Origin of the sequence: Pantoea sp. Seng (assembly GCF_009829935.1) — a bacterium.
GTDB classification, from domain to species: Bacteria; Pseudomonadota; Gammaproteobacteria; order Enterobacterales; family Enterobacteriaceae; genus Pantoea; species Pantoea communis.
This window is the reverse complement of the sequence record NZ_SZZV01000027.1, coordinates 1-55,995: the sequence shown is the minus strand read 5'-3', so window position 1 is coordinate 55,995 and position 55,995 is coordinate 1. Positions and strand designations below refer to the sequence as shown.

Below are 55,995 nucleotides of genomic sequence, written 5' to 3'. Positions count from 1 at the left end.
AGTCATCTTCGGCGAAGGTCGCTGTGCCATCGGCAGCGGCCAGCTGGGCGCAAATTTCATCCTGTAGCGTCAATAAAAACGCTTTGACGCGGGAAATATCGGGATTGCTCATGAGTCACTCGTTCCGGAAATTTGCCGCAATTCTATCACAGGACAGAGCTACGCCTGGCGACGATCGTACTCGTTGAAGTAATTGACGATACCGTCGGCAATCGCGCTGGCAATCTTCTGGCGAAAGGCAGTGGTACCCAGAAGTTGCTCCTCACGCGGGTTGGTAATAAAGGAAGTTTCGACCAGCACTGACGGAATTGAGGGCGACTTCAACACCGCAAACGCCGCCTGCTCGGTGTGCTGGCTGTGCAGATGATGTACTGGGCGAATTTGATCCAGTACGTGTTTGCCCAGCGTCAGACTATTGCGGATGGTGTCCGTTTGCACCAGATCGAACAGAATCTGGTTCAGGTAGTTATCTTTCTCCTGCACTGCCGCGCCACCGACTTTATCGGCATCGTTTTCGCGCTGCGACATGTAGCGCGCCATGGCGCTACTGGCACCGCGATTCGACAGGGCGAATACCGACGCGCCGTTGGCATCCGGGCTGGTGTAGCCGTCGGCGTGGATAGACATAAAAAGATTGGCGCCGTGCTGATGCGCGATCTCCACGCGTTGATACAGCGGGATAAAGTGATCGCTTTCTCGCGTCAGTCGCACTTCCACTTTAGGGTGATTTTGCAACAGCGTACGCACGGTGTTGGCGATTGCCAGTACGATATGTTTCTCTTCTGAACCTTCTTCGCCCACCGCGCCCGAATCAATGCCGCCGTGACCGGGATCGATCATCACGATGCGTTTACCGTTAGTGGCCGGCTTCGGCGGGGTGTGACCTTTGCTGACGCGCAAATCGGCGCTCTCTTCTTTTGCCATCACCGCGCGCGGTGACAGCACCGCCAGCGCCAGGCCAGAGAGAATCAACTGGCGGCGATTGGTCAGCCGCTTCAGCAGTGAAATTTTACTCATAATGGGGTCCCTGACAGAAAATCCTGCCCAGTGTTATATCGTAACAACTGCCTTGCGGCGACTTCACAACCATTTCAGCGCATTACTTTGTATTACACGTTACTAACAGCAATTTAGCCGTTTTTTTCCACCGTTGCGCGGCGGGAGGGTTGCGCCTGGCAAAGAATGCGTGATAATCAGCGAATTGTGCTTAATAGCAGGGTAACGCCGATGGAAATCCGCTCATTCCGCCAGGAAGATTTTGAAGAAGTGATCACGCTCTGGGAGCGTTGCGATCTGTTACGTCCGTGGAACGATCCGGAACTGGATATCGAACGTAAAATGAACCACGATCCGGAGCTTTTTCTGGTGGCGGAAGTCGGCGGTGAAGTGGTCGGCACGGTGATGGGCGGTTACGATGGCCATCGCGGATCGGTCTACTATCTGGCGGTGCATCCCGATTACCAGGGGCGCGGATTTGCTAATGCGCTGATGAATCGCCTGGAGAAGAAGTTAATCGCGCGCGGCTGTCCGAAAATCAATCTGATGGTGCGTGAAGAAAATGACCAGGTGCTCGCCTTCTACGAGAAACTCGATTACGAGCCTGTGGATTCGGTGTTGCTGGGTAAACGTTTAATCGAAGACCGCGAATATTAAGCCGCCGATGATGGGGCTGAAATATTTGCCAGATGAATACGATGCAAAAGGGCAGCTACGGCTGCCGTTTCTTTTCTGGCTGATTCTGTTATTGCAGGCGCGAACCTGGTTATTGCTGGTGATGGCGGGCGCATCTCGTCAGCAAGGCAATGATCTGCTGGCACTGTTCTATCCCGATCGTCAGAGCTTTTGGATTGGCCTGGCGCTGGGCATTCCGGCGGCGATGGGCTTGCTGCTGACCGGCTATCGTCAACGCTGGCCGCGCCTGTGGCAGACCTGGCGACATGTGCTGAGTGTGTCGTTGTTGATCAGCCTGCTATCGCAGGGCTACGGTCTTTGGCAAGGCGCTTTTCCTGATTCCCCGCTGCCGCTGTTGTTAACCCTGTTTGACCTGCTGGCGCTGGTCTGGCTGCAAACCCATCAGCGCCTGCGCGACTGTTTTCTGCCAGAACATCACATTGAATAAACTTTTTGCCGGTTTGTGACTCCAACAGGCACGCCAATCGGCACAAGAGATCAAGGAGCATTCATGAAAGTTGTTCGTCCCGCACTGCTGGTTAGCGCCATGATGCTGGCAGGTTGCGCCAGTTCAGGTTCCTCTACCGCCTCCAGCGCGAGCGAAAGCCATTGGTATAATCCGCTGAGTTATCACTGGTCGGCACTCAATCCAATGAACTGGTTTGGCGGCTCGCTAACCGTGACCGAACAAGGCGTGGCAGGCTTAAGCAGCACCACCTCGATGTCAGAAACGGCGATCGGTAAAGCGTTGAACAATGATTATCAGCTGCGTCAGGGCATGCGCACGCAGAATGGTCAGGTGGTTGATTTCTGGCAGGCGCTGGAAGATGGCAAAGTGAAACTGGTGATCAACGGCCAGAGCAGCGTTGAACGCGTTGAAGTAATGGATGCCGATGCAAAGAGTGCAGACGGCAGCAAGATTGGCGATCTGTTCAGTGCAAAATTCAGCAAAGCCTTCGACAACTGCAAACTCACTACCGGATTAGATGCGCGCGATGTTGAATGTCGCGCACCGGGCAGTCAGCACATCTCTTATGTCTACAGCGGCGAAGGGCATGGACCAGAGGGATTGATGCCGGCTGACGACACCTTGAAAAGCTGGAAAATCAGCAAAATCGTCTGGCAGCGCTAAGCAAAAAATAATTGCGTTAACGCACAATCACTGTGTGGCTTTCCGGTATGATATGGGCGAAAAATCGTCCTAACTTTCATGCCGGAGAGCAGTGCAATGTCTCAATTCCAGAGCGGGATCCTGTTGGAACACCGCCGTTTCGCCATTTGGCTAGAAGCTCGTATTACGGGCGATCTCGATACTGTCCGCCAGGGGAGCAAAACCTTCCTGCAACAACTCGATGCGCTGCAACAGAAATTCGCCGATGCCGGATTGGGCGCAGTGATCGCCTTTGGTGATGCGCTGTGGCGCGATCTGCAAGGCGCGGATTCAGCGCCAGAATTGAAAGCCTTTTCGCCATTGGGCAAAGGCATTGCACCCGCCACGCAACGCGACCTGCTGATCCATATCCAATCTCTGCGTCATGACGTGAATTTCTCGCTGGCACAGGCGGCATTAGCGGCCTTTGCTGACGCCGTGAATATTGAAGAAGAGACCCACGGCTTCCGCTGGGTGGAAGAGCGCGATCTTTCCGGCTTTGTTGATGGCACGGAAAACCCGCAAGGCGAGGCGCGTCAGCAGGTGGCAATTATCGCTGAAGGCCCGGATGCCGGTGGCAGCTATGTATTCACTCAGCGCTGGGAGCACAATCTCAAACTGTGGAATCGTATGGCAGTGGAAAAGCAGGAAGCGATTATTGGCCGCACCAAAGTGGATAATGAAGAGTTGCCGGGCGATCAACGTCCCACCACCTCGCATCTCAGCCGCGTTGATTTGAAAGAAGAGGGCAAAGGGCTGAAGATTCTGCGCCAGAGCCTGCCGTATGGTTCGGCCAGCGGCACTCATGGCCTGTATTTCATCTCGTACTGCAACCGCTTGTATAACATCGAGCAGCAACTGCTGAGCATGTTCGGCGAGCGTGACGGCAAAATGGATGCGATGCTGCGCTTCACTAAGCCGGTAACGGGCAGCTACTTCTTTGCGCCTGCGCTGGATGCCCTGCAAGCGCTGTAATACGCCAGTGAGCGGCCTTGCGTGCCGCTCACCACGAATCCCGTCTGTTGCATAATCTCTCCCGCCGTCTTATGCCTTTTTAGACTTTGAAATCCCCAAACGATATATAAAACCGTTACTGGTTTGCCCTGAGTTATAAATACACTGACAGCATCTAATGGCATTGGCGATTTCGCCGACGAGCAGGGTGCAGCATGACACTTCCGATTGCGAAAAAATGGATGAGCGGAATCGCCTTGTCACTGGCGTTAGCCGGTGCAGCGCAGGCAACAGAGTTGTTGAACAGCTCTTATGATGTCTCGCGCGAGCTGTTTGTTGCCCTGAATGCGCCATTTGAACAACAGTGGAATGCTGCGCACCCCACTGACAAGCTGACGATTAAACAATCGCATGCCGGGTCATCAAAACAAGCGCTGGCTATCTTGCAGGGCCTGCGCGCGGACGTGGTGACTTACAACCAGGTGACGGATGTGCAGGTGCTGCATGATAAAGGCAACCTGATTCCAGCCGACTGGCAAACTCGTCTGCCGAACAACAGCTCACCGTTTTACTCCACCATGGCGTTTCTGGTACGCAAAGGGAACCCTAAGCAGATCCATGATTGGTCGGATCTGGCACGAGACAACGTGAAGCTGGTATTCCCGAATCCAAAAACCTCCGGTAATGGCCGTTATACCTATCTGGCCGCCTGGGGCGCAGCCGACCAGGCGGATGGTAAAGACAAAGCCAAAACCGAAGCCTTTATGACGAAATTCCTGAAAAACGTCGAGGTGTTTGATACCGGCGGCCGTGGCGCGACGACCACCTTCGCCGAACGCGGTTTAGGGGATGTGCTGATCAGCTTCGAATCGGAAGTGAACAACATCCGCAATCAGTACGGCAAAGATGACTACGAAGTCATCGTGCCTAAGACCAATATTCTGGCGGAGTTTCCGGTGGCGTGGGTCGACAAAAACGTTGAGCACAACGGCACCGCTGTCGCGGCCAAAGCCTATCTGAATTTCCTCTATTCCCCTGAGGCGCAGAAAATCATTACCGGTTTCTATTATCGCGTGAACAATCCACAGCTGATGGCGGAACAGAAAGACCGCTTCCCGCAGACCGCGCTGTTTAATGTGCAGGATGCCTTTGGTGGCTGGGATAACGTGATGAAAACCCATTTTGCCAGCGGCGGTGAGCTGGATAAATTACTGGCAGCGGGGCGCGGTTGATGTTTGCTTTAGCGCAAAAGCGCGTGCTGCCAGGGTTCGGTCTCAGCCTCGGCACCAGCCTGCTGTTTACCTGCCTGATCCTGCTGTTGCCGATCAGCGCACTGCTGATGCAACTGTCCAACATGACACTGGCACAATATTGGGATGTGGTCACCAATCCGCAGCTGATTGCGGCGTATAAAGTCACGCTGTTGTCAGCGGGCGTGGCGTCCATCTTCAATGCGTTCTTTGGCATGTTAATGGCATGGATTCTGACCCGTTACCGCTTCCCCGGCCGCGCGTTGCTGGATGGCTTAATGGATCTGCCGTTTGCATTGCCTACCGCCGTTGCCGGTCTGACGCTGGCGGGGTTGTTCTCGGTGAGTGGTTGGTATGGGCAATGGCTGGCTCATTTCGATATTAAAGTCTCTTACACCTGGCTGGGCATTGCGGTGGCGATGGCCTTCACCAGCATCCCGTTTGTGGTGCGCACCGTGCAACCAGTGCTGGAAGAGTTAGGCCCGGAATATGAAGAAGCAGCGGAAACCCTCGGAGCGACTCCGTGGCAGAGTTTCCGCCGTGTGGTGCTGCCGGAAGTGGCGCCCGCGCTGTTAGCCGGCACGGCGTTATCCTTCACGCGCAGCCTGGGTGAGTTTGGTGCAGTTATCTTTATTGCGGGTAACATCGCGTGGAAAACCGAAGTCACCTCGCTGATGATTTTTGTCCGCCTGCAAGAGTTTGATTATCCGGCGGCCAGTGCTATCGCCTCGGTCATCATGGCCGCTTCGCTGCTGTTGCTGTTCGCCATTAACACCTTGCAGAGCCGCTTTGGCCGTCGCTTAGGAGGCCACTAATGGCGGAGATTTCGCAGATTAATCACGCTGAGCGTCAGCCGGTGAACTGGGGTAAATGGCTGCTGATTGGCGTGGGTGCACTGGTCTCTTTCCTGTTGCTGGTGGTCCCGATGATCTCGATCTTCTGGGAGGCACTGAGCCAGGGGATCGTCGCCTCGCTCTCTAATTTAAAAGATGGTGACATGCTGCACGCCATCTGGCTGACGATTCTGGTGGCGCTGATTACCGTGCCGGTCAATCTGGTGTTCGGTACGCTGCTGGCATGGCTGGTAACGCGCTTTACTTTCCCTGGCCGCCAACTGCTGCTGACGCTGTTTGATATTCCTTTTGCCGTGTCACCGGTGGTGGCGGGGCTGATGTATCTGCTGTTCTGGGGCATCAACGGCCCGGCGGGTGGTTGGCTGGATGCGCACAACATCCAGATTATGTTTGCCTGGCCGGGCATGGTGCTGGCCACTGTCTTCGTGACCTGTCCGTTTGTGGTGCGCGAACTGGTGCCGGTGATGTTGAGCCAGGGCAGCAATGAAGATGAAGCCGCGGTGCTGTTAGGCGCATCGGGCTGGCAGATGTTCCGCCGCGTGACGTTACCAAACATTCGCTGGGCGCTGATGTACGGCGTGGTGCTTACCAATGCCCGTGCCATTGGCGAGTTTGGTGCGGTCTCGGTGGTCTCGGGATCGATTCGCGGTGAGACCTATACCTTACCGCTTCAGGTTGAATTACTGCATCAGGATTACAACACGGTTGGCGCCTTTACCGCGGCTGCGTTGTTAACCCTGATGGCCATTTTGACGCTGTTTCTGAAAAGCGTGGTGCAGTGGCGATTAGAGCATCAGCAGAAGCGCCAACAGGAGGAAAATCATGAGCATTGAGATTAAACACATTAACAAAGCGTTCGGCCGTACGCCGGTGCTAAACGATATCTCTCTGGATATTCCTACCGGCAAAATGGTGGCGCTGCTGGGGCCGTCGGGCTCGGGCAAAACCACGCTGCTGCGCATCATCGCGGGTCTGGAGCATCAGAACAGCGGGCAGATTCATTTCCACGGTAAAGATGTCAGCCGCATTCACGCGCGCGATCGTCAGGTCGGCTTCGTGTTCCAGCACTATGCGCTGTTCCGCCATATGACCGTGTTCGATAACATCGCCTTTGGTTTAACCGTGTTGCCACGCCGTGAGCGCCCATCTGCCGCTGAAATCAAACAGCGTGTAACACGCCTGCTGGAAATGGTGCAGCTGGCGCATCTCGCTAATCGTTTCCCGGCGCAGCTTTCGGGTGGACAGAAGCAGCGCGTGGCATTGGCGCGTGCGCTGGCAGTGGAACCGCAGATCTTGCTGCTGGATGAACCTTTCGGCGCGCTGGATGCGCAGGTGCGTAAAGAGCTGCGTCGCTGGCTGCGTCAGTTGCATGAAGAGTTGAAATTTACCAGCGTGTTCGTCACCCATGACCAGGAAGAGGCGATGGAAGTCGCTGATAGCGTGGTGGTGATGAGCCAGGGCAATATCGAACAGGTCGGCACGCCGGATGAAGTGTGGCAGGAACCGGCCACCCGCTTTGTGCTGGAGTTCCTCGGCGAAGTGAATCGCTTCGACGGTGAGGTACACGGTTCACAGTTCCATGTGGGGGCGCATCGCTGGCCGCTGGGCTATACGCCCGCGCATCAGGGCGAAGTTGAGCTGTTCCTGCGTCCGTGGGAAGTCGATATCTCACGTCAGAGCAGCCTCGAAACCCCGTTGCCGGTGCAAGTGCTGGAGATCAGTCCACGTGGTCACTTCTGGCAATTAGTGGTGCAGCCAAGCGGCTGGCAGGGTGAGGTCTTCTCCGTGGTCTATGACGGCGATCACACCGCTCCGATTCGCGGCGAACGCCTGTTTGTTGGCCTGCAGCAGGCACGACTGTACAACGGCATGACGCCGCTGCGTCCGGTTGCCTTTGCCGAAAGCGCCTGATATTTTTGACACTCCTTCGGGCGGGATTTTCCCGCCCGATTTATTTGCCTCTCTTCTGTCTGGAATCAAACCGTGACCACACTGGAAAATACCATCGGTAATACACCGTTGATCAGGCTGCAACGCCTGACGCCCGATAACGGCAGTGAAATCTGGTTAAAGCTGGAAGGCAATAATCCGGCCGGTTCGGTAAAAGATCGTGCTGCCTGGTCGATGATTCATCAGGCGGAACAGCGCGGTGACATTCAACCCGGCGATACGCTGATTGAAGCCACCAGTGGGAATACCGGTATCGCACTGGCGATGATCGCGGCGATGAAAGGCTATAGGTTACGCCTGCTGATGCCGGATAACATGAGCCAGGAGCGGCAGGACGCGATGCGTGCCTACGGCGCGGAATTGATTTTGGTGACGCGCGAACAGGGCATGGAAGGCGCACGCGATTTAGCGCAAGAGATGGCCGATCGCGGTGAGGGCCGGGTGTTGGATCAGTTCAATAATCCCGACAATCCCCTCGGCCACTATCTCACCACCGGCCCGGAAATCTGGCAGCAGACGCAGGGCCGCATGACCCATTTTGTCTCCAGTATGGGCACCACGGGCACCATCACCGGCGTTGGACGCTATCTGAAAGAGTTTGCACCCGCCGTGAAAGTCATTGGTTTACAGCCGCAGGAGGGCAGCAGCATTCCGGGCATTCGTCGCTGGCCTGAAGCTTATCTGCCGGGGATTTTCCGTCCTGAGTTAGTGGATGAGGTCATCGATATGGCGCAGCTGGAAGCCGAAAAAACCATGCGTGCGCTAGCGCAACGTGAAGGGATTTTCTGCGGCGTGAGTTCTGGTGGCGCGGTGGCCGGTGCGCTGCGCATCGCTAATGCCCATCCCGGCAGCGTCGTGGTGGCGATAGTTTGCGATCGCGGTGACCGCTATCTCTCCACCGGCGTGTTCCACTGATCTTCTCTTCCCCGCATTTTATCTGGCCTGCGCGTGCTGTTGTGGTGCGACCGGGCCATTTTTGTCTATAGTCTCCCTGATAATCCTCTGGTGTTGGCACTGTAAGGATCGAGTAAAATCGGCTGCGCTCATTGCCAACTCAGGCCAAAATAGCGGCAATTTTGTACGAGAGATAAAGATGAAAATTCTGCTTGTTGATGACGATGTAGAACTTGGCACCATGCTGAGCCAGTACCTGATTGCGGAAGGCTTTGAAACGCAACTGGTTTTAACCGGAACCGCCGGGATTGAAGGGGCGCTGTCGGGCAACTATACCGCGATGATTCTCGACATTATGCTGCCGGATATGAGCGGTATTGATGTGCTGCGTCAGGTGCGCCAGAACAGCCGTTTGCCGGTGATCATGTTGACGGCGAAAGGCGACAATATCGATCGCGTTATCGGCCTGGAAATGGGTGCGGATGATTATGTACCAAAGCCATGCTACCCGCGTGAGCTGGTGGCGCGTCTGCGTGCCGTACTGCGTCGTTTCGAAGATCAGGCACCGGTTCAGGACAAAAAAGAACTGCTGCGCTGGGGTGAGCTGAGCCTGAATCCGGCCACGCGCATCACCGAATGGCAGGGCAAAGCCTTTGATCTGACCGCCTCGGAGTTCAACCTGCTGGATCTGCTGCTGCGTGCGCCCGATCGCGTGGTTTCGAAGGACGAATTGTCAGAAAAAGGGCTCGGTCGTCCGCGTGAAGCTTACGATCGCAGCGTGGATGTGCACATCAGCAATATCCGCCAGAAGCTGGCCGCGCTCACCGCCGACAGCATCAACATTGAAACTGTGCGCAGTATTGGTTATCGCATTCGATGAAACACAGCTACCGCGGCCGCATGTTCTGGAAGATCTTGCTGGGCTTCTGGATTGTCTTTGTCATCATCAGCCAGCTGCTGTGGCTTGGTTTTACGCTTTCCGGTAATCGTCACGAGCCACCCGAAATTGTGGCTATCCGTCGTATTGTGAATTTACAGATGGCGTCCGCGGTTTCTGTATTGGAGCGCGGCGGACCGAGTTCACTGGATGACATGATGGCCGATTGGGAACCCAACGACCGCCAGTTCTTCTCGGTCATTCAGCATGAAAAACCTGCCGCTACGCCCGGCAATGCGCCGCCGGAAACCTTCAGTGAACCCTTCCATGGTCCGTTCCCGGATATCATCGTCCGTTGGGTGAAAGGGCAGGATGGCAAAGAGTACGAGCTGCGTTACGACGTTAAAGGATTGCGCGAGGATAGTTCGATGGGTGGCGGTGGCCCGCGACGTATCCTCAACATCCCAGAGCCGATGTTCACCTTTGCCGGGGCGCTAGGATTACTGTTCAGCTTATTACTGGCCTGGAACCTGACGCGCCCAATGCGCCAGCTGCGTGAAGGCTTTGCCCGCGTATCCAGCGGCGATTTGTCGGTGCGACTCTATCCGGTCATGCGTCGTCGTCATGATGAACTCTCCAGCGTGGCGCAAGACTTTGATGCCATGGTGGAGCGCCTGGATACGCTGGTGAAGGCGCGTGAGGAATTACTGCACGACATCTCCCACGAACTGCGTTCACCGCTGGCGCGCCTGCAACTGGCAACCGGTCTGGCGCGGCAAACGCCGGAATCAGTGGAATCCTCTCTGAACCGCATCGATGAAGAAGCGCGTCGTCTCGACAAGATGATTGGCGAATTGCTGACGCTATCGCGTGCGGAACATGAAAGTATGCCGGGTGAGCAGTATTTCGATCTCACTGGCCTGCTGCACGCGGTGGTCACGGACGTGCGCTATGAGGCACAGATTCCGGGCGTAAAAGTCGACTTTCAGGTCGATGAGAACGCCGACTACACCGTGCACGGCAATGCCGAGTTGATTCGCCGTGGTGTAGAGAACGTCCTGCGTAATGCGTTGCGCTTCTCGCACAAAGGCCAGCATATCAGCGTGAGGCTACAGGCGGAGAATCAATGGCTGGCGATTCGCGTGCGCGATCAGGGCCCGGGCGTTGACGACGAAAAGCTTTCCAGCATCTTCGATCCCTTCGTACGCGTTAATTCGCCACTGATGGGCAAAGGATACGGCTTAGGGCTCTCCATCGTGCGTAAGGTGATTCTGGCGCACCACGGTGAGGTACAGGCGGTCAATCGCCCTGAGGGTGGCTTAGAGCTAACGTTACGACTGCCACGCTGGAAGCAAGACTGAAGGTTTAAGCGCTCACAATCTAACCTTGTGCTTGTGAATCCCTAGCAGCGCGCCCATGCAGTCCGGTTAGCACAGGCAAGCGCGCAATGCATTGCGACTCATACTACGAACCTATTCGCACTAAGCCGTGCATCTAACGCAGTAAAAAGCAGCACGCACTATGTGGAGTAGGGCAGGACGACCGGGCAGAGGAGCAAAGCGTCCCTCGCCATGGATGGCGAGGGCCGAGGCCCAGGGATGGTTTATGCCGTCTTTGCGATCTGCCCGGTCGTCCTGACCGACCGCACTATCCCTAACGCCACCGCACCATCCCTAACGCCACCGCACCATCCCTAACGCCACCGCACCCTGCAGTTCCAGCCAGCCACACAAACAAAAACGGCACCCATTGGGTGCCGTTTTTACTATCCAGACGCTGCTTACTTCTTGATGCGGATAACCGGGGTTTCACCCACAGTTACCTGACCGGAGAGTTTGATCAGATCTTTGATTTCGTCCATGTTCGAAATCACAACCGGCGTCAGCGTGGATTTGGCTTTCTCTTCCAGCAGTGGCAGATCAAACTCGATCACCACGTCGCCTTTTTTCACTTTCTGGCCTTCTTCGGCGATGCGTTTAAAGCCTTCACCTTTCAGTTCAACCGTATCGATACCGAAGTGGACGAACAGCTCGATGCCGTTGTCAGATTCGATTGAAAAGGCGTGGTTGGTCTCAAAAATCTTGCCAATGGTACCATCAACCGGTGCAACCATCTTGTTGCCGGTCGGTTTAATGGCGATACCATCACCCACGATTTTCTCAGCAAATACCACATCAGGTACGTCTTCGATATTCACGATTTCGCCTGACAGAGGCGCAACGATATCAATAGTCCCTGACGCGCTCTCTGATTTTTCGCCAAAAAGTTTAGAAAACAAACCCATGATCTTCTCCTAAGCAGTAATTTGGGGCCAGCGTCTCGTGGATCAGCAGAGCGTTTTTTCTTTAATGAACTTGTTCACCAGGTTCATCAAATCTTCCGCTGTGGGTTGAGCCAGAGCCTGCTCCGCCAATGCCTTCGCATCTTCGAAATTAGTATTACGAATAATCTTCTTGATGCTCGGGATTGAAATGGCACTCATGCTGAATTCGTCCAGCCCCATTCCCAGTAACAGTAGTGTAGCACGTTCATCACCAGCCAGCTCACCACACATGCCGGTCCATTTCCCTTCGGCATGTGATGCGTCGATCACTTGCTTAATGAGGCCGAGTACCGATGGCGTCATTGGGTTATAGAGGTGTGAAATCAAATCATTACCACGATCGACCGCCAGAGTATACTGCGTCAGGTCATTTGTCCCAATACTAAAGAAGTCGACTTCTTTCGCCAGATGACGCGCAATCACCGCTGAAGCCGGTGTTTCCACCATAATGCCCACTTCAATGGTCTCATCAAAGGCTTTGCCTTCTTCGCGCAGCTGGGTTTTCAGCAGTTCCAGCTCGGCCTTCAGCGCACGCACTTCTTCCACCGAAATGATCATCGGGAACATAATGCGCAGTTTGCCGAAGGATGAGGCACGCAGGATAGCGCGCAGCTGTGCATGCAGAATCTCTTTACGATCCATGGCGATACGAATCGCACGCCAGCCGAGGAACGGGTTGTCCTCTTTCGGCAGGTTCATGTACGGCAGATCTTTATCGCCGCCGATGTCCATGGTACGCACGATAACGGCCTGAGAGCCCATGGCTTCCGCCACCGCTTTGTACGCCTGGAATTGCTCTTCTTCAGTTGGCAGTGAATCGCGGTCCATAAACAGGAACTCGGTACGATACAGGCCCACGCCTTCCGCACCGTTGCGCTCTGCACCAGCGACATCGCGCACGGTACCGATGTTAGCGCACACTTCCACCTGATGGCCGTCCAGCGTGATAGCGGGCAGATCTTTCAGCTTCGCCAGTTCGTGTTTTTCAGACAGGTACTGAGTCTGGATGGCTTTCAGCTCTTCTTGTTCAGCATCGGTAGGATTAACGTAAATCTTGTTATTCACGCCATCGAGGATCAGGAAATCACCGTTTTTGATTTGCGTGGTGACGTTACCGGTACCGACAATCGCTGGGATCTCCAGAGAACGCGCCATGATGGACGTATGCGAAGTACGGCCACCGATATCGGTGATAAAGCCCAGCACCTTCTTCAGGTTCAGCTGTGCGGTTTCTGACGGCGTTAAATCTTTCGCCACCAGAATAGATTCTTCTGCGATAGCACCCAGGTCGACAATATGCAGACCGAGGATGTTTTGCAGCAGACGCTTACCGATGTCACGCACGTCAGCCGCACGCTCTTTCAGGTATTCGTCGTCGAGTTCTTCCAACGCCTTGGCCTGGCCATCAATGACAGAGTACGCCGCAGCGTCAGCCGTTGCGTGATCTTTCTTAATCAGGTCGATGATTTCCTGCTCAAGCTCTTCGTCTTCGAGCAGCATGATGTGACCTTCAAAGATCGCCGCTTTCTCTTCACCGAGGGTTTCACCGGCTTTGACACGGATGGCTTCGAGCTGTACTGCCGCTTTGCCACGTCCATCAAGGAAGCGTTGAACTTCTTGCTCAACCTGATCGTCAGTAATTTTTTTACGGCTGATGACGATCTCATCTTCCTTCAGCAGAAGTGCTTTGCCGAAAGCGATACCCGGTGATGCTAAAATGCCTGAAATCATAACCCTACCTTTTAATCACGATGGCTCATTGACCCAATGCGTTGCCACTGTCGCGGAACAGTACTCTAAGGAAGCAAGAACGCGGACAGGTTGTCCGCGATCAAGATATTTGCACTCAATGGGGCAAAGGAGTCGGTTTAGTTGCTTGCCTGAGCGGAATTACTCCAGCTCAGCCATCAGTTTCACCAGGTGCTCAACCGCTTGCTGCTCATCTTCACCTTCAGCAGACAGCGTAACAACCGTACCCTGAGTCAGACCCAGAGTCTGCAGTTTGAACAGGCTTTTCGCGCTGGCAGATTTGCCATTAGAGGTCACAGTGATGTCTGACTGGAAAGCCTTAGCTTCTTTCACGAACTGAGCTGCAGGACGGGTATGAAGGCCGTTAGGTGCGGTAATGGTAACTTCTTGCTGGAACATTCTATTTCCCCAACTTTATCAGGTTTGGTGTTATGGATCTAAAGTCTAGCCTGGAGCCGTCACTTTAGCCTGTATAGGTGCGCTGGTGTGGCATTAAGCTGACCAAAAAATGCGCTTAGTAATGTGCGTCTTTCAGCAGCAGATCAAAAACTGTGCGAAAAGGTCACCTTGCTAAGTATGCCGTGATTCGCCGTTTCGCCAAATCAGTAATTCCATTCAGCTTGATCCACTTCAAAGCCAGATTAATTTCAGGCACCGAAATAATTGGGAGCTTAAATACCAGAGCCGTGTCATTGAAATCAATCTGTCTGGTGATAAAAGTGAGATCTGCGCCACAAAAAAGCACCCATTCGGGTGCTTTTTTCATCGTTTTCAGACTATGGCGGTTACTGCTGCAGCTCTTTTTCAGTGAACAGATCGGCAAACAGGGCGGTGCTTAAATAGCGCTCGCCAGAGGAGGGCAGGATCACCACGATATTCTTATTGGCGAATGCTTCGTCTTCCTGCAGCTTCAGTGCTGCAGCCACTGCCGCACCTGAAGAGATACCGGCCAGAATGCCTTCTTCTTCCATCAGCTGACGCGCGGTGCTGATGGCTTCTTCGTTGGTAATCGCAACGACCCGATCAACCAATTTCAGGTCAAGGTTGCCGGGGATGAAACCTGCGCCGATGCCTTGAATCTTATGCGGACCCGGTTTGATCTCTTCGCCAGCGATAGCCTGAGCGATAACCGGAGAGTCAGTCGGCTCTACCGCGACGGTGATTAAGTCTTTTTTGCCTTTGGTGTTCTTGATGTAACGGCTCACGCCTGTCAGCGTGCCGCCGGTGCCCACGCCAGCAATGAACACATCCACTTCACCGTCGGTGTCTTCCCAGATTTCCGGGCCGGTGGTTTTCTCATGGATCTCCGGGTTAGCCGGATTGCTGAACTGCTGCAGAAGCACAAATTTATCCGGATCGCTGGCAACGATTTCCTCGGCTTTAGCAATGGCACCTTTCATACCTTTTGCGCCTTCGGTCAGCACCAGATTCGCGCCCAGTGCTTTCAGCAGCTTGCGACGTTCAACAGACATGGTCTCTGGCATGGTCAGCGTGAGTTTGTAACCGCGAGCGGCGGCCACGTAAGCCAGTGCAATACCGGTGTTACCGCTGGTTGGCTCAACCAGTTCAACGCCCGGCTTTAAGATTCCGCGTTTTTCTGCGTCCCAAATCATATTGGCACCGATACGGCATTTGACGCTGAAGCTCGGGTTACGCGATTCGACCTTCGCCAGGATGCGTCCATTACCGATGCGGTTCAGTCGAACCAGCGGCGTATGACCAATTGTCAGAGAGTTGTCTTCATAGATCTTACTCATAGCTCGTCCTTAACTGTATGAAATATTGGGAACCCTCAGAGCATACCTGTTCTTCCGGTGTGCGGAAGGAAAGAAATCGCATATCTATATAGCCCACAACCATAAGCCTTACGCAAAAATGCATAAGGCTTTTTGACGCTTTAGTGACGTGCATGCTGTAGGCGGTAGCGATCAACCCACATCGCAGTCGCGCCACATACGGCCACCGGCATGATAGCCAGGTTCAGAATCGGAATCATGGTGAACAAACTGACCAGCGCGCCAAATTGCATGTTCGCCGTTTTATGCTGACGTAACGCACTACGCATCTGCTGAAAACTCACTTTGTGGTTATCAAACGGATAGTCGCAGTACTGCACCGACAGCATCCACGCGCTAAACAGAAACCATAATACCGGTGCCACCGTTTGTCCAAAACCGGGGATAAAGTAAAGCAGCAGCAGTCCCAGTGCACGCGGTAAATAGTAGCTAAGCTTCTGTAATTCGCGCTTCATGATGCGCGGGATATCATTAACCATCGCCATCCAACCGCTATCCGGCAGCGGGTGACCGGTGAGACGACCTTCCAGTTGCTCAGCCAGCAATCCACAAAAGGGGGCGGCAATCCAGTTCGCGATGGTGGAGAAGAAGTAGCTGAATACCAGCACAATCGATATGACGGAAAGCGGCCACAGCAAATAACTGAGCCACTGTAGCCAATCAGGGATGTGCGACATCAAGGCCGGAATCCACTCTCCGAGCCGTTGAAACAGCCAGATAAAGGCGCCTCCTAGCAGCAAAATGTTCACCAGCAGAGGAATAATGACGTAACGACGAATGCCAGGCAGACGTACCAGTCTCCAGCCTTCGGCAAAGTAATGAATACCATTTAATGATGAGGGCGATTTCTCAACGGGCATAGCGAGCCTTTCTCCTTTATGTGGCGGCGCGAACATCATAACCTGGCTTTTTGTCGGTGGCAGGCGCACTTTGCGCGAAAAATCAGCAAAAAAGCGTGGGGCAGCTATCTTATTTGTCAGAAAATACTGCACAGACTTGCACTTGTTTAGCTGGGCAAATACAGTTAGAGGATAAAGTTTGCCGTGGTGGCAAGGTATTGGAACAACAGAGAATACAATGATGCAGGATTTGCGTCTGATATTAATCGTTGTTGGCGCGATCGCCATAATAGCGTTGCTACTTCACGGACTGTGGACCAGCCGTAAAGAGCGCTCTTCCGTGTTTCGCGATCGCCCGCACAAACGTCTGAAACAGCGCGAAGAAGCGGATGAAGATCTGCTGAGCGAAGAAGATGATGATGGTGTCGGCGAAGTGCGTGTCCGTCGCAATCGTGACGCGCATGTCGAACCCGAATTCGACGCACCTGTGACTAAGCCTGTCAGCGCGCCACGTGCGCCTGAACCTGCGCGTCAGCCATTCCCGCGTCATGAAACCCCATTGATGGGTGATCCGCTGCTGGATGATGAGCCGGAAGTGCGCCAGCCTGCACCTGCGCCTCAGCAGCCGGTAGCAAGACCTGCGCCAGCGCCACAGCCCAAACCTCAGCCTCTGCCCGTTCAGGCCGATCCGTTATTGGATAATGAGCCACTTTCATCGACTCAGCCTGCGCCTGAATTCCAGGCTGCTGAAGAGCCAGAATACGAAGAAGAAGCGCCGGTTGCTCATGAAGAACCTCAGAAGCCTGCCGCTTCTACCCAGAGAAAAAATGAAGCGGTACTGGTGCTGCATGTTGCCGCCCACGCCGGCGGTGAACTGAACGGTGAAGCTCTGTTGCAGGGTATTTTGCAAGCGGGCTTCCAGTTTGGTGAGATGAATATTTTCCATCGTCACCTGAGCCCAGCGGGCAGTGGCCCTGTGCTGTTCAGCCTGGCAAATATGGTGAAACCGGGGTCCTTTAATCCCGACACTATGGGCGATTTCAGCACGCCAGGTATCTCCATCTTTATGATGGTGCCGTCGTATGGCGATGCGAACCAAAACTTTAAGCTCATGCTGCAATCTGCCCAACGTATTGCGGACGATGTCGGCGGGGTTGTGCTGGATGATGAGCGTCGCATGATGACGCCACAGAAGCTGGAAACTTATAAAGCGCGTATTCGCGAAGTTATCGGCTGATAGCCGCGAGCAAAATCAAATATTAACGAAACAACCCCCGCATGTCGGGGGTTTTTTATCGGATAAAACACTATGAAATCGGTTCAGGAGCAGATCACCGCGCTGCGCACCTCGTTACGTCACCATGAGTACCTCTATCACGTGATGGATACGCCGGAAATTCCGGATGCAGAATATGACCGACTGATGCAGCAATTGCGTGAACTGGAAGCGGCACATCCCGATCTCATTACCCCGGATTCGCCGACTCAGCGCGTGGGAGCAGCACCGCTGGCCGCCTTCGAACAGGTGCGCCACGAGGTGCCGATGCTGTCACTCGACAACACTTTCGATGAAGCCGGTTTCCTTGCCTTCAATAAGCGCGTCCAGGATCGCCTGAAAAGCAGCGACGATCTGACCTACTGTTGCGAGCTTAAGCTGGATGGCCTGGCGGTCAGTCTGTTGTATGAAGATGGACTGCTGGTGCGTGCGGCGACACGCGGTGATGGCACCACGGGTGAGAAAATCACCGCCAACGTGCGCACCATCCATGCTATTCCACTGCGCCTGCACGGCGACAATATTCCTGCACGTGTCGAAGTACGTGGTGAAGTCTTTATGACCGAAGCGGGCTTCGAGAAACTCAATGAGGATGCACGTCGCACCGGCGCGAAAGTGTTTGCCAACCCGCGCAACGCTGCGGCGGGATCGCTACGTCAGCTCGATCCGCGCATTACCGCTAAACGTTCTCTGACTTTCTTCTGTTACGGTTTCGGCCTGCTGGAAGGCGGTGACATGCCCGCCAGCCACTGGCAGCGCCTGCAGCAATTTAAAGCCTGGGGTTTACCGGTCAGCGACCGTATTCGTCTGGCGCATACCGCGGAAGAGGTGCTGGAGTTTTATCGTCAGGTTGAGCAGGATCGCCCGACACTCGGATTCGATATTGATGGCGTGGTCATCAAGGTCGATTCGCAGGCACTGCAGGAACAATTAGGCTTTGTCGCCCGCGCCCCGCGCTGGGCCGTTGCTTTTAAATTCCCGGCGCAGGAGCAGATGACCTTCGTGCGCGATGTTGAGTTTCAGGTGGGGCGTACTGGCGCGATTACGCCAGTCGCTCGTCTGGAGCCGGTGCAGGTGGCTGGCGTGGTGGTGAGTAATGCCACCTTGCACAATGCGGATGAAATTGCGCGTCTTGGCCTTCGCATTGGCGACAAAGTGGTGATTCGCCGCGCCGGAGATGTGATTCCGCAGGTGGTTAACGTGGTGGAATCCGAACGTCCGGATAATACCCGTGAAATCGTCTTCCCCAGCCATTGCCCGGTGTGTGGCTCGGATGTCGAGCGCGTGGAAGGCGAAGCCGTTACCCGTTGTACCGGTGGGCTGATTTGTGGTGCCCAGCGTAAAGAGGCGCTCAAACATTTTGTTTCTCGTCGTGCGATGGATGTTGACGGCATGGGCGACAAAATCATCGATCAGCTGGTCGAAAAAGAGTACGTACAAACACCTGCCGATCTGTTCCGTCTGACGGCGGGCAAGCTGACGGGACTGGATCGCATGGGGCCGAAATCTGCACAAAATGTGGTGGATGCGCTCGAAAAAGCGAAACTCACCACGCTGCCTCGCTTCCTGTATGCGCTGGGGATTCGTGAAGTCGGTGAAGCCACTGCGGCCAATCTGGCCAATCATTTTGGCGATCTTGAGAAGGTGATGAACGCCGATCTGGATGCGCTGATTGCGGTGCAGGACGTGGGTAAAGTGGTGGCGGCACACGTGCGTAATTTCATGGAAGAAGAGAGCAATCGCGAAGTCATCCGCGAACTCACCCAAGAGGTGGGCGTGCATTGGCCGCAGCTGGAAGTGGTGAATGTTGAAGAGATCGACAGTCCATTTGCTGGCAAGACCGTGGTGCTGACCGGTTCGCTGTCGCAGATGAACCGTGATGATGCCAAAGAGCGACTGATGGCGCTGGGCGCGAAAGTGAGCGGCAGCGTGTCGAAGAAAACAGACTTATTGATTGCTGGCGAAGCGGCCGGTTCCAAACTGGCGAAAGCGCAGGAACTCGGTATTCCGGTGATTGATGAAGCGGAAATGATTCGGTTACTGGGAGCTTAACGTGGACAAACATCAGCTGGTTGAAATTGCCAATACCGCTATGCCGTTCGGCAAGTATAAAGGCCGTATGCTGATTGATGTGCCAGAAGAGTATCTGCTGTGGTTTGCGCGTAAAAACGAATTTCCGGCAGGTAAGCTGGGCGAGCTGATGCAGCTGACCCTGGCGATTAAAATAGAAGGATTGCAGGGGTTAGTTAAACCGCTAAAGCGCAGTGAATAACAAAACGGCCCGCAATTGCGGGCCGTTTGCTTAGGATTTTTGTGCTTCGACTTGCTGCTGTGCCAGCCGCTTCTCATTGCCCGCCTTATAGCGCTGGGCGATGAAGGAGCACACCATCAACTGCACCTGATGGAAGATCATCAGTGGCAGCACGATAATCCCCACTGAGCTGGCCGGGAACAGGATATTGGCCATCGGCACGCCATTAGCGAGACTCTTTTTCGAACCACAGAACAGCACCACGATTTCATCGGCGCGGCTGAAACCAAACAGACGCGAGGCACCCAGGTTAATCGCCAGCGCGACAAACAGAATCAGCACGCTGCCTGCCAGAATCCACAGCAGCGTATCCACACCGACGCGATGCCAGATACCGTTGACCACTGCTTCGCTGAACGCGGAGTAAACCACTAACAGAATCGAGGTCTGGTCAGTTTTACCAATCAGGCTACGATGCTTCTCCACCCAGCCGCCAATCCAGCGACGAGACATATGACCAATCACAAACGGCACCAGCAGTTGCAGCATGATTTTGCCAATCTGCTCCAGACCGTTGCTCGGCGCATCGCTATGGACGTTCATCACCAGATTCACTAGCAGCGGCGAGATGAATACGCCCAGCAGGCTGGATGCCGAAGCGGCACAGACCGCAGCCGCCACGTTCCCCCCCGCCATGGAGGTGAAGGCAATCGCAGACTGCACGGTGGCAGGCAGAATACACAGATAAATGAAGCCGGTATAAATCTCTGGCCCGACGTTCACCGGATGCCACCACACCAGCAGCAAGCCAAGAATCGGGAACACCACGAAAGTGCTGCACATGATCCACAGATGCAAACGCCAGTGGCTGCTGCCGGCAATGATTTTCTCGCGTGACAGCTTGGCACCGTGCATAAAGAACAGCAGGGCGATGGCGGCGGTGGTCAGGTATTCAAAGAAATCGACAAATCCGCCTTTGGCCGGGATGAAGCTGGCCAACAGCACAGTGATGATGAGTTTGACCATCATCGGGTCGAGTCGTAAAAAGCCCATTGTTACAATCCGGTTAAAATAAAAAAGATGGTGCTGATTGTGCGCCAGCTGGGTTTAGAAATAAAATTGATTTATTGCATCAATCTATGAGCGATATCGATGAATTACACCTTACGTCAGTTACGCACCTTTGTGGCTGTGGCGCAGCAGGGCAGTTTTAGCCAGGCAGGGCAGGCGATTGGGCTCAGCCAGTCGGCGGTCAGCCACAGTATTAAAGAGCTGGAAGCGGAAATGGGCGTGCGTTTGCTGGACCGCACCACACGTGAAGTGATGCTGACGGAAGCGGGGCACCAGCTGGCATCGCGCCTGGAACGTTTGCTGGAAGAGTTAAACACGACGCTGCTGGATGTGCGCAGTTACGGCGAGCAGCGCAGTGGCACCGTACGTGTTGCCGCCAGCCAGACACCTTCGGCAAATCTAATGCCGCAGTGTCTGGCGAGTAGCCAGCAACGTTATCCGGATATCCGCGTCATCCTGCACGATCGCGCTCAGCAGTCAGTGCTGCAAAGCGTGCGCAATGCGGAGGTGGATTTTGGCATTGTCATCGGGCCGCTAGGGGATGCCGATCTGGATTACGAAGCGATTTTGCAGGAGCCGTTCTTATTGTTGTGCCATGCGGATGATGTTTTGGCCCAGGTCGAGCGAGCGGAATGGACGATGCTGGCGGGGCGCAACCTGGTTTTGCAGGATTATGCTTCAGGAAGTCGTCTTCTGGTGGATGCGGCGCTGCAGCAGTTATCGATTCAGGTGCAGGTGGTGCAGGAAATTGGCCATCCCGCCACGCTGTTTCCGATGGTGGAAGCCGGTATTGGCATCAGCATTTTGCCTGCGCTGGCGTTACCGCTGCCGGCGGGGCGGAAACTGACGGTGCGACGCCTCTATCCGGAAATCCATCGAAATCTGATGCTGATTAAACGCAAAAATCGCTCTCTGACACCCGCTGCGGAAGCGATCTGGCAGGAAGTGCGCCAACAAGCAGGCCTGCTGGCGCAACAACGTGCTCTCAAACCGGCGTTTTAGACGTAAACGTTGATCTGATTGGTCTCGGTCGGACGGTTAATGCCATCGGCTTTCTGGGCGCTGGTGGCACTTTCCGTTGTGGGCTGCTGTGCTTCTTGTTTCTGTTGTGCTTTTTCTGCTGCCTGCTGCTCGATTTGTGCAATCTGCGCTTCAATCATCTGAATCTGCGATTGCAACATCTGTTCCTGTTCAGATTTTTGCTCATCTGTCAGGGAGTCATCACTGGATAAATCTTTAATTTCTTTGGTGATGCTTTGAATCTGTTTATTCAGGCTGGCAATTTCTGACGTTGAACCGCTACCGCTGCTTGCGGTACTGACACTGCTAACACTTGAGATAGTAGACATGGTTTTCTCCTTGCAATAGACCATTATCGTTATCGGCAAGGGGATAAAACGGCTTGAGCACACAAAGCGTTAAGTGTTTGTAAAGGTTTTGTGAGGGTGGGCAAATAGCAGATAGCAAAAAGGCGCCTTTAGGGCGCCTTTCTACATTGGTGGGTCGTGCAGGATTCGAACCTGCGACCAATTGATTAAAAGTCAACTGCTCTACCAACTGAGCTAACGACCCGAAGTGGTGGGCGATGACGGGCTCGAACCGCCGACCCCCTCCGTGTAAAGGAGATGCTCTACCAACTGAGCTAATCGCCCACTTCGGAACTGCTTAACAAGAGTGTCATCTGACTAAGATATGGTGGGCGATGACGGGCTCGAACCGCCGACCCCCTCCGTGTAAAGGAGATGCTCTACCAACTGAGCTAATCGCCCATATCTTGCTCTTCAAACTCTTGTACACTGCGAGCCACTTTTAGAGTGGTGGGTGATGACGGGCTCGAACCGCCGACCCCCTCCGTGTAAAGGAGATGCTCTACCAACTGAGCTAATCACCCCCGCTGTGTGGAGTCGCATTATAGGGATCCTTCGAAGTGAGTCAACGCTTTTTAAAACATAAATGTGCGTTCGCTTTAAATTTAGGCAGCATGCCGCGCTTTTAGCCAATGTGCTGGTTTTATTAGCAGAAAAACGCACTTCAATCTGTGATGCCGCCGCGAGAGTCATTGAGGAAAGCGTCCCACCTGCTAGAATATGCGCACTGTTTTTTCGCGTTAACCCGTTTTTTTGTCATCCAGACAAAGAAACCTGCGCATCTAAGGCAATGCTGAATGAAAATCAAAACTCGCTTCGCACCCAGCCCAACGGGCTACCTGCATGTGGGCGGTGCCCGTACTGCTCTTTATTCCTGGCTTTATGCTCGCCACAACAAGGGCGAATTCGTTCTGCGTATCGAAGATACCGATCTGGAACGTTCAACGCCGGAAGCCATTGAAGCCATCATGGATGGTATGAACTGGCTCAACCTGCAGTGGGATGAAGGCCCGTACTATCAGACGAAGCGCTTTGATCGTTACAACGCGGTCATCGATGAGATGGTAGCAGCAGGTACGGCTTATAAATGCTACTGCTCTAAAGAGCGTTTAGAAGCGCTGCGTGAAGAGCAGATGGCGAAAGGCGAGAAGCCACGTTATGACGGCCGTTGCCGTGATAGCCATGAACATCATGCGGCGGATGAGCCTTGCGTGGTGCGTTTCCGTAACCCACAAGAGGGTTCGGTGATTTTCGATGACCAGATCCGTGGCCCGATTGAATTCAGCAACCAGGAGCTGGATGATCTGATCATCCGTCGTACCGATGGTTCACCGACCTACAATTTCTGTGTGGTGGTGGATGACTGGGATATGGGCATCACTCACGTGATCCGTGGTGAAGACCACATCAACAACACGCCACGCCAGATCAACATCCTTAAAGCGATTGGTGCAGAAGTGCCAACTTACGCGCACGTCTCCATGATCCTGGGTGATGACAGTAAAAAGCTGTCGAAACGTCATGGCGCGGTGGGTGTGATGCAGTACCGTGATGACGGTTATCTGCCGGAAGCGCTGCTCAACTATCTGGTGCGTCTGGGCTGGTCACATGGCGATCAGGAGATTTTCAGCGTGGCAGAGATGGCCGAGCTGTTTACTCTGGATGCCGTGAGCAAGTCTGCCAGTGCGTTTAACACCGAAAAACTGCAGTGGCTGAACCATCACTACATTAATACGCTGCCGCCAGAATACGTGGCAACGCAGCTGCAGTGGCACATCGAGCAACAGAATATCGATACCCGCACCGGTCCGGAACTGGCGAAGCTGGTGACGCTACTGGGTGAGCGTTGCAAAACGCTGGTCGAGATCGCGGCTTCCTGCCGTTACTTCTATGAAGAGTTTGAAGCCTTTGATGCTGACGCGGCGAAGAAACATCTGCGTCCTGTTGCGCGTCAGCCGCTGGAAGTGGTGCGTGACAAACTGGCTGCGCTGAGCGACAGCGAGTGGAATGCGGAGAATGTGCACAACGCGATTCAGGGTGCAGCCGATGCGCTCGAGTTGGGTATGGGCAAAGTGGGCATGCCACTGCGCGTAGCGGTGACCGGTGCAGGTCAGTCTCCGGCACTGGATGTGACGGTCGAAGCGATTGGTCGCAGCCGCAGCGTAGCCCGTATCGAAAAAGCGCTGGCCTTCATTGCTGAGCGTGAAGCCCAGGCTTAATTGAGTTAGCGGCAGCCTGTAACGTTGCCGCTTCACTTATCGCGGGCATTAAAAAAGCCGGGTGCATGATGCGCCCGGCTTTTTTTAATCTTCTTTAATCCCTAGCCGTTCCAGCACACCACTTATCCCCTCGCGCAGCAACAATGCAGCCAGTTGATCTTGCTCAGCGGTCGTCATTTGCTGGACAGAATTAATTAATAACGCAGGTAACGTATTTTGTTGAGCACCGTAATTGGCCGCCGGCTCGGTCGCGTGGCGGGTAGACTGAACAAAGCTTTTTACACGCTCATCAATATGAATCAATCGCGCCTTACCACCCTGTACACCGGGCTTGGGCGTGGTTGTCCAGTTTTCGCGTTTGATCCATTTATTCACCGTTTGCCGACTGTAGCCCGTTTCCAGCGCGAGCTCTTCGGGGGTGAGCCATTCCTTTTTCACGATGCTGTCCCTGTTAAATACATTAGCTGTACATATTACAACAAAACGTAACGGGGAAAAGTAATCAGGCAGGAAAATGCCTCTTGTCTCATGACAAAAGGCATAAATCGGATATTAAGCTTCGCTGGTTTCAGCTTGCGCAGGACGGAAAGCAAGGAAATAGGTGAGACCAACAAATATTGCACCGCCCACGCCGTTGCCGAGGAAGACGGCAATCACGTTTGGCGCAAATTCTGCCCAGCTCATTTGTCCGGCAAAAATCGCGGCGGGCACAATAAACATGTTCGCCACCACGTGCTGGAAGCCAATCGCCACGAAGGCCATCACCGGGAACCACATGCCGAAGATTTTGCCGACCATATCTTTACTGGCGAAGGCTAACCATACCGCCAGACACACCAGCCAGTTGCAACCAATGCCGGAAATGAAGGCGTGGAGGAAATCCGCATTCACCTTCGCGTGTGCAATCGCCACGGTCTTTTTCAGATAATCGCCTTCGGTCATACCGAGCATGTGGCCAAAGAACCAGGCGACCGCGATGCTGCCAATAAAGTTGGCAATGGTGACCCAGAACCAGTTGCGCAGCACGCTCACACCACTGATGCGGCGAGCGAACCAGGCGATCGGTAAGGTCATCATGTTGCCGGTCAACAGTTCACCACCGGCCAGAACGGTTAGAATCAGGCCAACCGGGAACACCGCCGCGCCGAGGAAGCCGCCAAAGGAGCCCCATTCAGCAGGTAGTTGGTTGATAACATGCAGATCCAACAGAAAACCAGTGGCAATAAAGGCACCGGCCATAAAACCAAGGATCAATAAGGTGGAAACAGGCAAACGGCTTTTAGCCACGCCCGCTTGAATCGCCAGTTGGGCGATCTCTTTCGGTGTATGCAGCGACATATTTCACTTTTCTTTTATTGAACAAGGGGAAAATGCTGGCCGGTCAAAGAGTGATATACCCTGGAAGGTTGACCGGTTAATTAGCGCGCTAAGTTTTACACTTACCCGTAACGAACACAAGATTATTCCTAACATCTTTAACCCTGATTTAACCTCGGTTGCAGGGTGTTAAATGCGAAAATACGTTAACGGAATGCACATTTGCGTTGAAAAAAAAGCCATTACGGTAGGGCGTTGCCGCCTTTTTCAGCGATTGAACACAGAACGAGAATTTGGCGTTGACACTCAGGGAGCGGTTTCATATGATGCCGTCCGTCGAGTTAAATCGGCTGTTTTTCGGTGCTGGGGGTATAGCTCAGCTGGGAGAGCGCTTGCATGGCATGCAAGAGGTCAGCGGTTCGATCCCGCTTATCTCCACCAAATCGTTTTTAACGATGCACTGAAAAAGATTTCCAGATGTGGGGGTATAGCTCAGCTGGGAGAGCGCTTGCATGGCATGCAAGAGGTCAGCGGTTCGATCCCGCTTATCTCCACCAAATCTCTGTTCGTCCTGAACAATAGCATCACAATCTAACACTGACTGAATTCATAATTGCTCATTTCGTATGCAGAATGGCGTCATTATTCGTGTGACGACAACTCCCAGCGTTCTGAAATGCGCCAATCTTTTGATATCAAGTTTCTCGACGAATTGCGCCGTAAATCGCGCGTGCTTCTTCCTGTGCGCTGAGATGATCTCACTCATTCAGCACCAGCCTCTCATTAGGGGCGCAATAAATCGCACCGCAGCAGCTTCTCACGCGCTGCGATGATTAAATCCGTTAAGCATTCAGCACGGCATCAGAGTGCGCCATAAATCGTGCCGCCAGTGCTTAGTGTGCACTGGAATTATGCACAATCTGGTCGCGGCGCAATTCATGGCGCTAAGAATTAAGCGGTTGCGGCTTGTTCTTGAGCAGGCAACACGCGGAAGCCGTGTGTGCCATCGCGAGCCAACTGCGCCACCAGACCGTATTCCCAATCCAGATACGCCTGCATCACAGCAGGTGCGATATCGGTGCCTTCATACGGACGACGATAGCGATCAATCGCCGGAGACAGCAACTGTTGGTCGCCTTGCTCGGTGGGCAGTTGCGCTGCGCGCCAGGCTGCATTGCCGCCCTCCAGCACAAACACCGGCTTGCCGGTGAGTTCTGCCACCTGTTCAACCGCATATCCGGCCAGCAGGCTGCTGCCGCAGGTCAGAACATAACGTCGTGCCGCTGGTAGTGCGGATTTGCCCTCTTTTTGCAGCGTTGAACGTAGCAGCCAGCCCGCTCCCGGAATATGACTGTTGAGGTGATTGGCGCGCGTGGTGAAGTCCAGTACCTGGGTCTGACCTTCCTCCAGCCACTCCGCCAGTTGCTGCGGAGAAATAAACTCTGGCTGTGCAACCGCAGGAACCTGCGCTTTCCAGGCACCGGTGGCCGTGAAATCACTGGCCTGCAACTCTTCCAGCACTGACACCTGCCAGCCAAGCTGCGCCAGCCAGGAGGCGGTCATATTGGCGCGTACGCCGTCGTCATCAATCAGTACAATACGTGCACCGCGCACGCTGGCGTAATGATCGGTTTCCTGCACCAGCTGTCCGCCTGGTACATGACGACTGCCGGGCAGATGACCCGACGCATATTCGTCTGCATCACGCACGTCGAAAAGGTAAGTGGTACGCGGTTCCTGTTGCCAGCGCTTGAGCGTTGCCAGCGGGATACGCTCTACGCCTGCGCGATCGGCAATGCCTCGTGCGTTACTCGCCGCCTGGCGCTGTGCCGTTTCGCTGGTTTCACCGTAGCGGCGCGACTGACCTTTATCCAGGTCGTGTCCTGCCAGCGTCCAGCCAATCGTGCCGTTGCGCAGCGCAAACACCGGATTACGGATACCGGCATTCACCAGCGACTGGGTGCCGATGATGCTGCGCGTGCGGCCCGCACAGTTCACAATCACCGTGGTTTCCGGTGATGGCGCGAGATCACGCACGCGCAACACCAGCTCACCGCCCGGCACGCTGGTGGCGCCTGGAATGCTCATGGTCTGGTATTCATCAAAGCGGCGCGCATCCAGCACCACTACATTGGCGTCGCTGTTGATTAAGCTGTGCACTTCATCAGCTGACAGGGAAGGGGTGTGATTGTGATGTTCAACCAGTTCACCAAAGGCTTTGCTCGGTGAATTCACGTCAATAAACAGCTCCCCGCCCGCAGCCTGCCACCCGGCCAAATCCTCTTTTAACAGCGCTATATTGCTGTAACCCAGTGCTGCAATTCGTTCCGCAGCCGTCAGCGCCAGTCCTTCGCCGTTATCATAAAGCGTGATAGCTGTCGTCAGTTGCGGGATGCGATCTAACAGTTCCAGTTCAAGTTTGGAAAGCGGGATATTCACCGCAAACAGCGGATGGCCGGTGGCAAACAGTGCTTCGTCGCGCACATCAACAATCGCCACTTCCTGCTGCTGACGCAGAGCCTCAAGAATGTCCGCCGCCTGGCGGAAAGGGAATACGGGTTTACTCATGTGATAGATCCCAAATGTTCGGTAAGTAACGGTTGCTGTAACCGGAGATAAACTGTTTTTCACTGCCGTCTTCGCGATACACCGCGCGTTTGACCGCGCCAATGTTGGCGCCATAAACGTGGATGCTGATCGAGACGCGATCGTCATAGGCATTGCTCACGCGATGGATATCGCCCACGGTGGGAGAGACGGCTTCAACGTTGCCGGGATCAAGCCGTACCGGCGCACCTTCTGGCTGCAGGCCGTTCGGCCCCGGCTGCCAGGATTGCGAAATCTCTGCGCCACGCAGCATGCCAATCAATCCCCATACGCGATGGTCGTGAATCGGCGTTTGCTGGCCTGGCCCCCAGACGAAGCTCACAACTGAAAAGCGCTGCCGGGCATCGGCGTACAGCAGATATTGTTGATAGTGTTCGGGATGCGGGTGAGTGTAAGCCTCGTCCAGCCAGTCGTCATGTTGGATTAGCTCGCCCAGCCAGGCTCTGCCCTGTTGCAAAACAGTGGCTTCATCGGGATTCTGGTCGAGCAAGATGGCAAGGTTACCGACAAAGTCGCGTAAGCGATGATGCTGATAGGCACTCATGATTTATCTCCCGGCAAAGCGGGATCAAAAGCCGTAAGTTCCAGTCCGTAAGACAGGTTGTTGAGTTCGCCTGACGATTTTAACGCGGCAAAACGATCCCCCTTAACATCGCCCAGACGCAGTGTGACTTTATCAGCAGCGAACAGCGGATGGAGCGTGGAGATCGCCAGCGCAACACCGGTAAAGAGAGCTGCCAGCCGCATCAGGCGCTCCTTTTGTTAGCGGCGTTTAGCGCCGCGACTTTCTCACGCGTCAGCGGAATCAGCTCCTCGCCATATACCACCGCATCATTCAGCGGATCGAAGCCGCGAATCAGCACACTGTGAATTCCCAGGCGATAGTAATCCAGCAGCGCATCGGAAACCTGATCGGCGGTGCCAACCAGCGCTGTGGAGTTGTAGCCGCCTTGCACCAGTTTAGCCACGCCGGTCCATAACACTTTGTCCAGGCGATCGCCTTCATTGGCGGCAGCCAGCAAACGCTGAGCGCCAACACTTTGCGGCTTGGGTTTACCAAAGGCGAAGCCGGTCTCTTGCAACTGCTTCTCGGCCAGTTCACGGATATGCTCGGCACGTTCCCAGGCCTCTTTCTCGGTTTTCCCGATAATCGGACGGAACGAGATATTGAAATCAATCTCACGCCCGTGCTGAGCCGCAGCGGCTCGCACATTGCGCACTGTCTCTTCCGCACCTTTCAGCGGTTCGCCCCACAGGGCAAAGACATCGGCATGGCGCGCAGCGACATCAATCGCTTCCTGAGACGATCCACCAAAGTATATCGGCAGCTTTTTCTGCGCAGGTTTGATGGCGGAAAACGCCTGCTCAGCCTGGTAAAAATGTCCCTTGTGATCATAAGGCTGGCTGGATTCCAGACTCTGCTTCAGCACGGCAAGAAACTCATCGCTGCGCGCATAGCGTTCGGCTTTATTCAGGAAGTCACCATCACGACGCTGCTCGACATCGCTACCGCCGCTGATGATATGCACGGCCAGCCGACCATCGGTCAGTTGATCCAACGTTGCCAGTTTGCGTGCGGCCAGTGTCGGTGCGACAAAGCCCGGACGGTGTGCCAGCAGGAATTTTAGTGTTGAGGTGTGTGCCGCAGCATGTGCGGTCACCAGAAAGCCGTCGGGTTGATCGGACCAATAGCCCACCAGAATGCGATCAAATCCCGCTTCTTCATGGGCGCGGGCGAAACGCGCGATGTAATCTTTATCGAACAGCGGACCGCTGGCGGGAATGATTTCGGAAGCCAGGCGGTGGCCAATCATGCCAAGAAATTGAATGCTCATACGATTCTCCAGATGTGACGTTATGGAGAAAAGCTACGGGCGCAGGCAACCGGGACGGAAATTCAATATTGTGAAAAGGTTTTGCGTCAGGCGGGGATGCGGCGAATGACGGGGATAAAAGGGGTGAAATGCAAGATAGAACAGAAAGGCATAATTAAGAAGAGAAGGGCGAGCCGCAGCTCGCCCTGAACATCAGAAGGCCAGAACCAGACCGGCGATAGCGGCAGAAAGCACGCTCACCAGGGTTGAGCCGTACAGCAGTTTAAGGCCGAAGCGAGAAACCACGTTACCCTGTTCTTCGTTCAAGCCCTTAATCGCACCCGCCACAATCCCGATAGAGGAGAAGTTAGCGAAGGATACGAGGAACACAGACAGGATTCCTTCTGCGTGCGGTGACAGCTGACCAGCAATCTTCTGAAGATCCATCATCGCCACGAATTCGTTAGAAACCAGTTTGGTTGCCATGATACTGCCAACCTGCAGCGCTTCACTGGACGGCACGCCCATCACCCACGCAAACGGGTAGAACACGTAACCCAGCACACCCTGGAAGCTGATGCCGAAGATTAGATCAAACAGCGCATTCAGACCTGAAATCAGGGCGATAAAACCAATCAGCATGGCGGCAACGATGATCGCCACTTTGAAACCGGCAAGGATATATTCGCCCAGCATCTCGAAGAAGCTCTGACCTTTGTGCAGATCCTGCAACTGCAGATCTTCTTCGCTATCGACGCGGTAAGGGTTGATCAGTGACAACACAATGAAGGTGCTGAACATGTTCAATACCAGCGCGGCCACCACATATTTCGGCTGCAGCATAGTCATATAAGCGCCGACGATGGACATGGAAACTGTCGACATTGCCGTAGCAGCCATGGTGTACATGCGACGCTGTGACATTTTGCCAAGGATATCCTTATACGCGATAAAGTTTTCTGACTGTCCCAAAATCAGAGAGCTTACGGCGTTGAAGGATTCCAGTTTGCCCATACCGTTGACTTTTGACAGCACGGTACCGATGCCGCGGATCACCCAAGGCAGGATACGGAAATGCTGCAAAATACCGATTAGCGCCGAGATAAACACGATCGGGCACAGAACATTCAGGAAGAAGAACGCCAGGCCTTTGTCGTTCATGTTGCCGAATACGAAGTTAGTCCCTTCGGCAGCATACTTCAGTAGATGGTCAAACAGACCCGCGAACCCTTTGACGAAGCCGAGGCCCGCTTCAGAGTTGAGGAAGAACCACGCCAGCAAAACTTCGATCACCAGAAGCTGTACGATGTAACGAATGCGGATGCTTTTACGATCGTGACTGACCAGCAAGGCCAGTACGGCTACCACCACTAATGCCAAAAGAAAGTGCAAAATATGGGACATGTCGGCTCCAAATTTGAGGAGGGTTGTATTTTGTTGCGTATTCTATGTAACGCGTTACTTAAAAACGAGATCAAAACCACATTATAAGTATTCGGTATCGACAAATTTCTAAGAATAGTCTCACCGCTCACAACCTCTTCACAAAGCCTTCACAAGAAATATCCATAAAAACATTGTCTATAAAATAACCCGGGAGTAGAGTGATTGCTGTTGCAAACATTTTGGCAAGAACTGGCTTTACCGCAAGGTATAGCAATGGCTATACTTCATAGCACCATCTATTATTACGATAACTATAATCAAATTTCACTTGCCTTGAGCGCCCGTTAAGCTGCATGGGTCAACAAGCGTTAGGACAGGGTCCACACTATGTCAGAAAGTCGCACCGCTGAGCGCGCCGCTCGCGGAGCCAGAAAAATCAAGCTCGCGCTGCTTGGCCCTGCCTTCATCGCGGCAATTGGTTATATCGATCCCGGTAACTTTGCCACCAATATTCAGGCGGGTGCGGCCTACGGCTACAAACTGCTGTGGGTGGTGGTCTGGGCCAATGTGATGGCGATGCTGATTCAGCTGATGTCAGCCAAACTTGGCATCGCCACCGGTAAAAACCTTGCCGAGCATATCCGCGATCGCTTTCCACGCCCGGCAGTGTGGTTCTATTGGGTGCAGGCGGAAATCATCGCCATGGCCACTGACCTCGCCGAATTTATTGGTGCGGCACTCGGCTTTAAATTATTGCTGGGGATTTCGTTACTGCAAGGCGCCGTGCTCACCGGCGTCGCCACCTACCTGATTTTGATGCTGCAAAGCCGGGGGCAGAAGCCGCTGGAGTTGGTGATTGGCGGCCTGCTGTTGTTTGTCGCCGCTGCCTATATTGTTGAGCTGTTTTTCTCGCAGCCGAAAGTGAGTGAATTGGTCACCGGTATGGCGTTGCCTTCGCTGCCCACCTCTGACGCCGTGTTCCTCGCTGCCGGTGTGCTGGGTGCCACCATCATGCCGCATGTGATTTACCTGCACTCGGCACTGACGCAACACGGTAACATTGGCAGCAAAGCGGATCGCTACTCGTCCACTAAACTCGATGTGGCGATTGCCATGACCATTGCCGGCTTTGTCAATCTGGCGATGATGGCGACTGCGGCGGCAGCTTTCCACTTCAGCGGGCACACCAGCATTGTGGATCTCGACCAAGCGTATTTGACGCTGCAACCTTTGTTGGGCCGCGCAGCAGCCATTGTGTTTGGATTAAGTCTGGTGGCGGCAGGCTTGTCTTCTACCGTGGTGGGAACACTGGCGGGACAAGTCGTGATGCAGGGCTTCATTCGCTTCCATATTCCGCTGTGGCTACGTCGCACCATCACCATGCTGCCTTCCTTTATCGTGATCTGGGCCGGATGGGATCCAACGCGCATTCTGGTGATGAGCCAGGTACTGTTGAGTTTCGGTATCGCACTGGCATTGATCCCGCTGTTGGCCTTTACCGGCAACCGCGAGTTGATGGGCGATGAGATGGTCAATTCGCGCCTGATGCAAAACGCCGGACGCCTGATAGTGGTGCTGGTGGTGGCATTGAATCTCTATCTGTTGGTCGGTGAGGCGCTCGGCTGGTAACGCTTCGGCTGGTCAAGACGAAAAAAAGAAAATCCCGGCTATCAGGCCGGGATTTTTGTATTAGTGGTGGTGGTGATCATGCCTGTCATCATGACGATGGTCATGGCGCCAATGCTCACGGCGTTCCCGTTCATGCCAGCGGCGTTCACGCTCACGTTCGTAAGCCTGATGACGACGCCACTCTTCATGACGCCACCAGCGATGATCGTTATAACGATAACGGTCATTCCACCAGCGCGGCTCACGCCAGCGTCCGCCATCCCAATAGTAACCACGACGATCGCGATCGCCGAGATGCAGCGTGACACCCGGAGCCAATGTAAGGGTGGCGCTGTTGGCTTCTGCTGTGTGCATTGCCAGGGGTGAAAGTGTTGCCAGCAAGGCGGCAAACAAAATTGCACGTTTCATAAATTCTCCTTTTCAGTGGCTTATCACTGCCACCGTTGCGCTAGTGTGCCACATCGGTCCAGTGTTGCCTTGAGAGTGAGTCTGAAAACGTTGCGGGAAATCTGAATTGAGAATTTTCTGCTGCGGAAAATACCCGGCCTGAGCCGGGTAGGTAAGCGTTTACACTAATATATTATGAATCGCTTCGATCTCTTCAGTTGTCAGCTCGGGCTGGCTTAGCATCTCAACGGCATCATCAATTTGCGCAGTTTTACTTGCACCAATCAGCACCGAAGTCACGCGTGCATCACGCAGCACCCAGCTCAGCGCCATTTGCGCCAGCTTCTGCCCACGCTGCTGGGCGATCGCCTGCAGCTTACGTACTTTTTCCATCTTCTCTTGCGTCAACTGTCTCTCATTAAGGAATTTACTGCCGCTGGCGGCACGGGAATCCTCAGGGATGCCTTGCAGATAGCGATCGGTGAGCACACCACCCGCTAGCGGAGAGAAGGCGATGCAGCCGACGCCATTATCACCCAGCACATCCAGTAGACCTTGCTCTTCCGGTGCACGTTCGAACATGGAGTATTTCGGCTGATGAATCAGGCAAGGCGTGCCCAGATCGCGCAGAATGGCAATCGCTTCGGCTGCTTTATCTGCCGGGTAATTGGAAATGGCGGCATACAGCGCTTTGCCCTGACGCACCACCTGATCGAGCGCGCGCATGGTCTCTTCCAGCGGCGTTTCCGGATCGGGACGGTGATGATAAAAGATATCGACATACTCCAGCCCCATGCGTTTCAGGCTCTGATCCAGACTGGAAATCAGATACTTGCGCGAACCCCAGTCGCCGTAAGGGCCGTCTCACATGGTGTATCCGGCTTTGGTGGAGATCACCAGCTCATCGCGCAGCCCGGCAAAATCTTCGCGCAGAATGCGACCAAAATTGGACTCCGCAGAACCCGGCGGGGGGCCGTAGTTGTTGGCAAGGTCGAAGTGCGTGATGCCGCGATCAAAGGCGTGGCGCAGGAGTTCACGGCTATTATCGACGCGCGTGCTGTCGCCAAAGTTGTGCCATAAACCCAGCGAAATGGCCGGTAATTTCAGGCCAGTACGGCCACTGCGACGATATTGCATCTGTTGATAGCGGTCGGGATGAGGAAATACAGACATGCAGCGTTCCTGTCTCAAAAAGGGAGAAAGTGACATCAGCATAGAAGTGTATGCGTTTACACTAAGCCGAAACGCGCCGAAGATCGCAACTTACAGAATTTTCTGTCGTCGTAACGATTGCTTGCCACAAATCACCATGCGCTGATGGTGAAAATCTCGCCAATTCAGCCACATCGCTGATACTTCGATCATCCCCTTAAGAAGGAGCTGTCGATGAAAACCCTCAACGTTGGCGACTATTTACTGCACCGTTTACAGCAAGCTGGCATCCGTCATCTGTTCGGTGTGCCGGGTGATTACAATCTGCAATTTCTCGACAGCGTTATCGCTCATCCTGAGATTGCCTGGGTCGGTTGCGCCAATGAACTCAATGCCGCCTACGCGGCGGATGGCTACGGTCGTTGCAACGGTGCTGCTGCACTGCTCACCACGTTTGGCGTGGGTGAACTGAGTGCGATTAATGGGATTGCGGGCAGCTATGCCGAATATGTCCCGGTTATTCATATTGTTGGCGCCCCAGCCAGTCGTGCGCAGCAGCAAGGTGACTGTGTACATCATTCACTGGGGGACGGCGACTTCCATCATTTCCTGCGCATGGCACAAGAGGTAAGTACCGCCAGCGCGGTGCTGACTGCGGATAATGCGGTTGAAGAAATTGACCGTGTGATATCGGAAGCGCTTAACCAGCACCGGCCCGGCTATCTGCTGCTGGCGGTGGATGTCGCGGCGACGGAGATTACGGTGCCTGATGCTCAGCCCGTTGCGCCTGTCCATCAGGAGACCGCCGTTGCGACAGCTTTTACTGCCGCCGCTGAACGCTTACTGGCTCCTGCACAGCGCGTGGCGTTACTGGCCGATTTCCTCGCTTCGCGTTGGCAATTGCAATCGCCGCTGTTTGCACTCCGCCAACTACGCGCCATTCCCGCCGCTACATTACTGATGGGCAAAGGCGTGCTCGATGAACAGCAGCCCGGCTATGTGGGTACCTACGCTGCCGAAGGCAGCAGCGATGCGGTGCGCCGGGCCATTGAAGAGACGGATGTTACGCTGTGCGTCGGCGTGCGGTTTACCGATACCCTGACCGCCGGTTTCACCCAGCAGTTACCCGCAGAGCGCGTTATCGACCTGCAACCGTTTCACGCCACGGTGGGCGGAGAATGCTTTGCGCCGCTTAGCATGGCGCAAGCCCTCGCCGCATTATTGCCCGTTTATCAACGCCACTGCGTACATTGGGCACTGGCCGACACTGCATCTTGCGAAGAAATTGAGCAAAACGATGATGCGGTAATCAGTCAGCGCGCATTCTGGCAGGCGATGCAGCGCTTCCTGCTGCCGGGTGATATCATCCTGGCCGATCAGGGCACGGCCGCCTTTGGTGCCGCCGCGCTGCGTTTACCACCGGGCGCAGAATTGCTGGTGCAACCGCTATGGGGCTCGATTGGCTATACTCTACCGGCGACCTTTGGTGCACAAACGGCACAACCTGACCGACGCGTCATTTTGATTATCGGTGACGGTTCAGCGCAGCTGACGATCCAGGAGCTGGGTTCCATGCAGCGTGACGGGCAACAGCCGATTATTTTCCTGATCAATAACGACGGTTACACGGTTGAGCGGGCGATTCACGGCGCTGAACAGCGTTACAACGACATCGCACAATGGAACTGGACTGCGCTGCCACATGCCATGAGCGTAGAGTGTGCGGCACAAAGCTGGCGAGTGAGCAAAACGGTGCAGTTAACGGCGGTAATGGAGCAATTAATGCGTCAGCGTCGCCTGACGCTGGTGGAAGTGGTGATGGAAAAACAAGATCTGCCGCCGCTGTTGCGTAAAGTCACTGCAGCTCTGCACCAGCGTAACGGCGGCTAGCCACTATCCGGCTTAGGCTTTGTCGTTTTAGACCAGGCGGTGCCTGAAATCCTCACGTACACTCGTTACGCTTCGGTTTCTCCGCATCGTCCGTTTCCTGTGAGGCTGCGTCGATAACGCCTGACGTGATAAGCCCGCAGTTTCGGAAAGTTGCCTCTATACAGTGAAGCCGCTGATTGTCAGGCTGTGGCACGCACCAGAAATGTTTACGCCCATCGTGCTGGTGGGCGTTATTGTTTTATTGGCAGGCTCTTATATAGTGTCCTGCAATTGTTTATGACCCAAGCGGAGCAGCAGAAGAATGACAAAATACGCCCTGGTCGGCGATGTGGGCGGCACCAACGCCCGTCTCGCCCTGTGTGAGGTGGAGACCGGCGCCATCTCCCAGGCCAAAACATTCTCAACATCAGACTACGACAATCTCGAAGCGGTGATTCGTGCTTATCTCGATGAGCAAAAACAGGACATTAAACACGCCTGCATCGCGATTGCCTGTCCAATCACCGGGGATTGGGTCGAGATGACCAATCACGATTGGGCATTCTCAACTCGTGAGATGAAAGAGCACCTGGCATTCGACAGCCTGGAAATCATCAATGATTTCACTGCCGTGTCGATGGCTATCCCGATGCTGGCCGAAGATCAAGTGATTCAGTTTGGTGGCAAAGCGCCGGTAGAAGGCAAACCGATTGCCATTTACGGTGCCGGCACCGGATTAGGCGTGAGCCATCTGGTGCACGTGGATAAGCGCTGGATCAGCCTGCCGGGCGAGGGCGGTCACGTTGACTTCGCCCCGAACAGCGAAGAAGAGGGTGAAATTCTCGAAGTGCTGCGTGCGGAACTGGGTCACGTGTCGGCGGAGCGCGTGCTGTCAGGATCCGGTCTGGTGAATCTCTATCGCGCCATCGTCAAATCTGACAGCCGTGAGCCTGAAAACCTCAAGCCGAAAGATGTCACCGAGCGTGCATTAAAAGATAGCTGCATCGATTGTCGTCGCGCGCTGTCGCTGTTTTGCGTGATCATGGGGCGTTTCGGTGGCAACCTGGCACTCAATCTCGGCACCTTTGGTGGCGTGTACATTGCGGGGGGAATTGTGCCGCGCTTCCTCGATTTCTTCAAAGCCTCCGGCTTCCGCGCCGCGTTTGAAGACAAAGGCCGCTTCCGTGATTATCTGGTCGATATCCCGGTGTATATGATCACCCACGATCAGCCAGGCCTGCTGGGCGCGGGTGCACATTTGCGCCAAACGCTGGGTCGCGTGCTGTAATCTGTTCCGGCGAGCAGCGTCCTGCTGCTCGCTTTACAACCTCATCAACTGGCGAAACGCCTTCACCTTGCTACGGCTCACCGGCACCTGCGCATCCAAATCACGCAACTTCACCAGATAGGTATTGTTAAACCACGGCTCAATCTCACGAATTTTACTGAGATTGACGCAGTACGATCGATGACAGCGGAAAAAGAGCGGTTCCGGCAGGCGACTGCAAAATTCACTGATCGCCATCGACATCACATACGCTTCGCGGCGGGTATAAACAAACGTCAGTTTTTCGTGCGCTTCAACATAATAGATATCGTTGATATCTGTCACGATAATGCGCTCATCTTTCACCAGATTAACGGTTTGCGGCGCGCTTTGCTGAGTGGATGGCTGTGCGAGGTGCTGCTGTGCACTGGCCTCCAGCTTGTTCAGCATGGTGATAATACGCGACTCATGATAGGGCTTAAGGATGTAGTCAAACGCATCCAGTTCAAACGCATCCACCGCATGCTCTTTCCATGCGGTGATAAACACTATCAACGGCTTATGCGCAAATTGGTTAATGTTTTGGGCCAGCAGCATGCCATCCAGTGAAGGAATGTTGATGTCGAGGAAAATGACATCGACGCGATGGTTTTGCAGATACTTCAGCACTTCCAGCCCATCATCAAAACAGGCTTCGATAGTGATCTGACTGTGCTGCTGGATCATCCAGCTCAACTCTTGCTGAGCAAGAAACTCGTCTTCGACGATAATGGCTTTCACGCGCTGGGTTCCGTGATATGGCTCAACGGTGCAGCCAGACGCTGACCGTTTTTGCTCAGAGTGAAGGCGATTTCCGTTCCCGGATGATGACGCGTGATGCTCAGACCCTGACCGGAAAGCAGTTTCACCCGATGATGCACATTAAGCAGCCCGATTTTGTTACCCGGCATCTCATCGCGTGCCACCCGGCCAATGACCTCTTCACTGATACCCGCGCCCGTATCGCGCACCGCAACGCGCACATAATCACCGAGGTCTTTCACACTCAAGGTCACCACCCCTTTGCCACGGCAGGGCTGAATACCGTGCACAATGGCATTTTCCACCAGAGGCTGAATCAGCAAACTGGGCAGCGTGAAGTGGAGATCTTCATCAATGTCATAAATCATCGACAGCTTATCGCCAAAGCGCGCCTGTTCAATCGCGATGTAATCCTTCACCTGCCACAGCTCTTTTTTAATATCGATCAGCTCGTCATCGTTCAGCTCAAGGTTGTAGCGTAAATAGCGCGAAAGATTGATCACCAGCTGACGTGCCGTATCTGGATTGAGACGAATGGAAGAGGAGATAGCATTCAGCGCATTAAACAGGAAGTGCGGGTTAATTTTACTCTGCAACGCACGCAGTTCCGCTTTATTTGCCATCTCACGTAACTGCTCCGCGCGCGATACCTCCAGCTGGGTGGAGATAATTTGCGACAAACCAATGGCCATCTCTTTTAGCGATCCGGTAATGCGATGCGCTCGACGATAATAGATTTTTAACGTGCCTGTGACTTCCCCTTTTTCCCAAAGGGGAATAACCAGCATCGAGTGAATATCTTTGGTGCGATGCGCCTCATCATTATTCTTGATGATGATTTTGCCGCTCGCAATCGACTGCGCCGTGGTAGGGCTGATGCCATCATCCCCGTTGTGATAGTTATGCTCACCGTAGCCGACATAAGCGAGAATCTGCTGAGTATTGGTGATGGCCACGGCATCGGCATGAATATCGCTGCGAATGATATCGCACACCTGACGCAACGACTGGCTATTCACCTGACGAAACAGCGGCAACGTCTTATTGGCAATTTCCAGTGCCAGCTTGGCCTGACGCGCCGCGATCGCCTCTTTTTCTCCTTCCACGCTCTGCACTAACAGTACAATCAAGCCAATGCTCGATGCGCCGAGAATCATCGGTAAAGCGATCTCAGAAACAATCGAAAAGCCCAGCGCCATCGGTCGAGCCCACAGCACTATCAGCAACATGGTGAGGGTTTCGCACAGCATGCCGCCAAGAATACCGGCGCGCCAGCGCTGCTCTTTGCTCACGCGACGATTGATAAACCCAGAAGCGATACCGGCAACGATGCTGGTAATCAGGCAAGGCACAGCCGTGACGCCATCCATATCGATCAGATAACGATGGATGCCCGCGATCACCCCGGTAGCGATACCAACCCAAGGGCCAAACAGAATGCCGCCGGACATCACCGCAATCACACGCACGTTCAGCAGCGAACCATCGACGTTAATGCCCGACCAGGTACTGAACAGCGCAAACAGCGAGAATATCGCCGTCACCACCACTTTCTCTTTGATCGAATGCTCATCTTTTTGCAGCAGCTGACGGAATACCCGCGTGCGGGTAAGGAAGAACAGACAAATCAGCATCAGCGCAGCGCGGTCAAATACCGCCAGCAGCATGTCGAAGTGGGAAGGCAAGGGCATCTCTCGGAGTGAACCAGGGTGAGGTTATGATAAAAAATGTGATCAAGATCTGCCAGCGCCGCGACACCCGCAAAACGCTTCTCATGGTTTAGATCAATTTTCCGGCCAAATTCTCACTGGTGTTTTAAAACAGCAACGCATTCAGCTCAAGGCCAGAACGGGCCAGCCCGAAGAGCAAAGCGTCTGGGCCACGGATGGCCCAGCCGATCTGCAGGGATGCGTGTTGTCTTTGCGATAGGGCTGGCCCGTTCTGGCCCTGGCACCCAACCAACAGCGACTATCAACTCAACTCCCAACTCCCAAAATCCCCAACACTCCCCAAAAAGAGGAAAACTTGAGTAACAAAAAGAGGATTAGTAATCCCTACGCAGAACGCTGGTTGTAAATCACGCGGTTTGCTATGTTGCCATGAGTTATTTCGCGGAGCGCAGCAATGCAACTTCTTACCCCACGCTTGTCCCTGACACGCTTACAACCCGAAGACTGGCAAATCTTCAAAGCCGTACACGAAGATCCCGGCACCATGACTTGGGTCAGTGAAATCCCTGACGAAAACGACATACGCCAGCGCTTCACCGAACGCCTCGCGCCCTGGCAAGTCACCAGCTTCCACATGCTGTGCCTGGTGGCACGCCTGCGCGAAACCAATGAACCTATCGGCCTGTTTGGATGCAGTGCCGAATGGCAGCCTTATCGGCAAGCTGAGGTCGGCTACATGCTCTGCCATCGCTTCACCGGAAACGGCTATGGCAGTGAAGCGCTCAAGGCACTGTGCGACTTCTTGCTACAGGCAGAATTTCATAAACTCAAAGCGCTGGTCATAGAGGGGAATTGGCCGTCCCGACGCATTCTGGAAAAGAATGGTTTCACACTTGAGGGCACTCTACGGGATAATTATCTGCTAAACGACCAATGGGTAAACGATTGGGTGCTGGGTCGCCTGAATCCGCAACATTAAAAAAATATTCTGTTGCTCTCGACAATTCTGTTATCAGCGCGTTATGTTCTTACCTCGGTCACCGCAGTGACCAGCGTCGCTCGGACGGTCCGGGCGCCTACGTAAACCAGAGGACATCATGGCTGATAACAGCACACCCCGTCGTTTCTCGCGTATTGAACGCCTTCCCCCGTATGTATTCAACATCACCGCTGAATTGAAGATGGCTGCGCGTCGGCGCGGCGAAGACATCATCGATTTCTCAATGGGGAATCCGGATGGACCCACGCCGCCACACATCGTGGAAAAACTCTGTCAGGTAGCGCAACGCGAAGATACGCACGGTTACTCCACCTCGAAAGGCATTCCTCGCCTGCGTCGCGCCATCTCGCGCTGGTACGCAGATCGCTATCAGGTGGAGATCGATCCCGAATCAGAAGCCATTGTCACCATCGGTTCCAAAGAAGGGCTGGCGCACCTGATGCTGGCGACGCTCGACCATGGCGACACCGTCCTGGTGCCCAATCCGAGCTACCCGATTCACATCTACGGCGCGGTGATCGCCGGAGCGCAAGTGCGTTCCGTACCCTTGGTGGCAGGCGTTGACTTCTTCAACGAGCTTGAACGCGCCATCCGCGAAAGTTATCCGAAACCGAAGATGATGATCCTCGGCTTCCCATCCAATCCCACTTCACAGTGTGTTGAACTCGACTTTTTCGAACGGGTGATTGCGCTGGCGAAACAGTACAACGTGCTGGTGATCCACGACCTCGCTTACGCTGACATCACCTATGATGGCTGGAAAGCGCCGTCGATCATGCAGGTGCCGGGGGCGCGCGACGTAGCGGTGGAGTTCTTTACGCTGTCGAAAAGCTACAACATGGCAGGCTGGCGTATCGGCTTTATGGTGGGTAACAAAGAATTGGTATCCGCGCTGGCGCGTATCAAAAGCTACCACGATTACGGCACCTTCACCCCGCTGCAGGTCGCGGCGATTGCCGCACTCGAAGGTGATCAGCAATGCGTGCGTGATATCGCCGAGCAGTATAAACGCCGTCGCGATGTGCTGGTGAAAGGGCTGCATGAAGCGGGCTGGATGGTCGATCTGCCAAAAGCCTCAATGTACGTCTGGGCGAAAATTCCCGATCACTATGCGCATCTCGGTTCGCTGGAGTTTGCCAAACTGCTGCTGCAGGAAGCCAAAGTGTGCGTCTCACCGGGCATCGGCTTTGGTGACTACGGTGATACCCATGTGCGATTTGCTCTGATTGAAAACAGCGATCGTATTCGTCAGGCGGTACGTGGCATCAAAGCCATGTTCCGTGCGGATGGTATATTGCCGGGAACGGTAAAAGCGCTGGAAGAAGAAGAGTAAAACTAAGAAGGGCGACTTTGGTCGCCCCGCCTGGCAGGATTTATTTGAGCATCAGCACGAAAGTGCCTACCCAGATTAACAGGAAGAAAGAAACTCCCATCAAAGCATATCTCACAAAACGACTCCTCTGAGCGGTTACCATGCTGGTGATCCCACTCCAGCGTAACCCGAACAGAATAAGAGAAAGGTGAAGTTCATAACCGCTGCACGCTTTCTTCTCAGGTGGTTCCAAGCGAACTCAGAACAGGATCGAGCGCTAATTTACGCGCAATCGATCCGAAAATAAATAGGCCAGTTCTGAGAGATTGCTCACATTTTCATCGGGCGTCAATTTCCGGTATCGCGGACATGCCCACACGCAGTTGCGCCAAATCGGGTTGGTTGGCATCCAGCACAATTTTCACCGGTAAACGCTGCACCACCTTGGTGTAATTACCGGTGGCATTGTCCGGTGAAATGGCGGAGAAGGTCGCGCCCGTCGCCGGTGCAATGCTGTCAACATGACCGGTAAAGATCTTGCCAGGCAGCGCATCGACTCTCACCACCGCTCTCTGTCCCGGCTGCACATCGGCCAGCTGAGTTTCGAGATAGTTGGCGGTGATATAGGTTTGCTGCAAGGGCACCACCGCCAGCAAACGCGTTCCGGCGCTAACGTAAGCGCCCAATCGCACCGAACGCTGCCCCACCATACCGTCTACCGGTGCCACAATCCGCGTATAAGAGAGATTCAACTTCGCCTGATCCACGCTGGCCTGCGCTGCTGTCACATCGGCCTCTGCCTGACGCACGGCCGCTTGTAACACACCAACCTGTTTCATCGATGCAGCCAGTGCAGCTTCACTCTGGCGCACAGCAGCAGACGCTGAACGTTGGGTTGAACTGGCTTTCTGCTGCTCATCTGCGGCAATGGTGCCGCTTTTATACAGCTGGTTATAACGCGCCGCACTCTGTCCTGCGTATTGCGCAGACGCCTGGCTCGCCGCCAGGGTCGCTTTGGCTTCATCAATGGTTGATTGCTGCTGCTCCAGTTGAGCCTGGCTGCTCAGGCGTTTGGCATCGCTGACCTGCAAATTCGCCTGCGCCGTTTCCAGCGCCACGCGGTAATCGCGATCGTCAAGCGTGGCCAGCAGTTCGCCCGCTTTTACTCGCTGGTTATCCTGCACCTTCACACTGGCGATATAGCCGGACACTTTCGGTGCCACCAGGGTGTAATCCGCATTTACATAGGCATCATCAGTGCGATGATCGTTGCCGGTCATTGATGACCAGACAAAAAAGGCCATGGCCAGCAACACGATTAATAGGGCACTCAACAGCACCGTTCTTTTCAAAGCAAAAGCTTGCATATCAGTTATCTCGACGTCGTCGTAACAGGTTGAATCAGGGTTTGTGGCGGCCAGACACGTTTTGGCAACCAGGCAGTCAGTAGTAAAAGCAGGGCGGCGAAACCAATCAGCATTTGGTAGCAGTCACTCAGGCTGAGCACCATCGCCTGATGCTTCAGCAGTGTCGCGAAACCGCTCAGGTTCTCTGCGCTACTGGCGCTGCCATCCGGTAATAAAGGAAAGCTGCTGCTGGATTGGGCGCTGCTGGGCGCGGTCATCAGCCAGGGGCGACTGGCGGCATTGCCCACCAGCACGCTGGAGTGAAACTGTTCCCGGTGGCTGATAAACCATTCCACCAGGGTGCTGGCGGCAATGCTGGAGAAACCACGCACCGTATTGAACATCGCGGAGGCAAATGGGCCTTCCGGTGGCGCAACCACGCTGGTGGCGCTCATCAACACCGGCAGAATCACCATCGGTTGACCGAAAGCCTGCAAAATTTGGATGACCCAGAAATTCTGTCGCGCCCAGTCACTGGTGATGTTCATGCCCATCAGGCAGGAGATCACCAGCAGCGTCACGCCAGCAGTCAGCATCCAGCGGCAATCAATCCAGCGGATATTGAGCAGTGCTGCCACCAGTGGGGCGATCAGTAATTGCGGCAAGCCGATGGTTAACGCCAGCGGCGCGAATTGCAGTGTGCGAAAACCTTCTACCTGGCCAAGATAGGCGGAGGGCAGCGCGGATCCGGAAAGCGACAGAATCAACACGCCCGCCAGCGCCAGCAAACCGTGTGCGAGATTGTGACGGCGCAGCATCTGCAATTTGAACAGCGGCAACGGGTGAAACCATTCATTAATAAAGAACACAGTCAGCAATGCCAGCGCGCTCAATAATAGCGCCGCAAACAGCGGTGAACTGAGCCAGTCAAGGCGTTCCCCTTGCGTCAGCGCCAGAATCAGCAGCGCCATGCCTGAGCAACCGGTCAGCATGCCGAACAGGTCTATCTGCTTAAAACGCTCGAAGCGCAGCGGGTCTTGAGGTAAGCCCCAGCCAATCAACAGCATGGCGATCAGCATTGACGGGATAACTTGCCAAAACACGAACATCCAGCTCACTTCATCGGTCCAGAAAGCGGCGAGCGTGGCGGCGAGATTGGGTCCAAAGGTGGCGGTTAGCGCGTAGGCACCAAGGCCATAAAGTTTGATCGGCGGCGGCAGAAAACGCAGTGCCACGGTCATCAGTAACGGTGGCAATGCACCGCCAAACAGACCCTGAATCAGGCGCAGCGCAATAAACAGCGTGGCGTTCGGCATTAAAGGCAGCAGCAAACCGCACAGCATAAAGCCAGCGGAAACCGACAGAGCAAAACGACGCAGGGAAAAGGTCACGGCAAACCACGGCGCGATCATCATCGCGGCCACTTCTGCCGCCTGATAAGCGGAAATGATCCAGCTGCCTTGATCGTAGCTAATGCCGATGGCGGCACGGATATCCGCCAACGCAATATCCGTCACGCGGTCATTTAATCCGGAGGTGAGCGCAGCAATCAGCACGCCAACCAATCCCAGCGCCAGGCGCAGGGTAAACGGATGGGGAGCCGGAGCCGCAACAGGCTGGGCGTTCATAACAGGTGTCTCGTTTTATTATTGATGCAGTGTATTGCGATGTGATACATGTCGCATCTTACATCTCGGTATGATGTATTGCAATGTGATACAGGGTGTAAATGTGCGGTCATTCGCGCTAAAGTAGGGCAGGCCAAAAAGGAACGCACAATGGTTGAACTTCCCTCAAGCCGTGAGGATGAAAAAGCGGGTGGCATTCAGGTCATCGCGCGTGCGGCAAAAATTCTGAATGCGCTTGGTGAACATCCGGGCGGCATGAGTCTGGGCGAAATTGCGCAGGTGGTTGATCTGCCACGTTCAACGGTACAGCGTATTATCGCCGCGCTGGATAGCGCGCAACTGGTGCGCAGCAGCGGGGCGGGCGGGCTTCGTCTGGGACCGGCACTTCTCAAGCTGATCTCCAGCGTGCACAGTGATGTGGTCGAAATCGTCCGTCCGTTTCTGGAACAACTCTCAGCCGACATCAACGAAACCGTTTCGCTGGCACGCGCCAGTGGCACGCAGTTAGCGATTGTTCACTATGTGGTGGCATCCCGGGAATTGCGCGTGGTGCCACGCATCGGTTTGAATCTCCCGCTCTACAGCACTTCAGGCGGTCGTGCACTGCTGGCACTGGAAAGTGATGAAGATGTGCGCGTGATGGTCGGCGAAGCGTATAAAGAGTTGACCGAAATGACGGTGAAAACTTTGCCACAACTGCTGGAGCTGATTGCTGAGGTGCGTAACAGCGGTCTGGCCATTGATCGTGGCGAAACACTGGAAGGAATTTCCACCATGGCGGTGGCGATTGACACGCTATTCGGTCGCTTCTCCATTTCGCTGCTGGTGCCGACGGCGCGTTTTCATAAACAGGAAGCGCGTTATCGTGATGAAATCATGAAATGCAAAGAGGCGCTGATTCGCGAAATTGGCAAAATGACCGCTGTGGAAGGATAACCAACTGATGAAAACCTTGCTGATGGCCATTGATAATTCACCGGTGGCAGAAAAAGTCATCGCGTTAACCATTGAACAAGCGCTGGCGCAACAGGCTCAGGTCACGGTGTTGTGCTGTGTTGATCCCGCTTATTCATCCTGCAATCAGCCGATCGAAATCGATGCGGGCGAAGATCCAGATGATTTCGTCGCGGCAAAAGATGAACAAAATACCGCTGAAATGGTGGTGCGTCACGCGCTGGCCCCGCTACTGCGTGCCGGTGTGGCTGCCAAAGGTTTGATTCTGGCCGGTGAAGCCGCGGAAACCATTGTGGCGCAGTCCAATGCACTGAAGGCCAGCATGATCATCATCGGTCGCCGTCATCTTTCTCCTTTTAATCGCTTACTTAAAGGTTCGGTGAGTGCGGCTGTGATTGAGCGCGCCAACTGCCCGGTTCTGATTGACGTTCGCAAGGATTAATCACGCTCCATGTTTTCCCTCTTACCTATCACGCTGGCGGCGTTTGCGCTGCTGGCGGTGATTATCATCGTTCTGATCCGCACCACGGCACTCCGCTTATGGCAGGGGTTAGTGCTGTTTTTACTGCCGTTAATCCTGGCGAACATGCTGTGGTTTAGCTGGTTACATCCACGTCAGGAGCGACAGGCGCTGGAAAGCGAGGTGGCAAATCAGTTAAGCCTCGCACCCGGCTATCGTCAGCTCAAAACACAGGAGCCGGCGCTGTGGCAAATGCTTAATCGCGAGTTACTGCACAAGCGTATGGAAGGCGTGCCTGCTGACCAGGCGCTGGGCGAGTTACGTGGATGGCTGATGGATCTGGTTAATCAGCGTATGGCGCGTGCAGATGACGAGACGCTGCTCAATTATTTGCGTGTGTCAGTGCAGGAGATGCAGGCACTGCAGCAGCCGGAGCCACAACGCTGCTTCCGCTTCCTTTACCCGCAGGTAAATGGCGGCATCAATTTGCAACAAGCGCTGTCACCGACGCTGTACCAGCGAGATGCCCTGGCTTTAGATATGCTCCTGAAAAACAGCACAGGCGAAGAGCGACCGATTGATCAGCAGGGCGCACAACGTGATTTGCAGAGCGTCGTGGAGAAACTTTACGGCAAGTGGGGTGATAAACTTCAGCAACTCAACATGCCTGCTGATACTGCCGTTGATCGCAGCGCCATGTGTGCCATGTCGATTGATCTTTACAGCGGCATTCTCGCATTGCCTGCCAAACAGTCCGCCAACCTTTTGCGTAAGATGGTCAGCCTTACCGGTTAGGTTTACGCGTAAAAAAAAGCCCGCTCAGCGCGGGCATAAAGGTCACTTTCCGTTTTTTTTCTCGTGTCACCTGGTGTGGTGCAGACTTCGTGCTGTCTGAAAGCATCATGGCATCGGTTAAGTGATATGAAAAACCGTTTGGTTTTATTGATTTGAATGGTAAAAACTTTTTAAAAATGACTATTTCGCGCCAGTTTCCTATAGATGCGTGCGGCATTGGCATTTAGACTGCTTCGCCTGGAAGAGGACACCCTAATGAAAAAAATGCTTATTAGCGCACTCGCGCTTTTTATGCTGGCCGGTTGTAGTGTCAGCAAACCCGGTGGATTTGAACGTGTCGATGAAGATAAAAGCTCAAATACCGTGCAATATCGTTATGACCCGCAAACGTTGAATAAAGATGCGATGGAAGTCGATCTGGCGAATTATTGTAACCAGCGTGGATTTGATAAAGTGGAATCGCTGCCGGCACAGGACAGCCATCTGCCCGGATTAAAGAAAGCCTGGTATCAATGTAATTACGCGGTAAAAAGCTAAAAGAAAGGGCGGGATAAATTCCCGCCCTTTTTTTTTTTTTTATTATGTGCTGTGTGTGCTTTGCCCAATTACCAATGGCGACCATGATAACCATGGTCATGATGCCAGCCGCCACCGTGGCCCCAGCCCGGTCCGCGACCATATCCGTCATGAACGATACAACCACTCAACATCGTCATAATGGCAACAACCGAAGCAGCTTTAATAAGTGTTTTCATGGAGAGTCCTCCTCTTTTCCAATGAAGCCAGATTACCGGGGAAAAGTGGAGTGAAGATGCAGTAAATGTAGAGTTATTTCTGGATCTATTGCCAGATATGTCAATTTAAAGCTAAAAACGTCAAGGCGGGAAATAAACCAATCAGATAAAACCGAATGCCTGATGATAATAACGCGAATAGTCTGAAATGCAATCCTAAATAACAGCCGTTCTCAACTCTTAAAACATTACGCAGAAAAGATGGAGAAAATAGATGCCGCACAGTGATGCGGCATCTATTGGGATTAATTATGCAGCAAAGGTTCAGTCACGTTTTGACGATTTGGCAGACGGATGCTGAGCGACAACACCAGTGAAATCACCAGCAGTGTCATGATCAAGCTGAAGGTCACGGTAAAACCACCAAACACAGAAGCCACCAGTGAACCCATCACGCTGCCGATACCGAATCCCAGGTAAATCAGCCCGTAATTTTTCGTCAGATTATTAAGACCAAAGAAATCGCTGACCAGGGAAGGGAACACAGTGATGGTGCCACCAAAGCTAAAGGCAACACAGGCCAGTGACAGGAAGAAGGTGGTTTCATTCATCCGGGTAAACAACAAAATGCTCATGCCCACCAGTGAAACGATCTGTGCCAGTGAAATGACGCGAATACGTGCCATTTTATCGGAGAGTACGCCGAGAATAAGACGGCCACTCAGGTTAGCAATCGCGATGACAGTCACGGCATTAGCAGCGGTTTGCGTGGTCAAATGAACCATCCCTTCGCCGATGTCTTTCGCCACGCCAATCACATACAGTCCGCTCATGCAGGCAGTGAGGAACATCAGTGCCAGCATCCAGTACTGTGGCAAGCGTACGGATTGCGCCAGCGTGTAATCTTTTTCCAGCACTTTCGCGTTACCGCTGCTTTGCTGGATAGGGGCATCACGCATCATCAGCGCACCCACAATGATCATACTCATCGCCAGCACACCCCAAATCATAAAGGTGTTCTCCAGACCGTAAGTGCTGAGCAGCGCGCCACAGATAAATTTGAAGCCGAGGCTACCTAAACCGTAAGCACCAATCGAGCAGGCGGAGATTAATCCTTTGCGCTCCGGGAACCACTTCACGCAGTTTGACAGCGTCATCAGGTATCCTGCGCCATCCGCTAAACCGACCAGGATGCCGGCGCTGAGATACAGCATCATCAGGTTATCGGCATGAGCGGTCAGCCAAAAGCCAATCGCCATTAAAATCCCGGCGCCGATGGTGACGTTACGCACACCAAAGCGCTCCTGTAATTTTCCCGCCAGTGACGATGCAATCGCCAGGCCCAGGCTGAGTAAACCAAACGAGAAGGCAACCTGACTGATTGGCGCATCAAGCTTATGCGCCAACTGGCCGTTAAACAGGCTCCAGGTGTAAACCGAACCCAGTGCAAACTGAGTGATGATGGTGCCGATAAGGGTAAGCATGCGGGTGCGCTGCAACTGCGCGGATAGTTCTGTTTTCATTTTTATCTCTCCCCTCAGGGAATGCGGAATCTGCAGCGATAATAGGCAGCTTACGCGCGCGTGGGGCGAAGCAGGGCATCAAGAGACAGGATGAAGGAATGAAATGCAGTAATACGGGTATGAATGGCATTGGGTCACAGTGATGTCAATTTAAGCGTAGCGGTTGCCATGGGTAAGCATGTGTAACCGGGTGTTATAAGCGTACCGATCTCGCTGCAAGATGACAGTTTTTTGCCAGGCTTAAGATTCACTCAATAGGAGGAAATATGACAGACCGAGCATATGAATCCGCGTCAAGCGAGGATGAAGTTTGCTGCATCATCGGTCAGGCGGTGATCGAGTTAAGCGATGAGCATCAGCCTGTGAATAAATCCACGCTGTCGCTGAAATTACTGGCTATGGCCGATCGCGACAGAGATGATGAACGCGTTCTGCTTTACTGGATTGCCAGAAAAGCCATCAATAAACCTCACCAGCTCAATATCGGCGTTCAGGGCTGGCGCTAGAGGACCAAAGAGCGGGCGCAATGCCCGCTCTCGCTATTCATGCCAGGCGTAATTTGCGTGCCGTGGGCCAGCGCACAAACATCACCATATTCCCCATCAGAATCATCGACAGACCCACGATGGCATTGCTGTGCCACTGATATCCCTCATAAATGGTCGACAACGTCAGTGCCACCAATGGGAAAAGCAGTGTGCAGTAGGCGGCCTGGCTGGCTCCGATACGGCCGACAAGCGTGAAATAAGCGCCAAATCCCAGCACAGAGCCAAAAATGGCCAGATAACTCATCGAACCAAGCCACTGCAAATTCAGCGCAGGCGCTAATGAATCGCCATTCAATAGTGCGATGATTGCCATAACAATTGCACCATATAACATGGCATAGCTGTTGGTGGTTAGCACATCACGTTGACGGCGCTGATGGCGAGTCGAAATCATGTTACCCAAAGAGAATCCAAGCGTGCCCAACGCGCTCAGCCCAACGCCCCACAGCAGTTGCGGAGCCGGGTGTGCTGCCTGAATGTCATTCCAGAACAAGGCAACAATTCCCCCCAAACCAAGCACGGCCGCGGGCAACAGGCGAAACGGTGGGCGCTGACGGAAAAAGATCCAGCTGTTGAGCGCGTTATACAGCACGGCCATGGAGAAGATGACCGATTCCAGGCCACTGCTGATCCACGCTGCCGCATGATAGAAACAAACGAAGTTGAAGCCAAATACGCAACAGCCTTGCATTAAGCAGAAAAGGTGATCCTGCTTATCCAGCGGGCGCAGACGTTTAATCAGTTTCAGGATCACCAGCATCAGTATTGAGGCCAGCAAAAAGCGCCAGAATACTGCTACCAGAACCGGCGTGTTAGCCGCTTCTTGTTGCAGGAATATCGCAATCCAGGTCGTGCCCCAAATCAACACCACCGCAAGGTACAACATAATGTTCATCGCATTCTCTCCAGCAAAATCATTGCCTGAAGTGTGACGATCATGATGGCCATCTGCTTGCACGCGGTTGCGCGCGAATTGCAAAATCTTGCGCTTTTTACACGGATGTCCCGCGTTGGCCTGTTTTCTGGCCGTGGAGATCCGTAAACTGTGCGTTATTAACTTGTGAGTGGATGCCTTTGATGCCCGATTATCAAACCTTCGAGATGCTGCAGCGCCATAAAGCGCAATTGCGCGATAGCGTGCAGCTTTCGGGTGGCATCAAGTTGGCGGCCTGGTTTAATAGTGGCGATCGTGTCACTAATCTTAGCGATCACCATACGCTCAGCCTGTATACTGCTGATGGCTATGACACCTGGCATAAAACTCAGCATGGTTGGCGCAACGGCGGTGGTCCGGATCGCTTCTGCCTGATGCCTTCTGGTATTGAATCCACCTGGGATTTACGCGCCGATTTGTCGTTCGTACATCTCTACTGTACTGACGAGCACTTGCGTCATCTTGGCGAACAGATTTGGGATCGCAGCCCCGCCCAACTTAACCTGCATGAAAAGATCTTTGCCGACGACGATCGCATCACGCAACTTTATCGCCATTTCCTGCTGAGCGTTGACTGGCAGCAACCCGCCAATCAATTGATGCTGAGCAGTGCCTCAACGTTGTTAATGACGCATCTTTTGCAGCGCTACAGTGAAGTGCAGTGGCAGGCGCCACAGGTGCGCGGCGGATTAGCCCCCGCGGTATTGCGGCGCGTGTTGGCTTTTATTGATGCACAGTTGGATCAGCCGTTGACGCTGGCGCAATTAGCTGCGGAAGCTTCATTGAGTGAGTATCACTTTGCGCGCATGTTCCGCAGCAGCGTGGGCGAAGCGCCACATCAGTTCGTGATGCGTCGTCGTATGGATACCGCACTGCAACTGCTAAAGTTCAGCGCTCTGCCGTTAACTGAGATCGCGCTGCGTTGCGGTTTCCACTCTTCCAGTCACTTCAGTAACCGTTTCCGCCAGTTGCATGGTGTCACCCCTTCCGCATGGCGCCAAAACGCGCACCAGCTTTGATTCCGCTGTAATTACCTGAAACAGCCAGTTTCTACCTTCGAGAAACGTCTCAGATTCATTCACTCTCATGCTAATTGTGATGAACTTTTCTTCGCCTTAGATACAATGCCATCCATTAACATGTTGTTTTTGATGTGATAATTACATGTTTAGCTTATGCGGAGTGGTAACGATGGAAATGCGCGTTTCAAAGCTTGAAGCCGATGTATTTGAAATGAAGGCAGATATTAAAACGTTGAAAACCGATATGGAAACGGTGAAAACCGACCTGGCGGTGATCAAGTCTGACTACGTAACGAAAGCCGATTTACATCAGGAAATCGCTAAAACTCATGTAGAGATCGCCAAAATTCACATAGAGATGACCAAACAAACCAAATGGATCCTGGGTGGAATAATGAGCGCAGCTGGACTCAGCTTGGGTATAGCGCGCTGGCTGTTTTGAGGGATTAGACCTAAAGCCAATATGAGGGGATGATGAACACTGCAAGCTGCACTTCGTCACATCCAACGTCCATTCAGATTCGCATGTTTACCAGGAGTAGATTTCTGCCTGGGGATGGCATTGCTTATGATCAGAATTATAGTTACCAGGCTGGAGGAAACATGCTTGAAGTGCGCGTTGTAAAACTTGAATCTGACGTCAGTCATATTAGACGTGACGTTGAAGAGCTAAAGGCCGATGTAAAATCAATCGATAGAAACATGGCTGCCGTGCTTGAAAAACTAGAAGGTCTCAAAGAATCACTCGCTAAAAAGCCTTTGACAGATGCAGTTGATAAAAAGATCTCTGAAGCGAAGTTGGCTGTTTTACTTGGTGTTCCAGCGTTAATCGCTATTGGCACTACGGCCTACAAGTTGATAGCGAATTTCTATTTCTCATGAAGACCCGTAGCCGTCTTGGTTTAGTTAAACCCATCGCCACTCATCGAAAATCTTTGCGTGCAAATGATTCGGCGATTGCCTGATATAAAGGGGGATGAGGAGGGCAGCGAACGGCGATATGGTGTCCCCTGCAGACGTCCAACACGACCCGCAAGAGATTGCACTATATAGAGTTTTTCAGATTGGATTATTCTTTTACCCAGCAATTTACCCACCGCAGCCGGAAATCAGCTTGTTTTTGAACTCAAGGTGGTCACGATATTTCCAGCGAGAGCGCGTGCCAATTTTGATGGGCTGGCAGAGAGTGCCGTCTTTGATGCGGTCGTAAATGTAGGTTTTGCCGAAACCAGTATCGGCCATGATGAACTTCAGATCAACGAGTGTATCCTCGCGCAGTTCCATAGGTCTCTCCGGATGTTGGTATATGACAACAAATAGGGTTAATCGGGTGGGATGTGGCTATATGGCAACATTACTTAGGTTCAGGCCATATCCAGGCGATGATGATTGCAAGTAGCAGGGCAACCCACTGAAGCAGGTCGCCGAGGGTTATGGGTTCGTCGCAGGTGGTGGTCATTAATCGAAGAACCGGATGGTGTAAGCCTTGCCCCATCCAATGCAAGAGCAGACTACGCCGTTAACCTGCGCGCCGGTCTGCGTGGTGGCGGTGAATCCGGTGCGATAGAAATCCTCCTTTCCGCAACCAAACCATGAGTAACCGGTCTGCTTAACGTCCTTGTATCCGTTCTGAGCCAGCACCTTTCCCGCTCCTTCCGGGTCGGTACAGGCAGATAGCAGAAACACTAAAGCGGCACATGCAATGATGCGCATAACAACTCCTCACGCAGAGCGCGATAAAGGTTAATGGGGTGGGGAATTAGTGGCTGGCGTGCTGTTCGCGTTCTTTCTTTGTCGCGTATCGCCACGTATAACCGCGATGCGATTTAGCCCGACCACTGATTGCTTCTTTTATGCCGGAACGGTGGAAGCCCGGCGCGTAATATGCTGAACGGAAATACACCTGCTCGCCGGTATCTTTATGCGTACCGACAACAGCCATTTGACGTGATGGCATTTCTTTCACTTCGACATCTCCTTTTCAATCTGGCGCACGAAATACACAAGCCAAGATTTTGGCCGGAATGTATTGGGTGGCAGGCAGTCAATGGTTTTGGCGTGGTGGTCAAGAATGGTGGTAATGATGCGATCGTGTTCTGATTTAGGCCTGCCATCAATGGCGGTGCGGATTTCCGTTCTGCATTTACGCGCTACGGCCCTTAACGCGTTTTCGGTGGCGGGCGTCATGCCACCTTTCTGTGCAGCTTCGCCCACAACTCTTTGCCATGATCCTCGCAGCATTCCTTACTGCAATAGCTTGTTCCTTCAAGAGATGGCTCGCCGCAATCCGCGTTCAAACAAATTGGTGAGCGCGGCGCTGGTATCGGGCGATTAGCCAGCGCTATCTCTGTGTTGAGGATTTCGAGGTCTGATGCGTTATCTGCTTCATCGCACATGGTATTTCTCCAGATTACAGGCAATAAAAAACCCCGCTTGGGCGAGGTTCTATATGGATATTGATTTCATTATTTTGGCTTAACGTAAACGCCGTAAAGGTATGGCGCTCTATCGCTAAATCCGGTTGGGTCTACGTCAACTACGACGTATTCTCCCGTTACATCACCAACAGTTAGCTCGATGACGTCACCAGGCTTTGGCTCGCTATCAAACCGCATAGGGTAATGATGTTCAGTTTCGGCTACGGCAACTATGGCATTTACAGTCACTTTCCATCTTCCTTCTGAAAATTGCAGACTCAGTCTGGTCGCTTAACTTTAATGCTAATGGGCTCAGAAGGAGAGTTACCTACCTGAACGCCACTCCTCTGCGTGACCATGTACTTAGTTGCGACACCATCTTCGACTAAAAACATTTCATCACCGAGCGTGGGCTCGTAATCGAATTCATAGTCCTGAGAATGACCAGTGTCTTCAAAATATACCGTAATATTCATAGATACTCCTCAATGTGGCAATGCCTCAAATAGGTGAGGATTATTTATACCACCATTGACCAGTAACATCGGGATTGAAATGCATAGTTGCGGCTATCGGTAGGTGAGCATTCAAGTGGTGCTGTCGGTGGATGGCAGAGGTGCAGCATCAACCATGGCACGCCACTCTTCACCTAGTTCAAGCCCTGCGTTCTCCCACGCCTCCATCATTTCATACGTAGGTATAATTGGTACCAACTTCCACCCATCTGGCAACTTGTAAGGCTGGCTTACAGGTTGGTTGCGCAGCGACTCATTCTCTCGACGACGCCTTAACTCAAGCAGCAGGCTGAATCGCCACGGATAATCTAGACACTTCCGAGCCGTTGATAATACTGGGTTTCATATTCTGTCGGTGACATCTGATCGCTAGAACCATGCCGACGCTTACTGTTATAAAACATTTCGATGTAATCA

Annotated in this window: 60 protein-coding genes, 6 tRNA genes and 1 pseudogene (1 of these 67 only partly in view); 31 read left to right on the top strand and 36 right to left on the bottom strand. The window is 53.6% G+C overall.

Annotated features, from left to right (window positions below):
* Window positions 1-112 carry the beginning of an oxygen-dependent coproporphyrinogen oxidase gene (hemF, locus tag FD737_RS21830; protein WP_160834580.1) on the bottom strand. The gene continues 809 nt to the left of window position 1, outside the view, so the window shows 112 of its 921 coding nt (coding positions 1-112); the start codon lies at window positions 110-112; its stop codon lies beyond the left edge, outside the window.
* A gap of 47 nt (window positions 113-159) precedes the next feature.
* A complete protein-coding gene (gene amiA / locus FD737_RS21825; protein WP_097118565.1) occupies window positions 160-1,017 on the bottom strand; it encodes an N-acetylmuramoyl-L-alanine amidase AmiA in 858 nt (285 codons plus the stop codon).
* 210 nt (window positions 1,018-1,227) lie between these two features.
* Here amiA and FD737_RS21820 point away from each other — a divergent pair, with 210 nt between their 5' ends.
* The 11 genes from FD737_RS21820 (at window position 1,228) to FD737_RS21770 (ending at window position 10,961) form a co-directional block, all read left to right on the top strand.
* Complete coding sequence (locus tag FD737_RS21820) at window positions 1,228-1,653, top strand: GNAT family acetyltransferase (RefSeq protein WP_034825851.1); 426 nt, start codon at window positions 1,228-1,230, stop codon at window positions 1,651-1,653.
* A gap of 7 nt (window positions 1,654-1,660) precedes the next feature.
* Window positions 1,661-2,119, top strand: a complete 459-nt coding sequence (locus FD737_RS21815) for a DUF2919 domain-containing protein (protein ID WP_155287996.1) — start codon at window positions 1,661-1,663, stop codon at window positions 2,117-2,119.
* A 63-nt stretch (window positions 2,120-2,182) separates the two neighbouring features.
* Window positions 2,183-2,803: an RpoE-regulated lipoprotein gene (locus tag FD737_RS21810; RefSeq protein ID WP_160834579.1), complete on the top strand. Its 621-nt coding sequence runs from the start codon at window positions 2,183-2,185 to the stop codon at window positions 2,801-2,803.
* Between the two features lie 96 nt (window positions 2,804-2,899).
* Window positions 2,900-3,796: a Dyp-type peroxidase gene (locus tag FD737_RS21805; protein ID WP_160834578.1), complete on the top strand. Its 897-nt coding sequence runs from the start codon at window positions 2,900-2,902 to the stop codon at window positions 3,794-3,796.
* 194 nt (window positions 3,797-3,990) lie between these two features.
* Entirely contained in the window at window positions 3,991-5,007 is a 1,017-nt protein-coding gene (locus FD737_RS21800) for a sulfate ABC transporter substrate-binding protein (protein ID WP_160834577.1), read from the top strand.
* A complete protein-coding gene (cysT, locus tag FD737_RS21795; RefSeq protein WP_034825859.1) occupies window positions 5,007-5,840 on the top strand; it encodes a sulfate/thiosulfate ABC transporter permease CysT in 834 nt (277 codons plus the stop codon). The genes FD737_RS21800 and cysT overlap by 1 nt, the downstream gene beginning before the upstream one ends.
* Window positions 5,840-6,712, top strand: a complete 873-nt coding sequence (cysW, locus tag FD737_RS21790; protein ID WP_160834576.1) for a sulfate/thiosulfate ABC transporter permease CysW — start codon at window positions 5,840-5,842, stop codon at window positions 6,710-6,712. Before cysT ends, cysW begins: the two co-directional genes overlap by 1 nt.
* Window positions 6,702-7,790 (top strand): sulfate/thiosulfate ABC transporter ATP-binding protein CysA, encoded by a 1,089-nt coding sequence (cysA, locus tag FD737_RS21785; protein WP_160834575.1) that lies wholly within the window; start codon window positions 6,702-6,704, stop codon window positions 7,788-7,790. Before cysW ends, cysA begins: the two co-directional genes overlap by 11 nt.
* Before the next feature lie 72 nt (window positions 7,791-7,862).
* Window positions 7,863-8,744 (top strand): cysteine synthase CysM, encoded by an 882-nt coding sequence (cysM, locus tag FD737_RS21780; RefSeq protein WP_160834574.1) that lies wholly within the window; start codon window positions 7,863-7,865, stop codon window positions 8,742-8,744.
* Window positions 8,745-8,922: 178 nt separating this feature from the next.
* Entirely contained in the window at window positions 8,923-9,603 is a 681-nt protein-coding gene (locus tag FD737_RS21775; RefSeq protein ID WP_034825869.1) for a response regulator transcription factor, read from the top strand.
* On the top strand, window positions 9,600-10,961 hold the full coding sequence (locus FD737_RS21770; RefSeq protein WP_058959070.1) for an ATP-binding protein: 1,362 nt from the start codon (window positions 9,600-9,602) through the stop codon (window positions 10,959-10,961). Before FD737_RS21775 ends, FD737_RS21770 begins: the two co-directional genes overlap by 4 nt.
* A 419-nt stretch (window positions 10,962-11,380) precedes the next feature.
* Here FD737_RS21770 and crr read toward each other — a convergent pair whose 3' ends face one another.
* The 5 genes from crr to cysZ form a co-directional block, all read right to left on the bottom strand.
* Window positions 11,381-11,884, bottom strand: coding sequence for a PTS glucose transporter subunit IIA (crr, locus tag FD737_RS21765; protein ID WP_034825872.1), 504 nt, complete (start codon window positions 11,882-11,884; stop codon window positions 11,381-11,383).
* Between the two features lie 42 nt (window positions 11,885-11,926).
* A complete protein-coding gene (gene ptsI / locus FD737_RS21760; RefSeq protein WP_034825874.1) occupies window positions 11,927-13,654 on the bottom strand; it encodes a phosphoenolpyruvate-protein phosphotransferase PtsI in 1,728 nt (575 codons plus the stop codon).
* A gap of 159 nt (window positions 13,655-13,813) precedes the next feature.
* Window positions 13,814-14,071 (bottom strand): phosphocarrier protein Hpr, encoded by a 258-nt coding sequence (ptsH, locus tag FD737_RS21755; protein WP_034825876.1) that lies wholly within the window; start codon window positions 14,069-14,071, stop codon window positions 13,814-13,816.
* Window positions 14,072-14,457: 386 nt separating this feature from the next.
* Window positions 14,458-15,429, bottom strand: a complete 972-nt coding sequence (cysK, locus tag FD737_RS21750) for a cysteine synthase A (protein WP_034825880.1) — start codon at window positions 15,427-15,429, stop codon at window positions 14,458-14,460.
* Between the two features lie 140 nt (window positions 15,430-15,569).
* A complete protein-coding gene (cysZ, locus tag FD737_RS21745; RefSeq protein ID WP_160834573.1) occupies window positions 15,570-16,328 on the bottom strand; it encodes a sulfate transporter CysZ in 759 nt (252 codons plus the stop codon).
* Between the two features lie 217 nt (window positions 16,329-16,545).
* Between cysZ and zipA the strand changes: the two genes are divergently transcribed.
* From zipA to FD737_RS21730, 3 genes are all read left to right on the top strand, one after another.
* Window positions 16,546-17,544: a cell division protein ZipA gene (gene zipA / locus FD737_RS21740; RefSeq protein WP_160834572.1), complete on the top strand. Its 999-nt coding sequence runs from the start codon at window positions 16,546-16,548 to the stop codon at window positions 17,542-17,544.
* 72 nt (window positions 17,545-17,616) lie between these two features.
* On the top strand, window positions 17,617-19,635 hold the full coding sequence (gene ligA / locus FD737_RS21735) for an NAD-dependent DNA ligase LigA (protein ID WP_160834571.1): 2,019 nt from the start codon (window positions 17,617-17,619) through the stop codon (window positions 19,633-19,635).
* Between the two features lies 1 nt (window position 19,636).
* Entirely contained in the window at window positions 19,637-19,855 is a 219-nt protein-coding gene (locus FD737_RS21730; protein WP_038645584.1) for a DUF3820 family protein, read from the top strand.
* Between the two features lie 30 nt (window positions 19,856-19,885).
* On the opposite strand, the gene FD737_RS21725 is transcribed toward FD737_RS21730, so the two are convergent.
* The gene (locus FD737_RS21725) at window positions 19,886-20,887 is read right to left on the bottom strand and encodes a bile acid:sodium symporter family protein (protein ID WP_097118552.1); all 1,002 of its coding nucleotides are present in this window, start codon (window positions 20,885-20,887) and stop codon (window positions 19,886-19,888) included.
* Window positions 20,888-20,986: 99 nt separating this feature from the next.
* Between FD737_RS21725 and FD737_RS21720 the strand changes: the two genes are divergently transcribed.
* On the top strand, window positions 20,987-21,907 hold the full coding sequence (locus tag FD737_RS21720; protein ID WP_058959064.1) for a LysR family transcriptional regulator: 921 nt from the start codon (window positions 20,987-20,989) through the stop codon (window positions 21,905-21,907).
* On the opposite strand, the gene FD737_RS21715 is transcribed toward FD737_RS21720, so the two are convergent.
* From FD737_RS21715 to FD737_RS21695, 5 genes are all read right to left on the bottom strand, one after another.
* The gene (locus tag FD737_RS21715) at window positions 21,904-22,254 is read right to left on the bottom strand and encodes a FlxA-like family protein (protein WP_058959063.1); all 351 of its coding nucleotides are present in this window, start codon (window positions 22,252-22,254) and stop codon (window positions 21,904-21,906) included. The genes FD737_RS21720 and FD737_RS21715 overlap by 4 nt on opposite strands.
* A gap of 147 nt (window positions 22,255-22,401) precedes the next feature.
* Window positions 22,402-22,477 (bottom strand) — tRNA-Lys (locus FD737_RS21710).
* A gap of 4 nt (window positions 22,478-22,481) precedes the next feature.
* Window positions 22,482-22,557 (bottom strand) — tRNA-Val (locus FD737_RS21705).
* A 41-nt stretch (window positions 22,558-22,598) separates the two neighbouring features.
* A tRNA-Val gene (locus tag FD737_RS21700) sits at window positions 22,599-22,674 on the bottom strand.
* 46 nt (window positions 22,675-22,720) lie between these two features.
* A tRNA-Val gene (locus FD737_RS21695) sits at window positions 22,721-22,796 on the bottom strand.
* Between the two features lie 273 nt (window positions 22,797-23,069).
* Here FD737_RS21695 and gltX point away from each other — a divergent pair.
* Window positions 23,070-24,491 carry a glutamate--tRNA ligase gene (gene gltX, locus FD737_RS21690; RefSeq protein WP_058959062.1) on the top strand — a complete coding sequence of 474 codons (1,422 nt, stop codon included), beginning with the start codon at window positions 23,070-23,072 and terminating at the stop codon, window positions 24,489-24,491.
* An 84-nt stretch (window positions 24,492-24,575) separates the two neighbouring features.
* Here gltX and FD737_RS21685 read toward each other — a convergent pair whose 3' ends face one another.
* Complete coding sequence (locus FD737_RS21685; RefSeq protein ID WP_034825897.1) at window positions 24,576-24,929, bottom strand: YfeC-like transcriptional regulator; 354 nt, start codon at window positions 24,927-24,929, stop codon at window positions 24,576-24,578.
* A 114-nt stretch (window positions 24,930-25,043) separates the two neighbouring features.
* Entirely contained in the window at window positions 25,044-25,829 is a 786-nt protein-coding gene (locus FD737_RS21680; RefSeq protein ID WP_160834570.1) for a formate/nitrite transporter family protein, read from the bottom strand.
* Between the two features lie 344 nt (window positions 25,830-26,173).
* Here FD737_RS21680 and FD737_RS21675 point away from each other — a divergent pair.
* Window positions 26,174-26,249, top strand: a tRNA-Ala gene (locus FD737_RS21675).
* A 40-nt stretch (window positions 26,250-26,289) separates the two neighbouring features.
* Window positions 26,290-26,365: transfer RNA gene (locus FD737_RS21670), tRNA-Ala, on the top strand.
* Between the two features lie 394 nt (window positions 26,366-26,759).
* On the opposite strand, the gene FD737_RS21665 is transcribed toward FD737_RS21670, so the two are convergent.
* The 5 genes from FD737_RS21665 to FD737_RS21645 form a co-directional block, all read right to left on the bottom strand.
* The gene (locus FD737_RS21665) at window positions 26,760-28,376 is read right to left on the bottom strand and encodes a rhodanese homology domain-containing protein (protein ID WP_160834569.1); all 1,617 of its coding nucleotides are present in this window, start codon (window positions 28,374-28,376) and stop codon (window positions 26,760-26,762) included.
* On the bottom strand, window positions 28,369-28,959 hold the full coding sequence (locus tag FD737_RS21660; RefSeq protein WP_160834568.1) for a cysteine dioxygenase: 591 nt from the start codon (window positions 28,957-28,959) through the stop codon (window positions 28,369-28,371). The genes FD737_RS21665 and FD737_RS21660 overlap by 8 nt, the downstream gene beginning before the upstream one ends.
* Window positions 28,956-29,162, bottom strand: a complete 207-nt coding sequence (locus FD737_RS21655; RefSeq protein ID WP_237448850.1) for a hypothetical protein — start codon at window positions 29,160-29,162, stop codon at window positions 28,956-28,958. Before FD737_RS21655 ends, FD737_RS21660 begins: the two co-directional genes overlap by 4 nt.
* Window positions 29,162-30,250 carry an LLM class flavin-dependent oxidoreductase gene (locus FD737_RS21650; protein ID WP_160834567.1) on the bottom strand — a complete coding sequence of 363 codons (1,089 nt, stop codon included), beginning with the start codon at window positions 30,248-30,250 and terminating at the stop codon, window positions 29,162-29,164. The genes FD737_RS21655 and FD737_RS21650 overlap by 1 nt, the downstream gene beginning before the upstream one ends.
* A gap of 192 nt (window positions 30,251-30,442) precedes the next feature.
* The gene (locus FD737_RS21645) at window positions 30,443-31,633 is read right to left on the bottom strand and encodes a NupC/NupG family nucleoside CNT transporter (RefSeq protein WP_034825912.1); all 1,191 of its coding nucleotides are present in this window, start codon (window positions 31,631-31,633) and stop codon (window positions 30,443-30,445) included.
* A gap of 369 nt (window positions 31,634-32,002) precedes the next feature.
* On the opposite strand from FD737_RS21645, the gene FD737_RS21640 reads away from it, so the two are divergent.
* Entirely contained in the window at window positions 32,003-33,244 is a 1,242-nt protein-coding gene (locus tag FD737_RS21640) for an Nramp family divalent metal transporter (RefSeq protein WP_034825925.1), read from the top strand.
* A gap of 60 nt (window positions 33,245-33,304) precedes the next feature.
* Here FD737_RS21640 and FD737_RS21635 read toward each other — a convergent pair whose 3' ends face one another.
* Window positions 33,305-33,652: a DUF2502 domain-containing protein gene (locus tag FD737_RS21635; protein ID WP_058959054.1), complete on the bottom strand. Its 348-nt coding sequence runs from the start codon at window positions 33,650-33,652 to the stop codon at window positions 33,305-33,307.
* A gap of 159 nt (window positions 33,653-33,811) precedes the next feature.
* Window positions 33,812-34,804, bottom strand: a pseudogene (gene mgrA, locus FD737_RS21630) (L-glyceraldehyde 3-phosphate reductase).
* Window positions 34,805-35,017: 213 nt separating this feature from the next.
* Here mgrA and FD737_RS21625 point away from each other — a divergent pair.
* Together FD737_RS21625 and glk are read left to right on the top strand one after the other, a co-directional pair.
* A complete protein-coding gene (locus tag FD737_RS21625; protein ID WP_097116533.1) occupies window positions 35,018-36,673 on the top strand; it encodes an alpha-keto acid decarboxylase family protein in 1,656 nt (551 codons plus the stop codon).
* A gap of 301 nt (window positions 36,674-36,974) precedes the next feature.
* Window positions 36,975-37,940, top strand: coding sequence for a glucokinase (glk, locus tag FD737_RS21620; RefSeq protein WP_097116534.1), 966 nt, complete (start codon window positions 36,975-36,977; stop codon window positions 37,938-37,940).
* Between the two features lie 33 nt (window positions 37,941-37,973).
* On the opposite strand, the gene FD737_RS21615 is transcribed toward glk, so the two are convergent.
* Both FD737_RS21615 and FD737_RS21610 read right to left on the bottom strand, forming a co-directional pair.
* Complete coding sequence (locus FD737_RS21615) at window positions 37,974-38,699, bottom strand: LytTR family DNA-binding domain-containing protein (protein WP_097116535.1); 726 nt, start codon at window positions 38,697-38,699, stop codon at window positions 37,974-37,976.
* Window positions 38,696-40,387, bottom strand: a complete 1,692-nt coding sequence (locus tag FD737_RS21610) for a sensor histidine kinase (RefSeq protein ID WP_097116536.1) — start codon at window positions 40,385-40,387, stop codon at window positions 38,696-38,698. The genes FD737_RS21615 and FD737_RS21610 overlap by 4 nt, the downstream gene beginning before the upstream one ends.
* Before the next feature lie 457 nt (window positions 40,388-40,844).
* Between FD737_RS21610 and FD737_RS21605 the strand changes: the two genes are divergently transcribed.
* Both FD737_RS21605 and alaC read left to right on the top strand, forming a co-directional pair.
* The gene (locus FD737_RS21605; RefSeq protein ID WP_097116537.1) at window positions 40,845-41,369 is read left to right on the top strand and encodes a GNAT family N-acetyltransferase; all 525 of its coding nucleotides are present in this window, start codon (window positions 40,845-40,847) and stop codon (window positions 41,367-41,369) included.
* Window positions 41,370-41,487: 118 nt separating this feature from the next.
* Window positions 41,488-42,723: an alanine transaminase gene (gene alaC / locus FD737_RS21600; RefSeq protein WP_038645618.1), complete on the top strand. Its 1,236-nt coding sequence runs from the start codon at window positions 41,488-41,490 to the stop codon at window positions 42,721-42,723.
* A gap of 40 nt (window positions 42,724-42,763) precedes the next feature.
* On the opposite strand, the gene ypdK is transcribed toward alaC, so the two are convergent.
* The 3 genes from ypdK to FD737_RS21585 all read right to left on the bottom strand — a co-directional run bounded on the left by ypdK (window position 42,764) and on the right by FD737_RS21585 (window position 45,676).
* On the bottom strand, window positions 42,764-42,838 hold the full coding sequence (ypdK, locus tag FD737_RS24215) for a membrane protein YpdK (protein WP_100701370.1): 75 nt from the start codon (window positions 42,836-42,838) through the stop codon (window positions 42,764-42,766).
* Between the two features lie 202 nt (window positions 42,839-43,040).
* On the bottom strand, window positions 43,041-44,069 hold the full coding sequence (locus FD737_RS21590) for an HlyD family secretion protein (RefSeq protein ID WP_160834566.1): 1,029 nt from the start codon (window positions 44,067-44,069) through the stop codon (window positions 43,041-43,043).
* 5 nt (window positions 44,070-44,074) lie between these two features.
* Complete coding sequence (locus FD737_RS21585) at window positions 44,075-45,676, bottom strand: MFS transporter (RefSeq protein WP_160834565.1); 1,602 nt, start codon at window positions 45,674-45,676, stop codon at window positions 44,075-44,077.
* 150 nt (window positions 45,677-45,826) lie between these two features.
* Between FD737_RS21585 and FD737_RS21580 the strand changes: the two genes are divergently transcribed.
* The 4 genes from FD737_RS21580 to FD737_RS21565 all read left to right on the top strand — a co-directional run bounded on the left by FD737_RS21580 (window position 45,827) and on the right by FD737_RS21565 (window position 48,422).
* Window positions 45,827-46,612: an IclR family transcriptional regulator gene (locus FD737_RS21580; RefSeq protein WP_034825209.1), complete on the top strand. Its 786-nt coding sequence runs from the start codon at window positions 45,827-45,829 to the stop codon at window positions 46,610-46,612.
* 7 nt (window positions 46,613-46,619) lie between these two features.
* Window positions 46,620-47,072, top strand: a complete 453-nt coding sequence (locus tag FD737_RS21575; protein WP_034825207.1) for a universal stress protein — start codon at window positions 46,620-46,622, stop codon at window positions 47,070-47,072.
* Between the two features lie 9 nt (window positions 47,073-47,081).
* Window positions 47,082-47,885 carry a hypothetical protein gene (locus FD737_RS21570; RefSeq protein ID WP_058959045.1) on the top strand — a complete coding sequence of 268 codons (804 nt, stop codon included), beginning with the start codon at window positions 47,082-47,084 and terminating at the stop codon, window positions 47,883-47,885.
* A gap of 255 nt (window positions 47,886-48,140) precedes the next feature.
* Window positions 48,141-48,422, top strand: coding sequence for a lipoprotein (locus FD737_RS21565; protein ID WP_038645632.1), 282 nt, complete (start codon window positions 48,141-48,143; stop codon window positions 48,420-48,422).
* Between the two features lie 68 nt (window positions 48,423-48,490).
* On the opposite strand, the gene FD737_RS23780 is transcribed toward FD737_RS21565, so the two are convergent.
* Window positions 48,491-48,640 carry a hypothetical protein gene (locus FD737_RS23780; protein ID WP_166934934.1) on the bottom strand — a complete coding sequence of 50 codons (150 nt, stop codon included), beginning with the start codon at window positions 48,638-48,640 and terminating at the stop codon, window positions 48,491-48,493.
* A gap of 284 nt (window positions 48,641-48,924) precedes the next feature.
* Window positions 48,925-50,142: an MFS transporter gene (locus tag FD737_RS21560; protein ID WP_034825201.1), complete on the bottom strand. Its 1,218-nt coding sequence runs from the start codon at window positions 50,140-50,142 to the stop codon at window positions 48,925-48,927.
* A gap of 266 nt (window positions 50,143-50,408) precedes the next feature.
* Here FD737_RS21560 and FD737_RS21555 point away from each other — a divergent pair, with 266 nt between their 5' ends.
* Window positions 50,409-50,648, top strand: coding sequence for a hypothetical protein (locus FD737_RS21555; RefSeq protein WP_034825199.1), 240 nt, complete (start codon window positions 50,409-50,411; stop codon window positions 50,646-50,648).
* A gap of 37 nt (window positions 50,649-50,685) precedes the next feature.
* On the opposite strand, the gene FD737_RS21550 is transcribed toward FD737_RS21555, so the two are convergent.
* Window positions 50,686-51,585: a DMT family transporter gene (locus tag FD737_RS21550; RefSeq protein ID WP_097117238.1), complete on the bottom strand. Its 900-nt coding sequence runs from the start codon at window positions 51,583-51,585 to the stop codon at window positions 50,686-50,688.
* 182 nt (window positions 51,586-51,767) lie between these two features.
* Here FD737_RS21550 and FD737_RS21545 point away from each other — a divergent pair, with 182 nt between their 5' ends.
* The 3 genes from FD737_RS21545 (at window position 51,768) to FD737_RS21535 (ending at window position 53,528) form a co-directional block, all read left to right on the top strand.
* Window positions 51,768-52,643, top strand: coding sequence for a helix-turn-helix domain-containing protein (locus FD737_RS21545; RefSeq protein ID WP_160834564.1), 876 nt, complete (start codon window positions 51,768-51,770; stop codon window positions 52,641-52,643).
* A 172-nt stretch (window positions 52,644-52,815) separates the two neighbouring features.
* Window positions 52,816-53,088, top strand: a complete 273-nt coding sequence (locus FD737_RS21540; RefSeq protein ID WP_160834563.1) for a hypothetical protein — start codon at window positions 52,816-52,818, stop codon at window positions 53,086-53,088.
* A gap of 161 nt (window positions 53,089-53,249) precedes the next feature.
* Window positions 53,250-53,528, top strand: coding sequence for a hypothetical protein (locus tag FD737_RS21535; protein ID WP_160834562.1), 279 nt, complete (start codon window positions 53,250-53,252; stop codon window positions 53,526-53,528).
* 207 nt (window positions 53,529-53,735) lie between these two features.
* On the opposite strand, the gene FD737_RS21530 is transcribed toward FD737_RS21535, so the two are convergent.
* From FD737_RS21530 to FD737_RS21505, 6 genes are all read right to left on the bottom strand, one after another.
* Window positions 53,736-53,930: an AlpA family transcriptional regulator gene (locus FD737_RS21530; RefSeq protein ID WP_160834561.1), complete on the bottom strand. Its 195-nt coding sequence runs from the start codon at window positions 53,928-53,930 to the stop codon at window positions 53,736-53,738.
* A 174-nt stretch (window positions 53,931-54,104) separates the two neighbouring features.
* Entirely contained in the window at window positions 54,105-54,359 is a 255-nt protein-coding gene (locus tag FD737_RS21525; protein WP_160834560.1) for a hypothetical protein, read from the bottom strand.
* 46 nt (window positions 54,360-54,405) lie between these two features.
* On the bottom strand, window positions 54,406-54,612 hold the full coding sequence (locus FD737_RS21520) for a hypothetical protein (RefSeq protein WP_160834559.1): 207 nt from the start codon (window positions 54,610-54,612) through the stop codon (window positions 54,406-54,408).
* Complete coding sequence (locus FD737_RS21515; protein WP_160834558.1) at window positions 54,609-54,833, bottom strand: hypothetical protein; 225 nt, start codon at window positions 54,831-54,833, stop codon at window positions 54,609-54,611. Before FD737_RS21515 ends, FD737_RS21520 begins: the two co-directional genes overlap by 4 nt.
* Before the next feature lie 508 nt (window positions 54,834-55,341).
* Window positions 55,342-55,539, bottom strand: coding sequence for a hypothetical protein (locus FD737_RS21510; protein ID WP_160834557.1), 198 nt, complete (start codon window positions 55,537-55,539; stop codon window positions 55,342-55,344).
* A gap of 347 nt (window positions 55,540-55,886) precedes the next feature.
* Window positions 55,887-55,995: IS3 family transposase (locus FD737_RS21505; protein WP_160832988.1), on the bottom strand; the 109-nt coding region annotated here is incomplete at its 5' end.

Coding starts and splice junctions, on each gene's coding strand:
- amiA (WP_097118565.1), bottom strand. CDS start 1,017: ATGAGTAAAATTTCACTGCTGAAGCGGCTGACCAATCGCCGCCAGTTG.
- FD737_RS21820 (WP_034825851.1), top strand. CDS start 1,228: ATGGAAATCCGCTCATTCCGCCAGGAAGATTTTGAAGAAGTGATCACG.
- FD737_RS21815 (WP_155287996.1), top strand. CDS start 1,661: ATGATGGGGCTGAAATATTTGCCAGATGAATACGATGCAAAAGGGCAG.
- FD737_RS21810 (WP_160834579.1), top strand. CDS start 2,183: ATGAAAGTTGTTCGTCCCGCACTGCTGGTTAGCGCCATGATGCTGGCA.
- FD737_RS21805 (WP_160834578.1), top strand. CDS start 2,900: ATGTCTCAATTCCAGAGCGGGATCCTGTTGGAACACCGCCGTTTCGCC.
- FD737_RS21800 (WP_160834577.1), top strand. CDS start 3,991: ATGACACTTCCGATTGCGAAAAAATGGATGAGCGGAATCGCCTTGTCA.
- cysT (WP_034825859.1), top strand. CDS start 5,007: ATGTTTGCTTTAGCGCAAAAGCGCGTGCTGCCAGGGTTCGGTCTCAGC.
- cysW (WP_160834576.1), top strand. CDS start 5,840: ATGGCGGAGATTTCGCAGATTAATCACGCTGAGCGTCAGCCGGTGAAC.
- cysA (WP_160834575.1), top strand. CDS start 6,702: ATGAGCATTGAGATTAAACACATTAACAAAGCGTTCGGCCGTACGCCG.
- FD737_RS21775 (WP_034825869.1), top strand. CDS start 8,923: ATGAAAATTCTGCTTGTTGATGACGATGTAGAACTTGGCACCATGCTG.
- FD737_RS21770 (WP_058959070.1), top strand. CDS start 9,600: ATGAAACACAGCTACCGCGGCCGCATGTTCTGGAAGATCTTGCTGGGC.
- crr (WP_034825872.1), bottom strand. CDS start 11,884: ATGGGTTTGTTTTCTAAACTTTTTGGCGAAAAATCAGAGAGCGCGTCA.
- ptsI (WP_034825874.1), bottom strand. CDS start 13,654: ATGATTTCAGGCATTTTAGCATCACCGGGTATCGCTTTCGGCAAAGCA.
- ptsH (WP_034825876.1), bottom strand. CDS start 14,071: ATGTTCCAGCAAGAAGTTACCATTACCGCACCTAACGGCCTTCATACC.
- cysK (WP_034825880.1), bottom strand. CDS start 15,429: ATGAGTAAGATCTATGAAGACAACTCTCTGACAATTGGTCATACGCCG.
- cysZ (WP_160834573.1), bottom strand. CDS start 16,328: ATGCCCGTTGAGAAATCGCCCTCATCATTAAATGGTATTCATTACTTT.
- zipA (WP_160834572.1), top strand. CDS start 16,546: ATGATGCAGGATTTGCGTCTGATATTAATCGTTGTTGGCGCGATCGCC.
- ligA (WP_160834571.1), top strand. CDS start 17,617: ATGAAATCGGTTCAGGAGCAGATCACCGCGCTGCGCACCTCGTTACGT.
- FD737_RS21725 (WP_097118552.1), bottom strand. CDS start 20,887: ATGGGCTTTTTACGACTCGACCCGATGATGGTCAAACTCATCATCACT.
- FD737_RS21720 (WP_058959064.1), top strand. CDS start 20,987: ATGAATTACACCTTACGTCAGTTACGCACCTTTGTGGCTGTGGCGCAG.
- FD737_RS21715 (WP_058959063.1), bottom strand. CDS start 22,254: ATGTCTACTATCTCAAGTGTTAGCAGTGTCAGTACCGCAAGCAGCGGT.
- gltX (WP_058959062.1), top strand. CDS start 23,070: ATGAAAATCAAAACTCGCTTCGCACCCAGCCCAACGGGCTACCTGCAT.
- FD737_RS21680 (WP_160834570.1), bottom strand. CDS start 25,829: ATGTCGCTGCATACACCGAAAGAGATCGCCCAACTGGCGATTCAAGCG.
- FD737_RS21665 (WP_160834569.1), bottom strand. CDS start 28,376: ATGAGTAAACCCGTATTCCCTTTCCGCCAGGCGGCGGACATTCTTGAG.
- FD737_RS21660 (WP_160834568.1), bottom strand. CDS start 28,959: ATGAGTGCCTATCAGCATCATCGCTTACGCGACTTTGTCGGTAACCTT.
- FD737_RS21655 (WP_237448850.1), bottom strand. CDS start 29,162: ATGCGGCTGGCAGCTCTCTTTACCGGTGTTGCGCTGGCGATCTCCACG.
- FD737_RS21650 (WP_160834567.1), bottom strand. CDS start 30,250: ATGAGCATTCAATTTCTTGGCATGATTGGCCACCGCCTGGCTTCCGAA.
- FD737_RS21645 (WP_034825912.1), bottom strand. CDS start 31,633: ATGTCCCATATTTTGCACTTTCTTTTGGCATTAGTGGTGGTAGCCGTA.
- FD737_RS21640 (WP_034825925.1), top strand. CDS start 32,003: ATGTCAGAAAGTCGCACCGCTGAGCGCGCCGCTCGCGGAGCCAGAAAA.
- FD737_RS21635 (WP_058959054.1), bottom strand. CDS start 33,652: ATGAAACGTGCAATTTTGTTTGCCGCCTTGCTGGCAACACTTTCACCC.
- FD737_RS21625 (WP_097116533.1), top strand. CDS start 35,018: ATGAAAACCCTCAACGTTGGCGACTATTTACTGCACCGTTTACAGCAA.
- glk (WP_097116534.1), top strand. CDS start 36,975: ATGACAAAATACGCCCTGGTCGGCGATGTGGGCGGCACCAACGCCCGT.
- FD737_RS21610 (WP_097116536.1), bottom strand. CDS start 40,387: ATGCTGCTGGCGGTATTTGACCGCGCTGCGCTGATGCTGATTTGTCTG.
- FD737_RS21605 (WP_097116537.1), top strand. CDS start 40,845: ATGCAACTTCTTACCCCACGCTTGTCCCTGACACGCTTACAACCCGAA.
- alaC (WP_038645618.1), top strand. CDS start 41,488: ATGGCTGATAACAGCACACCCCGTCGTTTCTCGCGTATTGAACGCCTT.
- FD737_RS21590 (WP_160834566.1), bottom strand. CDS start 44,069: ATGCAAGCTTTTGCTTTGAAAAGAACGGTGCTGTTGAGTGCCCTATTA.
- FD737_RS21585 (WP_160834565.1), bottom strand. CDS start 45,676: ATGAACGCCCAGCCTGTTGCGGCTCCGGCTCCCCATCCGTTTACCCTG.
- FD737_RS21580 (WP_034825209.1), top strand. CDS start 45,827: ATGGTTGAACTTCCCTCAAGCCGTGAGGATGAAAAAGCGGGTGGCATT.
- FD737_RS21575 (WP_034825207.1), top strand. CDS start 46,620: ATGAAAACCTTGCTGATGGCCATTGATAATTCACCGGTGGCAGAAAAA.
- FD737_RS21570 (WP_058959045.1), top strand. CDS start 47,082: ATGTTTTCCCTCTTACCTATCACGCTGGCGGCGTTTGCGCTGCTGGCG.
- FD737_RS21565 (WP_038645632.1), top strand. CDS start 48,141: ATGAAAAAAATGCTTATTAGCGCACTCGCGCTTTTTATGCTGGCCGGT.
- FD737_RS23780 (WP_166934934.1), bottom strand. CDS start 48,640: ATGAAAACACTTATTAAAGCTGCTTCGGTTGTTGCCATTATGACGATG.
- FD737_RS21560 (WP_034825201.1), bottom strand. CDS start 50,142: ATGAAAACAGAACTATCCGCGCAGTTGCAGCGCACCCGCATGCTTACC.
- FD737_RS21555 (WP_034825199.1), top strand. CDS start 50,409: ATGACAGACCGAGCATATGAATCCGCGTCAAGCGAGGATGAAGTTTGC.
- FD737_RS21550 (WP_097117238.1), bottom strand. CDS start 51,585: ATGAACATTATGTTGTACCTTGCGGTGGTGTTGATTTGGGGCACGACC.
- FD737_RS21545 (WP_160834564.1), top strand. CDS start 51,768: ATGCCCGATTATCAAACCTTCGAGATGCTGCAGCGCCATAAAGCGCAA.
- FD737_RS21540 (WP_160834563.1), top strand. CDS start 52,816: ATGGAAATGCGCGTTTCAAAGCTTGAAGCCGATGTATTTGAAATGAAG.
- FD737_RS21535 (WP_160834562.1), top strand. CDS start 53,250: ATGCTTGAAGTGCGCGTTGTAAAACTTGAATCTGACGTCAGTCATATT.
- FD737_RS21530 (WP_160834561.1), bottom strand. CDS start 53,930: ATGGAACTGCGCGAGGATACACTCGTTGATCTGAAGTTCATCATGGCC.
- FD737_RS21525 (WP_160834560.1), bottom strand. CDS start 54,359: ATGCGCATCATTGCATGTGCCGCTTTAGTGTTTCTGCTATCTGCCTGT.
- FD737_RS21515 (WP_160834558.1), bottom strand. CDS start 54,833: ATGACGCCCGCCACCGAAAACGCGTTAAGGGCCGTAGCGCGTAAATGC.
- FD737_RS21510 (WP_160834557.1), bottom strand. CDS start 55,539: ATGAATATTACGGTATATTTTGAAGACACTGGTCATTCTCAGGACTAT.